The following is a 57,671-nucleotide window of genomic DNA, read 5'->3' as shown; positions in this document are numbered from 1 at the left end:
AATAGTGGCGTCAATGTCACGACATTGTTGTTTTTACGTTTTGCCTTGGCTGCTCTGTTCTTTTTTATGTATGTATGGTTCAAAAAGAAAAACGAGAAAGTATCGTGGTCCCAGTTATTTTATCTATTCTTACTTGGCGGCATTTTCTATATGCTACAATCTTCGCTTTATTTTCATGCCGTAAAGTACATTCCGTCATCGCTCGCTGCTTTATTGTTGTATTTAAACCCTATATTCGTCGCTGTTTTTTCATTTTTTATCAATAAAGAAAAGTTGACGAGACAAACCGTCATAGCGATCTTGATTTCTTTTTCGGGAATGTTGCTCGTTCTAGGAGCACCAGAAGGAAAAATCCATCCAGTTGGTATTGCGTTAGCTATTGGAGCAGCGGTAATTTACTCGATTTACATTATTGTCGGAAATAAAGTGATAGCACACGTTCCACCGATGACAGCAAGCGCCTACATCGCGCTCTTTGCCGCATTTTCTTTTTTTGTCTGGGGAATCAGTACGGAAACGCTACATTTCCAATTTGATGCGAAAGGATGGATTCCGGTGATCGGAACATCGTTCGTTTCGAGCGTTTTAGCAATGCTGGCGTTTTTTGCAGGAATGAATATCATTGGCCCGACAAAAGCAGCAATTTTAAGTATGATAGAACCGATCGTGACGTTCCTTCTATCAATGGTATTTTTACATGAAAGCGTATCGTCTATCCAAATGATTGGGGGACTGATTGTGTTGAGTGGAGCTATGCTTGTTGTCACAACAAAGGAACTTAAACCAAAGAAAAAATCGACCTCTATCAGTGCGTGATGGGGGCGATTTTGTAAAATAGCAGGAATATTACCTACCATTATCTAATTCTAATAAATATGTCTTTATAGTAGCGAGGAGGATTGTCGTGAATCAAAATGCAAACTCCCCGTCAGTGGCGCTAGTGACAGGGGCCTCCAGTGGGTTTGGACTACTCGTAAGCGTTGCACTTGCGCGTGAAGGATATCGGGTCGTTGCTTCGATGCGAAACAGGCAAAACAAAGAAATGCTTGCAACCGTGGCGTGTGAAGCCGGCGTGTACGATCAGATAGAAGTCGTATCTCTCGATGTCACCGATTTTGCCGCAGCGGAATCGGTCGTGAGCGATGTCATCAATCGCTACGGACGAATCGACGTATTAGTTAACAATGCAGGATTTGCTGTTGGTGGTTTTGTGGAAGAACTCGAACTTGAAGACTGGAAGCGTCAGTTTGCGACGAACGTTTTTGGATTAGTTGCCGTTACAAAATCGGTTTTGCCAGTTATGCGAACGCAACGTAGTGGTAAGATTATCAACATTAGTAGCATTAGCGGACGAATCGGTTTTCCGGCGATGGGTTCATATGTCGCTTCGAAATTTGCTGTCGAAGGATTTAGCGAATCGCTTCGTTTAGAGATGTTGCCGTATGGGGTATATGTCGTGTTAATTGAGCCCGGGTCATTCAAAACAAACATTTGGTCGAAAGGGCTTCAAGAGATGTCCGTCCGTTCAGGTTCGCCATATGAAAAAGAAATGAAAACCATTGTGCAATACGTGAATCGAGTAGCCAAAACAGCTCCACCTCCTGACGAAGTCATTAGGCAAATAATCAAAGTCGTCCAATCGCCGACTCCTCATTTGCGTTACCCCGTAGGGAGAGGAGTCGCATTGACGCTAATGCTGAAAAACTTGTTGCCATGGAAGTGGTGGGAATGGATTGTCATGAAATCTCTTAAACAAAAATAAGTACCACATATGCAGCTACAGAAAACATATATTTTGAAGTAGGAGTTTTGAAAATTTTATAAAATCATTGACAAAGTGTTTTAGACCAGAATGAAACAGGGGGGGAAGAGGTGGGGAATGTTTATTTTTTTACCGGATTTCCGGGATTTATTTCGTCGATGTTGCTTGAGGAGTTAATTGCGAAATGGGCTCCAGAAAAAGTATATACATTGGTGCTTCCTCCTATGAAAGAGAAAGCGATAGCAGAAAAAGAAAGAATTTGTTCTTCCGCTTATTTTCCACAAGCAAAATGGGAAATCATCGAAGGGGATATTACTAAGTCAAACCTTGCATTCTCAGAAAAACAGCTTCACATGCTGGCACAGTCAGTCACCCACGTATTCCATCTTGCAGCTATTTACGACTTGGCTGTCCCTGAACACATTGCCCGAATGGTCAACGTAGAGGGAACAAAACAAGTGAATGAATGGGTTTCCTTACTTCCGCATTTGCAGCGCTATGTATATTTTAGCACTGCATACGTATCAGGAACGCGACAAGGAATGATTTTCGAGCATGAACTTGATAAAGGACAGTCATTTAAGAACCATTACGAAGAAACGAAATTTCTTGCAGAAGTAGCTGTACGTGAAGTAGCACACAACGTGCCAACGACGATTATTCGTCCTGGTATTGTGGTTGGTCATTCAAAAACAGGAGAAACGATGAAATTTGATGGTTTGTATTTTATGCTCAACATGTTTGAGCGTCTAAAGTTCCTTCCTGTCATTCCGTATCTCGGCAAAGGGGAGGCGCAAGGAAATTTTGTTCCGGTTGACTACATTATCGAGGCGACGCTCTATTTGGCACATACGGACGAAGCGATTGGCAAAACGTATCATTTAACCGATCCCAACCCGTACAAAATGAGAGACATTTATCGGATGATGATGACCGAATATCTCGGGAAAGAACCGAAAGGAATACTGCCGCTTAGTCTTGTCAAATGGGCGATGTCATTTTCCTTCCTTCGTAAATGGTTGCGCGTAGAAAAAGAGGCGCTCGAATATTTCGAATGTGCGTCCATATATGATGCAACAAATACACGCAACACTTTAGCGAAGATAGGGATTACTTGCCTTGATTTCCGCGATGTCATTCCTGTGATGGCGCGTTATTATCGAGAACATCGACACAACTCAACCAAACAGCTGACGATTCACTAGACATTTAACAGAAAAAAGAAGCTTCGTCCAAAGAAAACATTACGGCATAATGGAGGGAATATGTTACAAATAAAACGACTATCAGAATGTACGTTAGAAGAAGCGGTACGTGCCTGGAATGCTGGATTTGAAGGGTATTATTTTCCGATTCAGCTGACGATAGAAAGCTTTTTGTATCGATTAGTAGGGGAAGGGCTTTCTCCTTCATTATCTATTATTGCTTTTTACCATGATGAGCCAATTGGGATCGTGCTAAACGGTGTTCGTGAATGGAAAGGAACTTCAATGGCTTGGAACGGTGGCACAGGAGTAGCGCCTGCGTTTCGAAAAACAGGGATTGGAAAGGCGTTAATGGAAGCGACACTTGACGTTTACCAAGAAGCAGGCATTGGGCTTGCAACATTGGAAGCGATTAGCGAAAACGAGCGGGCTATCGGACTATATAAAAAGTTCGGATATGAAATCGTGGACGAACTCGAATACTTGCAGTTTCAAAAAGCGATGCCACGTTTACTAGAGGACGAACCATTTCAAGTGGAAATCACTATTCCACAACAAATAAGCCATCTTTCGTTTTATAAAGGGCGACATCCGTGGCAAACACAATGGCAAAGCGCCAGAGATGGCGAAGCGATTGTTGTAAAAGACGAACGGGGATGCGACATCGGTTATGCATATTATCGCCGCATTTTTGACGCAACAGGCAAGCATGAAAAAACGATTTTATTTCAGTGTGAAGCTTCCCCCGAAAGAAACGACAAAGAACATATCCTTCGGCTTTTGCTTGCAAAAGTGTTTAGTAATTGTCCAGACGAGATCGTGAAAGTAGTAGCAAACATACCGATTACTTATTCGTTGCCCACCTACTCACTTTTAAAAGAAATCGGCTTTCAAACAACCGTCAAACAAGTGTGGATGCAGAAGCGGATGAGATAAAAAAGCTGTTGGGCTTGTTCCAACAGCTTTAGCTTTCGATCCCTTGAGCTTTACTCTTTTTTCTCCAACACCTGTTTTAACAAATCGCCTAAACTTGTGCCAAACGAATCATTCTCGGCACTATATTTTTTCAATAACGCCCGTTCCTTATGTCCAAGTTTTGTTTTTTTCTGCTCTTCAGCTTTTTCAATGACATTGCAAGGTCGGCATTGGAAGTAGACACCTGCTTTTCCTTCGTGAATTTCCATCCGCTTTTTACATTGTGAGCAGCGTCGGTTTGAAAGCTTTGGATCTTTTCGTTTTCGAAATCGGCATGCCATATTCGAGCATACGAGCATGCGTCCCTCTTTTGTCGCCCGTTCTTTTAAAAACGACCCGCATTCTGGACACATCGAGCCAGTTAAATTATGGGCGCGATACGTTCGTTCACTTTGTTTTATTTCCGCTACCAACCGCTCCGTTTGCTTGCGGATGTTTTGAAGGAAAGCTTTCGGGTCACCGTTTCCGCGGGCGATTGCTTCTAATTCTTTTTCCCACTTTGCAGTCAACTGTGGCGATTTTAATTCCTCGTTTACAAGTTCAATTAATTGTTTTCCTTTCGGTGTCGGGTAAAACCGCCCGTTTTTCCGCTCGACCGTTTCTGTTTCGATCAGGCGTTCAATAATGTCCGCGCGCGTCGCTGGTGTCCCTAGTCCGTATTTTTCCATTTGTGACAACAAATCCGCTTCGGAATAGCGAAGAGGAGGTTCTGTTAGTGCTTCTTTTTTCTCTAACATAACAGAAACCGTTTGTCCTTTCGTAAAAATAGGGAAGGTCATTTTCTCTTCTTGTTTTTCTAGAACGCGGCGAAACCCAGCGTTCACTACTCGCTCTAGAACGCGGCGAAACCCAGCGTTCACTACTCGCGTTTCACGCGCGATAAACGCTTCGCCAGCGATATCAAAAACAACATGAACCGTTTCGTATTCGCAAGCTGGATAAAAAAGAGCTAAAAAGCGTCGAGCAATTAAGTCATATAGTTTTCGTTCATCAGCAGAAAGCTTACCGATATCCAGTCGCTCTTCCGTCGGAATAATCGCATGATGATCGGTTACTTTTTCGTTATCAAATACCCGTCGAGCCATCACCTTCCCTTTATGTTTTAAAAGCGGAGCAATTTCGTCTACATACCCAGATTTCATTGCCTCTAGTCGATCAAACATCGTGTTTTCCATATCGGTCGTTAAGTAGCGCGAATCGGTGCGCGGATAGGTGACGAGTTTATGCTGTTCATATAGCCGTTGTAACACGCTTAACGTTTTTTTCGCAGAAAAGCCAAATCGCTTGTTTGCGTCCCGTTGTAATTCGGTTAAGTCGTAAGGGAGCGGTTGCGTTTCTTTTTTTGCTTTTCGTTCGACAGAAATAACGGTTGCTTGCTTGTTTTTTAGTTTTTCATATAGCTGTTCCGCCAACTCTTTCGAAAAAATCCGCTTTTCCCCGTTACGCTCTAAAGTGGCGGCCACAGATCCAATGTTCGCATGAATGGTCCAATACGATACGGGTTTAAACGACTGAATTTCTTTTTCCCGCTCCATTATCATCGCAAGCGTCGGTGTTTGGACACGACCTGCAGAAAGGGTGTCATTGTATTTGGTCGTTAGCGCTCTCGTCACATTTAATCCAATCAGCCAGTCTGCTTCTGCACGGCAAACAGCTGATTCATATAAACGATCAAATTGTTTTCCTGGTTTTAAATGTTGAAACCCGTCGCGAATGGCTTGATCGGTTTGGGACGAAATCCAAAGGCGAAGGAGCGGCTTTTTCCATTGGATCTTTTTTAAAATCCACCGTGCGACGAGTTCGCCTTCCCGTCCAGCATCGGTGGCGATAATGCAGTTTTTAATGTCTTGTCGTTTTGCTAGTGTTTCAATGGCGCGAAATTGGTGGCTCGTTTGTCGAATGATGTTGAGGCTCATTTTTTCTGGGATAATCGGCAAATCTTCTAGCCGCCACGTTTTATATGCTTGGTTATAATGCTCTGGCATTTTCAGCTCAATCAAATGACCAAGCGCCCATGTGACGATATATTTCGGTCCTTCAAAGTAATGTTTATGTTGCTCCCGACAGCCCAGCACGCGAGCAATTTCCCTTGCCACGCTCGGCTTTTCGGCAAGAACGAGTGATTTCATTTTATATTTTCCTCCTAAACACAAGACTACTTGTTCAGTATAGCGGAAAGGGGAGAGGTTTGAAAATAAGAAAAGAACATGCACCCATTCATTAATGGCTCATACGATAGAATGAGGAAAAATAGGAGGGCTTTCATCATGAATGAACAAAACAATATAAGGTTTATGAAGGATCTTGAAAAAGCCATTAATGGAGAGTATAGTGCGATTCAGTGTTATGCAATATTAGCTAATTTGGCAAAAGAAGAAAAGATCAGAAAACAAATTCTTGAAATTCGACAGGATGAAATTAAACATTTCCAACAGTTCGAGTATATTTATATGAGTTTGACCGGAAGACGTCCTCAACCGAAGATGATTGAAAGATGCCCAAATGATTATAAGAGCGGACTAGAATTGGCGTTGCAAGACGAACAACAAACCGTCGATTTTTATTTAGAAATAGCAGATTATACAACGAATCCGTATATAAAGAAAGTATTTCACCGAGCAGCAGCTGATGAACAAAATCACGCTGTTTGGTTTTTATACTATTTTTCTAAAGCTGAATAACAAGAGGGCAGAATAAAACCTGCCTTCTTTCATGTTTATTTTTTAAGTTTACATAACATAAATTATAGGAAGTTTAACGAGACAAATCTCATAAAATAAGTAAACTTTTATTTTTGAGACAGAAGAAAAAATATAAACCGCGGCTGTTTATCGATGTGTTAGCAATCCAGCTGCGGTGTATCATGATGAAACAAACACTAGATGATCCGTCCTTTCTTATGCCTCTTATGTCGCTTATGCAATATCTTCATTACAATAGCGAACACCTTTGTACTGAACGCGGATCGGGATTTGTTTTTCACGTTCATATTGTCGACATAATTTTTTTGCTTTTATACACGCATCCATCATTCCATCTGCAATAACAGCTTCTTCCCATACAACTGATTGTTGATGGTGTGTGCTAAAAGTGAAAATGTACTGTTTCATACACATCCTCCTTCCATTTTCTTATTTCTTACTTATATATCCATTTCGTTTATTATTATAATGCAAATCTGTATTACAAAAAAGCTCGAAACTGTTACAATATTGTAAACTTTTACAATGCAGTTTGTAAAAAAAACAAGCCTAAAAGATCTTTTAGGCTTGTTTTTTTACTTATTTACCAACAGCTTTTTTCACTTGTGCTTGTTGACGAGTCGGCCAGCATTCAACACCTTTTAATCCTTCGATATCGTCAGCGTAAAACACAGGTTCTTCTCCACGTTTCCGTTTCGCCATGTAATCATCAAGTGCTTTAAATGCAATACGACCAAGTAAACCAATCGCTACTAAGTTTGTTAACGCCATAAGCGCCATCGCCAAGTCAGCTAAATCCCAAACAATCTGTAAGCTAGCAAGCGCTCCGAAAATAACCATCCCAATAGCTAGTACACGGTAAACGAATAATGCTGTTTTTCCTTTGCTAATAAATTCAATGTTTGCTTCACCATAGTAATAACTTCCGATAATTGAACTGAAAGCGAACATGAAAATAGCTGCCGATAAGAAAATGCCTGCCCAAGAACCGAAGTGTTCAGAAAGCGCTGCTTGTGTTAATTCAATTCCCACAAGTTCACCTGTTTTATACGTATCTGATAATAAAATGATAAATGCTGTGGCACTACATACAAGCAATGTATCGAAAAATACCCCTAACGCTTGGATAAATCCTTGTTTCGCCGGATGTGATACAGTTGCAGTTGCTGCTGCGTTCGGCGCACTACCCATTCCGGCTTCATTGGAGAACAATCCGCGTTTTACCCCCATCATAATTGCAGCACCCATACCGCCACCGACAACTTGTTCTAAACCGAAAGCACTTTTGAAAATTAAAGCAATAACTGCTGGAATTTCAGCAATGTGTGTCACCATCACATACAATGCTAATCCGATGTAGAAAAACGCCATGATCGGAACGATAATTTCAGAGAAACGAGCAATGCGTGTAACTCCTCCGAAAATAATTACCGCTGTTAATGCTGCTAAAAGGAAAGCGGTTACATAAGGATTCAAGCTAAATGAGTTTTTAAATGCTGTGGCAATCGTATTACTTTGTACAGCGTTAAAAGTTAATCCAAAGCTAGCGATAATTGTGAAAGCAAAAATCGTACTCATCCAACGCGCGCCCAATTGTTTTTCCATATAATATCCTGGGCCACCTTTAAATCCAACATCGCTTTTCACTTTAAAAATTTGTGCTAACGTGCTTTCGACAAACGCGCTCGCCCCACCTAAAATCGCAACAAGCCACATCCAAAATACCGCTCCCGGGCCACCGATTGCTAGCGCCATGGCAACCCCGGCAACGTTACCTGTTCCGATACGCGTAGCTGCACCGATGAAAAACGCTTGAAGTGAAGAAATCTCAGTATTCCCTTTTCCTTCAGGAGATTTTTCTTTTAAAACTCGGAACATTTCTCCAATCAAACGGATTTGCGCAAATTTTGTCCCGATCGTGAAGTACAAACCGAGACCAAGCAACAAACCAATAATGACATAAGACCAGAGAATGTTGTTTAAAAATCCAACGACTTGATTAATGAACTCCATACACTTCCTCCTTAAAAATAAATAATTAAGATAATTAGTAAGATTACTAATCTTTTAATAGTATTATCTGAAAATTAAAATTATGCGTCAATAGTAAAAAATAGAAAAACTAATACAATTTACAGCGTTAAAGGAACAAAAATGAAATTAAATTATTTTAATATATTATTCATAAACATATATCATAATGATTTCTTTATTTTTTCACATAATATTCAAAGAAAATCTTTTTCACAAAAAAATTTTTTGTCAACAAAAATTTTTTTGTGATTAACATAAAAACACCCAACGAAATAGTGGGTGTTTTTTACAATTTGTATAACAATAACTTTCTTAGTAGCGGAGCTAAAAATGTTGGTAATTGCTCTACGTTTGGAACGAGTACACTGTAATGCCCATATATATTTTCAATTGTTTTTTGTTGGCTTTCCGTAATCATTCCGTTAGCTAAAAACACATTCACTACCTCAATCCCTAATTTTCTCGCTTCCATCACTGCTTCGTGTGTATCTACAATTCCGTTTTGATCATACCCAAAAGCAGCTGGTTCTCCATCAGAAAAAACAAGTAAAAATTTTTGTTTTTCATTTCTTTTCTGTAACTCTTGTGTCATTAATCGAATAGCCAAACCATCGCGGTTATCTTCTTGGGGCTCTAATTGCATAATTTTTGCTCCATGATCTTTTCTTAGAGAATCATCAAAATCAATAACGGTTTGAAAATAGTTAGGTTGATAAGACGCTGTAGCTTCGTTCGTATCCTCCCAAAAACCAACGACTTTATGTGGAACACGAAGCGCTTTAAGAGATTCGTGGAATAAAACAATTCCCCTTTTTGTTTCTTCCATTTTGTCATACATCGAGGCAGAACAATCGACAAGCAAAACAAAAACAGCATCTAACAACGGAGATGTTTCGTGTTTTTTATAAAATAAACGCGGATGTTCCTCCGTAAAAAAGCGTAGTAGCTTTTTATTTAAACGCCCTGCATGTAAATCTGTACGGGGGTGTATTTTTTTATGCTCAAGCACTTTTTCAATTGTCTGCGTCAATTTTTTTTGATACGGTCCAATAGATTCGCGGTCACATTCATACTGTTTCATTTGTTCGATTGTCGGTGGCAAAGCATACACAAATATCGGCTTAACATAACGATTTTCTTTTCCGTATTCGTGCTCTGAATGCCCAAAAAGTCCTTGGTGCTGCTCTTGTTGTTCTAGATGTGTATAATCATTACGTGTCGTTTTTTGTGACGAACCATGTACAATCCCAAGGGCTTGATCTCCCGCTTCTCCTTGCCGAACCCCTTCCCCAAGTAAATCAGTCTGTGAACCTTGTTCGAGATCAAACTGTAAAAAACTATTCGTCATATCGCTCGTTTCACGATGCCATGTATACATCGTCTCTTGAAAAATATTTTCATCTTCCGACTTTTTATCAAGTACATCATAATTTTTCAATGGATCTTTGCGCCGAATATCCTCCCGCTCTTCTTGTTGCTCCGCGTAAATATACTCCGGGAGATGAAAATACGTGTTTAGCATATCAGCATCTAACAATTCGTCTAGCACATCTAACATTGTGAGTACAATACGTGCGATTTGCGCGGTCGATTTTGCATCATATACATTTCGTATTTCACGCTCAACAAATGGGAGAGCTAAACGTAAACGTTCAGGGAGAAAAATATCGTGTACGGGTTGTTCCGCTGTTAATAGTAAATATAAATAATTAAACAACGCATCTGTATAAACGCTTTTTGTCATATTTACATTCCATTGTGTTTCGAAATAATGTCGATATACATGTTTCCGAATAGCAAACGCTTTTTTTGTACCAGGACGTACATACCGACATATATCTTCCAGTCGTATATCTTCAAGTAATACAAACAACTGTTTAGCAAAGCTCGGAATAGCATATGCTTTTATTTGATGAAGAAAAAGAAGAATATCTTTGTCATTTGTATTATAAAAATTTCCAATCGTTCGTAAAAATACATCACTTTTTAACCCATATACGTACAGCTCTTTTGGGCGATTATCCCAAAAATGACTAACAACGACTTTTTTATGCTGCCGATCAAGATACGACTGGTAGCCGAACTCGAGTTCCATTTGTTCATCTTTTGTTAATGTTTTCACTAAATCAGATAGCTCCATAAACAAAAAAGAATCGACTTTTTTATCATTAAACATAATAAAACGGTTCATGTAGCCACCCTCATTCATCAAACAACGTTTCAGCTAAGTTGCGCACCGCAGCTTTTTCCCTGTCGTCTTCTAATTTCTCGACGATCGCTCGTTCAATGGCACGCCGTGGTGGAATGTATACCGCCAAATCGCAAGCATCAATTAATGCTCGAATCGATGCTGCTTCCTCTGATACATATCCTTGCTTCACTTGAACAATTAAATCGGCAGACAATGTAACAAAACGATTTAATAACGTTTCGTTTGTTAACTTCGTTTGCTGTTGTAAAATACGTTTTAATGCCTCCCCTTGAACGTACGGTACATCAATGACAACAAAGCGGTTTTTCAACGCTTCATTTAGAGGAACCGTCCCGACATATCCTTCATTAATCGCTGCAATAACACCAAATGTTGGTTTTGCTTTGACAACTTCAGCCGTAAATGGATTTGTAATCATTTTTCGATAATCTAGTACTCCATTTAAGATCGGTAATGTCTCTGGCTTAGCCATATTAATTTCATCAATATACAACAGATGTCCTTTTGTCATCGCTTGAATGACAGGTCCTGGGATAAATTCAATCGTCGCTTGCCCATTTGTTTGTTGAATGGTCTTAAAACCAAGCATCGCCTCAGCATCTAAATCAATTGAACAATTAATGCTATGCATCGGCTGTCCAAAGAAGGCTGATAACGTTTCTGCTAATTTTGTTTTCCCTGACCCTGTCGGTCCCTTTAACAACACATTTTTTCCTAACGCTAAGGCGATAATTGCGTCATATATAATAGACTCATGAGCGGGTGTGTAAGCAGTATATTCAACCTGTTCATTTATTTCACTTTTAAACATCTCTCTTCTTTTTTTAACGATCGTTTCAATTGTTTCAGGAAGTGTGAACGATTGTGTATAAATCATGATGTCATTCCTTTCTATGTTTTCGTACGTACGTATTGTACAAAAAATAAACGAATTTGTACAAATAAAAGAACTGTTTAACATAATTATATTATGTTAACAAACAAATAAAAAAGGGAGCCACTCGGCTTTATCGACTTTTGACGAGTAGCTCTACTGCTTCTTGAATGAGTTTTTCGCTTTCTAATGATCCTGTTTCTACATCTTTGCGGATGCAACGCTCTAAATTAGCACTTACAACAACCGCGATGGCGCGATCAACAGCACTACGAATAGCTGACAACTGGGCAACCACTTCTTTACAATCCTTTTGCTCATCCATCATTTTAAGCACACCACGAACTTGTCCTTCAATCCGTTTTAAACGGTTCTTTACTTGATTGTCATATGTCATGTTCATCAAACTCCTTTTTATATACCCTTATCAGTATATTAAATGAAATATCATTCTTTTGTCAACTAAAATTATCTTTAATCGCTTTACGAATAAGCGCTTCACAACGATCTAGTTCTGTTTTTAATTGTCTTTTATATAGCTGAGCCTTTTTATATCCTTCCTCAGTAAAACGATAATAAACGACCTCTTGATATTTCATTCCTTCTTTTTTCTTTTTTACTTGTTCTAAAATTCCATCTTCGATTAAATCATGTAGCGCTTTGTATACCTCTGAATGATTTGGACGGTATCCAAATGGTTGAAACTCTTCACGAAGCACATCTAACAATTTTAATCCATACAATCGTTCTTGCTCAGTTAAAGTAATTAAATATAACTTTAAAAATGCACGTTGTTTTAATAAAAATCCACTCGGTTTCCTTTTTTCACTCATCCTTTCTCCTCCTTTCACATGACACATTCTTTACTAAAAAGAAAAATCCTTCTCGATTTCCATTATAATTGAACATTTTTATTTTTATTCAGTTTTTATTTAGAACATAGTTTTACTATATAAATTTTTACAAAAAAAGAAGAAGGGATTCCCTCTTCTTCATCTGAACACGATCGTTTTATTTTCATGAATAATTACTCGATCTTCTAAGTGCCACTTTAGTGCACGAACAAGAACAGTCTTTTCGATCATACGTCCGATTCGTTTTAAGTCTTCTACATGATGTTTATGATCGACTCGCTCGACATCTTGTTCGATAATTGGTCCTTCATCTAAATCATCTGTTACATAATGAGAAGTAGCACCGATCAGCTTCACCCCACGTCGGTAAGCTTGTTCATACGGCCGAGCGCCGATAAACGCCGGTAAAAACGAGTGATGAATATTGATGATTTGCGCTGGAAACGTCGCAACAAAATGAGGTGATAAAATTTGCATATAACGAGCAAGCACAATAACATCAATGTCGTATTCCTTTAACAGCTGTATTTGTTTTTCTTCGGCTTCCTGTTTTGTTTCTTTTGTCACAGGTATGTAATAGTACGGAATGCCAAATGACTCGACTATTTCTCTCATGTGTTCATGATTACTGATAACTAGTGCAAAATCTGCAAGTAACTCTCCTGCTTGCCACTCCCATAGTAACTCTAATAAGCAATGCTCTTCTTTGGAAACAAATATGGCCACTTTTTTCATATGCGTATGTAAACTCAACCGCCATTTCATTTCAAACTGTTGCGCTATCGTTGCGAATTTTTCTTCTATCGCTTCTTTTCGTTCCGATATATTCGGAGCGTCGAACTCGATTCGTAAAAAAAACGTACCGCCTTCAGGATCTGTCGAATATTGACTCGACTCGACAATATTGGCCCCTTGTTCATACAGGAAAGTGGTAACAGTTGCCACAATGCCTGGCTGATCTGGACATGAAATAAGTAACCGTGCCCGATCTTTATATTTGTCCATAAACTTTTGGACATGTTTTTGTTGAAAATACATTGTAACTCCCCCTAAACAAAAATAAAATAATAGCTTCTATTATAACAAATAAAAAAATAGTCGAGAACATCCCCCGACTATTTTTTACTTATTCAATATTTTTCTTACTCCAAACGCCCCTTTCCACGCAGGAGTAGACTGTTTATCAGATGAAAGATACGTGTATAACGCGCCCATAAATAATGAGCCTCCAACGATATTCCCAAGCGTTACAGGTACGATGTTATGGATGATTCCTGACACATGAATCGTATCTGGATGTTGAACAGCTAAAGCAAGTGAGAAAATAACAAAGTTTGCAATAGAGTGTTCATATCCAGAAGCAAAAAAGACAAAAACAATTAAAATCATGGCAAATATTTTGGCGATGTCTTCTTTCATTTGCATCGGAATAAAAATAGCTAAACAAACAAGCCAGTTACATAAAATCCCTTTTACAAACAGTTGTATCGTCGTTGCGTGCATTTTTTTCAGTGCAATCGCAAACAGTAAATGGTCCATTGAAATATCATGAAAAATACCTGATTGTGCGATTAAAAAGGCAAAGAAAATCGCACCAAGCAAATTACCACTATAACATATTATCCAGTTGAGAAGCGTGTCTCTGATCGTTGTTTCTTTTTGAAGCGTACTCACAGTAAAATACATTGTATTCCCGGTGAATAGTTCTGCTCCTCCGTACATAATAAGAACAAGAGCGATACCAAAAAAGATGCCGCTTACTAAATATGTTGCTGGTGAATGTGTCTCATAAAAATATTGACCAACACGGACACAAAGAATAAGAGCAAACCCGATATATACACCTGCTAAAGCAGCACGAATCACGTATTGAAGCGGTGATTTTTGCAAAATGGATCGCTTCTTTAATGCGAGCTCTTTACATGTCTGTAAAGCTTCCATTGTTCTCTCACTTCTCTTTCTCTTTTGTGATGTTTTTCACACTTATCCTACTCCTCTTTTTTCTGTTTTTCAATGCGTTTGTGTAAATGTTAAAAGAACTGTCAACACTTTATTTTTGTAAACGTTTGCGAATAAAATGGCTATTGCAATTTTTTCAACTATTGTTCTCATCCTTTGCAAACTCATGCACAAATGTATTAATATAAAAAAGGTGCAAAATACATCGTTAGAGGAGGAAGCTATGAACTACATAAAAGAGCAAAACGGACAGCTATGGTTAACAGAAGATGAGCGTGAAAATTTAAAAATTAGTTACCGTATTAAAGAGATCGTTTACTCAGAACGTTCACCATTTCAACATGTAATGATTTTGGACTCATACGACTTTGGAAGAATGCTTGTGCTTGATGGAGTTGTACAAACAACTTCTATTGATGGACATATTTACAATGAGATGATTACACATGTTCCTCTTTCTCTTCATCCGTCGCCAAAGAAAGTTTTAATTATTGGTGGGGGCGATTGTGGGGCAGCTCGTGAAGTGGCGAAATATGAAGAGGTAGAAGAAATACATCTCGTTGAAATCGATGAACTTGTTGTTCAAGCGTGTAAAGAACATTTACCTGAAGTATCGGGAAATCTTTCAGATCCACGTGTACAGTATGTATATAAAGATGGCGTGCAATTTGTAAAGGATCGCGTAAATACGTACGATGTCATTATTATTGATTCATCTGATCCGATCGGCCCTGCTCAAGTATTATTTGAATATGATTTTTACAAAAGTGTATATGAAGCACTCAAAGAAGATGGAATGATGGTTTGTCAAAGCCAATCACCAATTTTCCATATGAACGTATTAAAACAAACATATATAAACATTCGTCATTTATTCCCACACGTTCACGTATATACGGCTACTGTTCCGACATATCCTGGTGGGCTATGGAGCTTTACTCTCGGAGCAAAACAAGCTGTTTCATTTGAGCGCCTTACCACATTTGCAAAACAAACGAAATACGTAAATGCTGATGTATTAAACCAATGCTTCTGTCTTCCTCAATTTATGAAAGAGCATCTTCAATCGTAGTCGGAATCATTCCGGCTACGATTGTTGACAAAAGTGTTTTTTTATATTACGATACAAAACGTAATGATTACTATTTTCTTTAAAAGGAGCGTGCCCCTATGCGTGTGAAAGTCGTTTTACAATGTACAGAAACTGGCGATCGTAACTACATAACAACAAAAAATAAGCGCAACAACCCTGAAAGACTTGAATTAAAAAAATATTGCCCACGTTTGAAACGCCACACATTACATCGTGAAACAAAATAATGGGGCTGACTCAAAAGTCCCTTTTTAATGAAACTTCACTGAAGTATGTGAAAGAGACCACCTTTGAATCCCCTTGGTTTTACTGGGTTTTCGTGGTGGTCTCTTTTTTCATGTTTCCCCAGATAAGAGCATGACCGCTCTTTTGAGCCCGTACCATCATTTTTAATGTAAATGAATGCGCCGCGCAAAGTCAACGAATCGAAATTTATCAAGACGATGACGGGACTCTGTATATTGAAACAAACTCGCATCATCTAAATAAACATAATTTCGTACAACGACAACGTGTGTATATTGTTTTAAATGCAAATACATACGATCTTCTTCTGTGCATTCTTCCACAAAAAATTCTTTTTTCGCAAAGCTGATTTTTAATTGCAATTCCTTCTCCAAATATTCATAAATGGATCGCGCACATATATCTTTAGACAAAAATGGAACAAATTTTTTATTAAAAAAGTCTTTGTCTAAAATAATGCGTTCATCTTCAATTTCTCGCACGCGCACAACTTTCCAAATATCTTCTCGTGCCGTGACATGAAGATGTTTTTTTAACACTTCATCAGGCTTGATCATTTCAAGCTGCTCAACAATTGTCCGCGATGGCTTTCCAAGCTTCTGTGCCAATTCCTTAAAACTAATTAGCCCAGAAATCGGGAAATCAAATTTACGTACATCTAATACAATTGAACCTTTTCCTTTAATTTTTTGAATATATCCATGCTCTGAAAGTAAATTGAGCGCTTTTCGAATCGTTTCTCGCGATGTTTCATATTGTTCAACAAGTTGATTTTCAGAAGGAATTTTCATCCCTGGTTTAAAAATTCCTTTTTCAATTTTTGATAATAAGTCATTGTAAATCGACAAGTATTTATTTTCACTCATTGTTTATCACCGAAAAATATTTTACCATTATTTTTTCAAGTAATAAACAATGGATTCATACGGACGTAGCGTCATTTGTTTAAATTCATTTGGTGAATCATCGTAGTTCGATAATAAAACTTGACTTGTATATTCGCTTATATCCATATGTTTTGGCCATTCAAAAACCGTTTCTTGTCCGTAAAAATTATTAATTACAACAAGCTTTTCATCGTTTCCATTGCGAATATATGCAAAAATGGAAGGATGATCTTCTAAAATGAGCTCATAGTCTCCTGTTGTAATGATGTCATACTGTTTACGCAACTGAATGAGTTTGTGATAATGATAAAAAATAGATGTTGGATCTTGTAATGCTTGTTGAACATTAATTTCTTTATAGTTATTCGCGACAGAAATCCAAGGCGTTCCCGTTGTAAAGCCTGCATGTGGCTCATCGCTCCATTGCATCGGTGTTCGCGAATTATCACGTGATTTTCGCTGTAAAATATGCAATACTTCTTGTTCGCTTTTCCCTTGTCCTTTTAGTATACGATACATATTCAATGACTCTACATCGCGATAGTCATCGATTCGTTCAAATTTCGGGTCTGTCATCCCGATTTCTTCACCTTGATAAATATAAGGTGTTCCTTGCATCATATGAATCGTTGTTGCTAACATTTTTGCAGATTCTTTATGATACTGTCCATCATCACCATAACGAGAGACGATGCGCGGCTGGTCATGATTGCACCAAAATAAAGCGTTCCACCCACCGCCTCTATGCATATTCACTTGCCATTCTGATAAAATCTTTTTTAATTGCAAAAAGTCAAAATCGGCAACTGCCCACTTTTCTCCATTTGGGTAATCGACTTTTAAATGGTGAAAGTTAAACGTCATATTGAGTTCATGACGATTAGGATTTGTATATAAAATACAATGATCAATTGTCGTTGATGACATCTCCCCTACTGTCATCATATCGTACTTCGAAAACACTTCTCGATTCATTTCTTGCAAAAATTCATGAATGCGTGGACCATCTGTATAATATTTTCTACCGTCACTCGGTGGAGTAGAGCCGTCATCATCTAAAAAGCGTTGGTCTTTTGAAATTAAATTAATAACATCTAAACGGAAGCCGTCGACTCCTTTTTGTAACCAAAAATGCATCATATCGTACACGTGTTTGCGTACTTCTTCGTTTTCCCAATTTAAATCCGCTTGTGTAACATCGAACAAATGTAAATAATATTGTCCTGTTTTCTCGTCATACTCCCAAGCGGAACCTCCGAATTTCGATTGCCAATTGTTCGGCTCATCTCTCCAAATATAAAAATGGCGATACGGGTTATCTTTCGATGAACGTGCTTGTTTAAACCATTCATGATCTGTTGATGTATGGTTTACAACAATATCCATAACAATTTTTATATTGCGCTTATGTGCTTCTTCAATAAGTTTTTCGAAATCTTCCATTGTTCCATATGGTTCATAAATTCGATGGTAGTCGCTAATGTCATAACCGTTATCACGCTGAGGCGACTCATAAATCGGGGTGAGCCAGATGGCATCAACCCCGAGCATTTTTAAATAATCGAGTTTTTCAATGACTCCTTGCAAATCACCAATTCCGTCACCATTTGTATCTTTAAAACTTTTTGGATAAATTTGATACACGACCGCTGTTTTCCACCATGGATGCATATTACTTACCTCCTTTCGTTTTTGCCAAAATGTATGTCAACGTAAATGGAACGATCAAGACGATGGCCATACCGATGAAAAACGGTACCCACTTGTCAGGGAAGATCGATAAAAAGCCAGGAAGTCCACCAACACCAATAGAAGATGCCTGCACTTTATTGATCGTAATAAAAATCCCTGCCGTTGCCGAACCAATTAAGGCCGAAATAAATGGATAGCGGAATCGTAAGTTTACACCAAACATTGCTGGTTCTGTAATGCCCAAGTAAGCGGATACAGCTGATGTAAACGATAAACCTTTTAATTTTTCATCTTTTGTTGCAAACATCATCGCTAATGCTGCTGAGCCTTGTGCAATGTTTGATAACGCGAGCATCGGCCATAAAAATGTCCCGCCTGTACTACCGATCAGTTGTAAGTCTACGGCTAAAAACGTATGGTGCATTCCTGTGACAACGAGAACAGCGTACAATCCTCCGTATACGAGTCCTCCTAACGCAGCAAAACGATCAAATAGCGCGACAAGACCATCTGTTAAAGCATTCGCAATGCCAAATGTCAAAGGACCGATAGCGATGAAAGAAATAAATCCTGTTAAAAGTAAAGCGATTGGCGCAACAAGTAACAATTGAAATGCTTCCGGAATACGTTTTTTCAAAAATAGCTCTAGTTTCGCTAGCACATATGATGAAATTAAAATAGGTAATACTTGACCTTGATAACCAATTTTTTGAACGTCAAGCCCAAATAAATTCCAATATGGCACAGTTCCTTCTTGAACAGCGGAAGCGTATGCCCATGCATTTAATAACGCTGGGTGAACGAGCATCAATCCGAGTACAATTCCAAGTAACTCGCTTCCACCAAATTTTTTTACCGCTGACCACCCGATTAATCCTGGCAAAAAGACAAACGCTGTGTTGGCAATTAAGTTAATCATATCAGCAACATCGCGCCACTGTTTATGAACATCAACAATTGATTTTCCTTCATAAAAAATTCCTGGGCCTGTTAAAATGTTGTTAATCCCCATCAATAAACCGGCTGTGACAATAGCAGGTAAAATCGGAATAAAAATATCAGCTAACGTCTTAATTGCCCGTTGTAGCGGGTTTAATTTTTTTCTGCAGCGTCTTTAATATCTTGTTTCGTTGCCCGACCAATCCCAGTCATTTCAACCATTTCGTTATACACTTTATCAACTAGTCCTTGTCCGATCACGACTTGGAACTGACCGTTTACTGAAAATGAACCTTTAACAATATCAATGTTTTCTAACGCTTCTTTATCTACTTTTCCTTCATCTTTTAACGCAAAACGAAGACGCGTCACACAGTGTGTAGCCGCGATGATATTCTCTTTCCCACCGACGGCTTGAACAATTTGCCCTACAGATTGTCTCATGATTTACTCCTCCTTAGTTAAAGCGTTTGCAACGAATGTCACCAACTTGTATATACAAGTTTATTGGTCGTCTTTATTTTAACCTGTATATACAAGTTAGTCAACCGCTTTCAAACAACTTTTAAAGAAAAAAGATGCCCATGTGGACATCTTTTTTCCATTTAATTATTTTCTTTTTTTCGTGCATACATCGCTGCATGTCTTTTAATTTCACCAATCAATTGCATTTCTTCTTGCTTAGAAATCTCTAATGAAAGGCCGTATTGAAACTCATTTGCGTATGCTTTTTTCCAAATCACAATGCCTCGAACGGCTATTGGTTGATCAACAATCGTAAACTGTAACTCCACTTCGAGTTCACCTTTTGCGGAGTCGATCGGTAAATTTAAATTTGTCTCCAGTCGAATGCCCCGTGGACTGATATCGTGAATTTCAGCTGCTCCTTTATCTGTTTCGACTTCTCGCTCACCAATACGTGTGATACGAAACGTACATGGGAGCGGTTGACCGAATTGATATCGAAAAGGCTCTTGACGTTTAAATCTCATCATAAATCCCCCACACACAAACTATACCTTCTTCAATATAATTGAAATCATAAATGAATGCAAGGGAATTATGACCATCTCACCCACGTATCCGTAACGTTACCAACTTCATCATAATCAAGCACGTATGTCACATTGCCATATCGATCGCTTAATCGTAGTTCGTCAACGTTGACTTCTTCAATGATCCCTTTCTCTGTTTTTAAAACAACATGTCCATGTGAAAGGAAATGACAATTTACTACTCGATGTGGATTTGTTTTCACTTCTTTAATAAGAAGCTGGCCCCGTTTCGCGCGGGTCGATTCGTCGATTTCCGTTCTAGCTATTTTTTTCACCGCCCCGCGTTTTGTCACAAAAACAACATTTTCTTCTGTCGCCTGTTGACCAGAAACGACACAGTCTCCATCTTTTAAATGGATCCCTTTTACTCCTGCCGCTCGAACACCAACTTCTCCAATTTCTTCTTCTTGAAATAACAAACCATATCCGTATTGCGTCATGAGAAATATACGTCCAAACCCATCTGTTCGATACACATGAACAACTTCATCATCCTCTTTTAATCGCATAGCTACAAGTGGCTTAGAATACCGTTGCGCCTTATAATGAACGAGGTTTGTTTTTTTCACTAATCCTTGTTTCGTAATAAATAATAAATACCCATTTGAAAAATCTACAATCGGGATAGCGCTAATTAGTTGCTCATCTCGATCAAGCGGGATTATATTAGAGATGTGCTGACCGAGATCCTTCCAGCGAATGTCAGGAAGTTCATAAACAGGACAATATAAGTAATTTCCTTTGTTTGTAAATAACAATAACGTATGTGTTGTATTCATCTCAAACATCCCGAGTAACCTATCTCCCTCTTTCAGACCAATATCTTGTCCGTTAGAGGCGCTGTAAGAACGAAGACTTGTTCTTTTGATATACCCATCTTTTGTAACCGTGACGATTACATCTTCCTCTGGAATCACAACGTTCATTTCGATTTTAATTTCTTCTATTTCCTCTTCAATGGTCGTTCTTCGTTCATCAGCATACGTTTTTTTCATTTTTCTTAATTCCGATTTAATGACAGATAATAGTTTTTTTTCACTTTCTAAAATGGATGTTAATTGCTCGATTTTATCATGGAGTGCATTTGCTTCTTCACGCAAATCATCAATATCTGTGTTTGTCAAGCGATATAATTGCAATGTGACAATCGCTTCCGCTTGAGGTTCTGTAAACCCATATCGATCCATCAAATTCGTTTTGGCGTCTTTTTTATCTTGCGAAGCGCGAATCGTTGCGATGATTTCATCTAAAATGGATACAGCTTTCATTAATCCTTCTACAATATGAGCACGCTCTTTTGCTTTTCGTAATTCATAACGCGAACGATTGGCAACCACTTCTTTTTGATGTTCAATATACGCATCTAATAATTGTGGTAAACTTAATAACTTTGGGCGACGCTTATGAATAGCAACCATATTAAAATTGTACGTGATCTGCAAATCTGTGTTTTTATATAAATAGTTTAAAATGCCCTCTGCATTCCCGTCTTTTCTCACTTCAATGACAATACGTAACCCCGTACGGTCCGTTTCGTCACGTACATCAACAATTCCGTCTAACTTTTTTTCAAGTCGCAATTCATCAATTTTTTTAACTAAATTAGCTTTATTTACTTCGTAAGGAATTTCTGTAATAACAATCGATTGTTTGCCGCCTTTTCCTTGCTCCATTGTTGCTTTGCCACGAATAATCATTTTTCCTTTTCCTGTTTCGTAGGCGGCTTTAATCCCTTCTTTCCCTTGAATGATACCACCAGTTGGAAAATCTGGTCCTTGTAAGACAGTCATTAAATCATCAACCGTACAATTTGGATGATCAATACGCATAATGACTGCATCAATGACTTCTCCTAAGTGATGCGGTGGAATTTCTGTCGCGTAACCAGCTGAAATGCCTGTTGAACCATTGACAAGCAAATTCGGAAACATCGCTGGCAACACAACCGGCTCTTTGCTTGTATCATCGAAGTTCGGTACAAACTCTACTGTTTCCTTATCGATGTCGCGCAATAATTCAGATGCGATGGCAGATAATCTAGCTTCTGTATAACGCATCGCTGCTGGTGGATCTCCATCAATACTTCCGTTATTCCCATGCATTTCAATGAGCACGTTTCTTACTTTCCATTCTTGACTCATGCGAACCATCGCTTCATATACAGAAGAATCGCCATGCGGGTGGAAATTACCAATGACATTTCCGACGGTTTTGGCTGATTTGCGAAACGGTTTGTCGCACGTATTCCCGTCTACATACATCGCATATAAAATGCGACGTTGCACCGGTTTTAATCCATCACGCACATCAGGCAGAGCACGTTCTTGAATAATATATTTACTATATCGACCAAATCGGTCCCCTAACACATCTTCAAACGGTAAATCTAATACACGTTCCATATCCTTATTCCCCCTCAGCTGTCATCACATGATCGTTTTCTAAAATGTTCATGTCTTCCGCTAAACCGAATTGTACGTTGGACTCAATCCATTTTCTTCTCGGCTCTACTTTATCACCCATTAATGTCGTTACGCGACGTTCAGCACGTGCTGCATCATCAATACGAACACGAATGAGCGTCCGCGTTTCAGGGTTCATTGTCGTCTCCCATAATTGATCCGCATTCATTTCACCAAGTCCTTTATACCGCTGAATCGTATATCCTTTTCCGATCTTTTTCAAAATCGATTGTAGTTGTTCATCTGTCCACGCATATTCAATCACTTCTTTTTTTCCGATTTTTTTACTTACTTTATAAAGTGGTGGAAGAGCGATAAACACTTTACCAGCTTCAATGAGCGGACGCATATAGCGATAAAAAAAAGTTAACAACAACACTTGAATGTGTGCTCCGTCCGTATCTGCATCAGTCATAATGATCACTTTGTCATAATGAATATCATCAAGCGAAAAATCTGCTCCCACACCGCCACCGATCGCGTGAATGATTGTATTAATTTCTTCATTTTTAAAAATGTCGGTGAGTTTCGCTTTCTCCGTATTAATCACTTTTCCTCGAAGAGGTAATACAGCTTGAAAACGGCGATCGCGCCCTTGTTTCGCAGATCCACCAGCTGAATCCCCTTCAACTAAGTACAATTCATTTTTTTGTGGATTTCGTGTTTGGGCAGGGGTTAATTTTCCACTTAATACATGTTCTTTTCCTTTGCGCTTTTTTCCAGATCGTGCTTCTTCTCGTGCTTTTCGAGCTGCTTCACGCGCCTGAAACGCACGAACTGCCTTTTTAATTAACATCGTTGCAACATCTGGATTTTCATTTAAAAAGTATGTCAGTTTTTCACTAATGACTGCTTCGACTACGGAACGGGCTTCAGGCGTTCCTAGTTTTCCTTTCGTTTGTCCTTCAAATTGCAAGAGCGCTTCAGGAATACGAACTGATATAATGGCAGATAACCCTTCGCGAATGTCTGTTCCTTCTAAGTTTTTATCTCTTTCTTTCAATAAGCCTACTTTTCGTGCATATTCATTAAATACGCGGGTCATCGCCGTTTTGGCTCCAATTTCATGCGTCCCTCCATCTTTCGTTCGAACATGGTTAACAAACGAAAGCATGTTTTCCGCATATCCGTCATGAAATTGGAAGGCAAACTCCACTTCAATATCACTTTGCTCACCAGTAAAAAATACGACAGGATGCAAGACGTCTTTTTCCTCATTTAAATATTGTACGAATGCCTCGATGCCGCTTTCGTAATAAAACGTTTCGCGTAAACCTGTTCGTTCATCGTATAATTCAATTTTTAAGCCTTTTAATAAAAATGCAGATTCTCTCAATCGTTCGCTAATCGTTTCATAATGAAACGTCGTCGTACTAAAAATTGTTGGATCCGGTTTAAATCGAATCGTTGTTCCCGTATGTTTTGTTACTCCTATTTTTTCAAGTGTAGTCACAGGTTTTCCGCCATTTTCAAATCTTTGATAATATATATATCCATCGCGTTGAATAGTCACTTCTAACCACTCAGACAAAGCGTTAACGACGGAAGCACCTACACCATGCAAACCACCACTCGTTTTATATCCACCTTGACCAAATTTCCCCCCAGCATGTAATACTGTCAAAATAACCTCTGGAGTCGGTTTTCCTAACTTATGCATGCCTGTAGGCATCCCACGTCCTTCATCTTGTACGCTAATGCTTTGGTCATTATGTATCGTTACAATAATGCGCTTTCCATATCCAGCAAGCGCCTCGTCAACTGCATTATCTACAATTTCATATACAAGATGATGCAAACCACGACTATCTGTACTCCCAATATACATGCCTGGCCGTTTACGAACAGCCTCTAACCCTTCTAACACTTGAATGGCGTCTTCGTTATATGTAAGAAGTTGCTTATCTGTCACAATCATTCCCCTTTCACAAATAGAACATTTGTTTCTATTTTTTTGACTTTCTCTATTTTAACATACATTCGTAAAACGTCCAATGTCATGAAGAAAAAGAACGACCATTGCAAAAAGAATGGTCGTTTTTACCGTGTGAGCGCATGTTCTACTTTGATGCAGCGATCCATCACAACCGTATACCCTTTTTCTGTTAAGTCACGGTACACTTCTTCATCGTACACACCTAATTGCGCCCAAAACACATCTGCATCCATTTGGACAAACTGTTCAGCGATTTCACGTAAATGTTCAGAACGACGAAACACATTAACAATATCTACATGCCCCTCAATATCTGTTAATGTCGCAACGGCTCGGATACCTTCCCATTCTTTAATAAGCGGGTTGACCGGAATAATTTCATATCCTGCTTCTTTCATGGCTTTTGCGACCATATAAGATGTACGATTCGGATGATCTGACAACCCCACCACAGCAATGCGTTTTGCTTTGTTTAAAATTTGTTTAATTTGTTCACGACTCGGACTCATACCATCTACCTCCCATGATAAACTAGTATTTCTTCATATAAAAAAATAATCCTGCCTTCATTTTTTAAAAAAGCATGTTACAATAAAAGCATGACCTCCGTATGAGGAAATATTAATGAGGTAAAGGGTGCATAGGATGTCTATTTTGCTTATGATCATCGGTTATTTACTCGGTTCGATTCCGTTCGCGCTAATCGTTGGAAAAGTGGGATACGGAATTGACATACGTGAACATGGGAGCGGCAATTTAGGTGGAACAAATACGTTTCGCGTGCTCGGTGTAAAAGCTGGATTAATTGTTACGATTGCGGATATTTTAAAAGGGACGTTAGCCACCAGCTTACCTGTATTGTTTTCTGTAGATATTCACCCACTTATTACAGGCATGTTTGCTGTGGTTGGTCATACATATCCAGTATTTGCCCAATTTCGTGGTGGAAAAGCTGTTGCTACATCTGGTGGAGTGTTGTTATTTTATTCACCCCTTCTCTTTATGACGATGTTAGCTGTCTTTTTTCTCATTCTATATATATCAAAATACGTCTCGCTTTCATCCATGCTAACAGGCGTGTATGCGACCGCTTATGCATTTGTATGGACCGATGATGTTCCTTTGCGCATCGTCGTCATATTATTAACACTTTTTGTATTTTATCGTCACCGAGCGAATATGAAACGTATTTTAAACAAAACAGAACCGAAAGTGAAGTGGTTATAGTGACTACATGTCATTTACCAAAAGAATTTGTAACGAAAATGAATGCTTTGCTTCAAGATGAAGCGGAGCGTTTTTTTGCGACATACAATGAAGAAAAAGTCAATGGTTTGCGAGTCAATTCATTGAAAGTATCACCATCGACATTTTTAAACATAAGCCCATGGGAACTTGAGCCAATCCCTTTTTGTCCTACAGGATTTTATTATTACAACGCTCAGCCTGGGAAACATCCATACCATGCTGCTGGATTGTACTACATTCAAGAACCAAGTGCCATGTTCGTAGCTGAAGTGCTCTCACCATCTCCAGGAGAGCGAGTACTTGATTTATGTGCAGCACCAGGAGGAAAAACAACACAGTTAGCTGCCTTGATGAATAACGAAGGATTTTTATTGGCAAACGAAATTCATCCAAAACGTGTTAAAGCTTTATCTGAAAATATTGAGCGACTCGGAATTACAAATGCTGTGGTTACAAATGAAACCCCTGAGAAACTATCGGAAACGTTTGAGGGTTTTTTCGATAAGATTTTAGTTGACGCCCCATGTTCAGGAGAAGGCATGTTTCGAAAAGACGAGGAAGCAATTCAGTTTTGGAGTTTAGAACACGTTCAAAAATGTGCACAAACACAACGACACATTTTATCATGTGCTTATCAGATGTTAAATGAAGGAGGCACGCTCGTTTATTCGACATGCACATTTTCCCCAGAAGAAAATGAACAAATCATTGACTGGTTTTTAGCGACTTATGATGATATGGAATTAATTCCAATAGACAAACAACACGGCATTCAATCAGGTATAGCACATTGGACAAACACACATAACGAAAAAATCGCACATACAGCAAGGCTCTGGCCTCATCATCTACAAGGTGAAGGACATTTCGTTGCGAAAATGCGCAAACGAGGTAGCGGCAACCGTTGGAATGGAAAAATGGCCGCATGTAACGTCCCTAAAGCGATGTGGCGCGATTATGAAACGTTTATGAATCATATCATCCAAACAACAATAAAAGGAACAATGTATGCGTTTGGCACACATTTATTTGCCCTCCCACATTCATGCCCTCGCTTAGACGGCTTAAAAGTTGTTCGTCCTGGTCTTCATATCGGAGAATGGAAAAAAAATCGCTTTGAACCAAACCACGCATTAGCAATGGCATTAACAAAACAACAAGTACAGGCGTATCTGTCTCTGACGTTTGAAGAAAGCCTTCGATATATGAAAGGAGAAACATTACAAACGAATAACGATCGTGGATGGATATTAGTCACTATTGATGGGTATCCACTTGGTTGGGGCAAAGAAGTCAAAGGAGTTGTAAAAAACTTTTATCCTAAAGGATTACGAATCAAATAGGATGTCCCTCAATAATGAGAGACATCCTTTTATTTTGTTATCGTGACTGTAAAGGTGATATCATTTTTATTTAAATCGAACGTTTTCGCCTTTAACACGAATCCTTCTTTTATGCGAATGTTACTTACAACAATATAAATGCGCTCGTGTTTCGCATCGATTTTCACCCAATTTGGCAATGAAGCATGTTTATTAATATACGTTAACACATATGGCACAGGTAAACGAAGTTGCCCAAACGTCATCGTCGGATGAGCAAGTACAACGTGTCCGTTTTCATCCACAGTTGGATCAAATGCCATGGTCAAATCGACTGTCTTTCCGAATACCGGAATGGCGCTTGTTATATACAAACGATCAGCTAATTGAACACTGTAAGAAAAATTCCCCTTTTTTCCATGCTTCTGAATATAGTCGTTCACTAGCGTATTTAAATGTTGTTTTGATGTTTGAACAATAAATGTCGAACCTTTCACACTAACGTTCGGAATATGTGGAGAAGACGATGATTGAAACATATAAAAAAATAATAACGCCATTACCAAACTATTTATTCCTAATAATCCAAAAAACAATACTTTCCACTTCACTATTTATTCTCCTATCCATTCATGTTGTTGCAAGTATTCATATATACGTTGTGCAATTAGTTCATAGCCACGCGTGTTTGGATGAAATTGATCGTCATACAATATATCGTCACGCCCTTCAAACAAATCAACAATAGGGACAAACAGCGTATAATCATAACGGGAGAACACTTTTTTACTCCCTTCGTTCCACATGTGTATAATCCCATCCATTTCTGATATATTCGGAAAAGCCGCAGAAAACGGGTTGTATAACCCGACGAGTACAATATAAGCATCTGGATTGATATAGCGAAGCAGTTGCAATTGCTCATCAAGTCGAGAAGCAAACGCCTGTTGTTCTTTAACAAACAACTCATATGTTAAAGATAAAAAATGTGAACGAACAACTTTCATGACATCGTTTCCGCCAATTGTGATCAAAATAAGATCTGCTTTTTGAATGACCGGTTCATTTTTCGTGATAATATCTGTTAGTTGTTCACTACGTAACCCTCGCTTACCAAAGTTTTGCACGAACACTTCACTTACATCTTCACGTTTTTCTAAATATTGCTTGACTAATGTGACGTAGCCACCTTTACCATCCCCTACCCCCTCCGTTAACGAATCGCCTAACGCCACAACATGTAAATCACGTGGCTTTATTTGTTCCTGTTCGTTTTCTTGCATGGTCGTTGGGGCAGTAGTTGTAGAGGTAGAGGAACATCCCGCTAAACATACACAAAGAAATAGAAGAAGCAATCTGTTCATATAGGATCCCCTCTCTATAAAAGAAAAGACAAAAATGACAGGGTCATCATTTTTGTCTGTATCATGTTATTTTTGTAACATGTCAATATGTTTTAAAATCTCTTCAAAAGGCACATTGTTTAGACCGCTATAGTATTTTACAATTGTCCCGTTTTGATCAACAAGATAAAAATCTGTGCCGTGGATGACTTGATCCCCTTCTTGTGGCTTTTTTACAACTGCTTTAAAGTTTTTTTGAGCAAAACGCTCAATGTCTTGTTGAGCGTATCCTGTAAGTAAGTGCCAATTCCCTAAATCTCCTTGAAACTTTTCGACATACGCTTTTAACGCATCTGGTGTATCGTTTTCAGGATCTACACTAAATGAAACAAAATGAACATCTAATCCTTTTTCCTTGGCCATTTTTTGTAATTTCGCCATATTTGCTGTCATCGGTGGGCACACATCAGCGCATCGTGTGAAAATAAAATCAGCTACCCACACTTTTCCTTTTAAATCAGCTAGCCCAAACTTTTGACCATATTGATCGGTAAATGTAAAATCTTCAATTGGCCAATTTTTTGCATCTGGAATCGATTGCTGGCAGGCAACAAGCAAGAATAACAGCGCAACGAACAACCATAAACGTATACGTTTCACCTTTTATGTCCTCCTATTCCGTATAGTACATAAACCCTATTGCTCCTGAACCTGTATGTGTTGAAATAATTGGGGTTGTATATACGATGTCTGTTTTTGTCCATCCTGTTGCTTCTGCAATTGACTGTTTTAATCGTTCGCTTAAATCAAGAGCGTCTGCGTGAGCAATGCCTACTGCTCGGATCGTTTTTCCTTTCGTATGTTCAACAAATTGATTTGTTAAATATTTGACAATTTGAGAATGACTGCGAACTTTCGTTACAGGCGTATACACCCCATCTTCTAATGAAGCGATCGGTTTAATGTTTAATAGCGAACCAATCATCGCTTTTCCTCTTCCAATGCGTCCACCTTTAACAAGATTTTCAAGTGTATCAACAACGACAAATAAATGTGTATTTGCGCGGATCGCATCAAGACGTGAAACAATTTCTGCTACCGTTTTTCCTTCAGCAGCCATTTTTGCCGCTTCTAACACTTGAAAGCTAAGCGCAAGGGAAATGAAACGCGAATCGATGACTGTGACGTTCGCCTTTGTCATAGCCGCTGCACTTTCTGCTGAACGCACAGTACCGCTCATTCCACCAGTCATATGAATCGAGATGACATCATATCCTGCTTCACCCAATTCATCATACACTTGTAAAAACTGACCTGTAGACGGTTGTGAACTTTTTGGTAGCTCATCTGCTTGTTTCATTCTTTCAATAAACTGTTGTGGAGTTAAGTCAATACCATCTAAATATGTTTGGCCATCAATCGAGATAGATAATGGAACAACACGAATGTCCCACGCTTCAATTATTTCCTTTGACAAATCGACTGTAGAATCTGTTACAATTTTCACTTTACTCATTTTTTCACTTCCTGTATTTCATTCTAAAATTTCGTACGGTGAAATTATATAATAAAATCGTCCTGTATGTCGTCGTTTTCATAAAATTTTTTATAAAAAAAAGAGCTGATTTGCACATTAGCAAAACAGCTCCTTCGTCATTTATGCATTGTTTTTTAAAATTTCAGATTTAAATATTTGTTCATATACCGGCCACTTCAACACACGTTTTAAATAGTCTTTAAACGAATACACCTTCTTTGGATTTTTATTAGCATACACTTGTGCAATAAACGTTTGCAACCGCACTTTGACAATAAATTGATAAAGGTTATCGTCCTCCAATACCGGAATTTCGATAATTTTCACTTTTTGCCCATCTACGTTTTTAAACTCTAGGCTTTTGAATAACAAAATATCAATCCTCTTTTTTGACCGATTTATTTATATTATACACGATTTTTGTGTTGAAGTATGTCACATTTCGTCATCGATTTATAAAAAATTTTTGTCAAATGAGTAAATGGAATAAACTACTATCTTTATTCACTTCCATAAATGGAAAACCTTTTTTCTTCATCCGTTCAACAAGTGGACCATAATCTTCGCGACATTTCAATTCGATACCAACGAGTGCCGGACCACTATCTTTATTATTTTTTTTCGTATATTCAAACAATGTAATGTCGTCTGTCGGTCCTAGCACTTCATCAAGAAATTCACGTAAAGCTCCAGCACGTTGTGGAAAATTCACGATAAAATAATGTTGAAGACCTTCATAAATCATCGATCGCTCTTTAATTTCTTGCATGCGTCCGATGTCATTATTTCCTCCGCTAATAATACAAACAACGGTCTTGCCACGAATATGCTCTTTATATAAATCAAGCGCAGCAACAGGCAACGCTCCAGCAGGCTCCACTACAATAGCATTTTCATTATAAAGCTGCAAAATCGTTGTACATACTTTTCCTTCAGGAACGACAACAATATCGTCAACGATGTCTTTTGCTAATGCAAATGTTTTTTCACCCACACGCTTTACCGCTGCACCATCTACAAATGGATCAATTTCATTTAAAGTAATTACTTCCTTTGCTTCAAACGATTTTTTCATAGAAGGAGCCCCTTCAGGTTCGATACCAATCAATTTCGTCGTTGGTGAAATGCTTTTTATATACGTACCGACACCAGAAATAAGTCCCCCTCCACCAATACTTGCGAAAACATAGTCTATCGGCTCTTCGCAGTCATTTAAAATTTCAACCCCGACCGTTCCTTGTCCAGCGATGACAGCTTCATCATCAAACGGATGGATAAACGTTCGCTGCTCTTTTTTGGAACAAACCAGCGCTTGCTCATAAGAGTCATCAAATGTATCGCCAACTAAAATGATATCAACAAATTCCCGGCCAAAAAATTGTACTTGTGATACTTTTTGTCGTGGAGTGGTAGATGGCATATAAATTTTACCGTGCACACCGAGTGCGCGACACGAATAAGCGACACCTTGTGCATGATTGCCTGCACTTGCACAAACAATGCCATTTTTCTTTTCTTCTTCGCATAAACTTTTCATTCGATAATATGCCCCGCGAATTTTAAACGATCGAACGACTTGTAAATCTTCCCTTTTAAAGTATACATGGCAATCATAACGTTCTGAAAGCAATTCATTTTTTTGCAAGGGGGTATGATGCACAACATCTTTTAGCGTTTGATAAGCAATTAAAATATCTTCTACATATACGCCATGTTTTCGTTTTACTTGTTGTTCCATCTTCTCGTTTCCTTTCCATTTGTAATTGTTAAAATTATGTTATTCTAAAATATATCATATTTTCGGATAAAGAAAAGTAAATTTTCTAAAAATTAATCAAAAAGATGAAGCTCGCTGACTAGCGAGCTCGTTCATATATGCAAAATGTATGTGGATAGCGATTTTTTTCATCTTGTACCCCAGGTTGAGCGGTACGGAGTGTCCACTGTTTTTCATCGATTGGTGGGAAAAATGTATCACCTGTAAACGTCGCATCAATATGTGTGACATACAATCGATCTGCTAGCGACATGGCTTGTTCAAATACTTGTGCCCCTCCAATGATGAACACATGACCATATTGTTGTTCGATTTGTCGAATGTTATCCATCGAATGAATGACTTGAACATTCGAATTCACTAAAAACGTTTTGTCTCGTGTCAATATTATATTGATTCTCCCTGGGAGTGGACGACCAATCGATGCAAACGTTTTTCGTCCCATAACAATCGGATGTCCCATAGTTACATGTTTAAAATAAGCCAAATCTGCTGGTAAATGCCAAGGTAACGTATTGTTATAACCAATAACTCCATTTCGATCCATCGCCACAATAATTGAAATCAATTGACTCACTTCCTTATACAGATACGTCCGCTTTAATATGCGGATGCGGGTCATAATCAACGATTTCAAAATCTTCAAAACGATACTCAAAAATGGAAGAAGGCTTTCGCTTGATGATTAGCTTCGGAAGCGGGCGCGGCTCCCTCGTTAGTTGCAATTTCGCTTGTTCAATATGGTTCATATATAAATGGACATCGCCGCCAGTAAAAATAAGCTCTTTTGGCTCCAAATCGCATTGTTGGGCAACCATATGTGTAAGTAATGCGTAGCTTGCAATATTGAACGGAAGACCTAAAAACGTATCGACAGAGCGCTGTTGCCACATACATGATAACGTCCCGTTTTCTACATAAAACTGAAAAGCATAGTGACAAGGAGGCAATTTCATGTAATCCAACTCCCCTACATTCCATGCATTTACTAAAAGTCGGCGAGAATTCGGGTTTGTTTTTATTTGTTCGATTACTTCGCTAATTTGATCAATCGTCCGGCCGTCTGCTCCCCTCCATGAACGCCATTGTGCACCATATACTGGTCCTAAGTCTCCATTTTCATCCGCCCATTCGTCCCAAATCGTTACACCATTTTCTTTTAAATAGCGAATATTCGTATCCCCGCTCAAGAACCAAAGTAATTCATGAATAATGGAACGAATATGTAATTTTTTTGTTGTAAGTAAAGGAAAGCCTTCTCGTAAATCAAAACGTAACTGACGCCCAAATACAGAAAGCGTTCCCGTTCCCGTACGATCGTCTTTATACACACCGTTTTGTAAAATATCTTCAAGTAATTGTAAATATTGCTTCATGATACCCTCACCCTTTTTTATTTACTGTCATTTATTATGACATAAAGCAGAAAAGTAGGAAAGACAAAAAACCGTAGGATTTGCCCTACGGTCTAACAAATACGAGGTAACATGAGTCCAGTTAGTCGGTATAACCGTCTTGTTGTACCGAGTGGTGTCCGCAATAACAACTGCCCTTTGTTTGTTGCTCGAACTGTTCCGATCACAGTCGCGTCTTTTCCTTCTGGTTGGGAACGAAGTGCATCAAGAACTGCCTGTTCATCTTCTTTTGGTACGATCATGACTACTTTTCCTTCATTAGCTAAGTACAGCGGATCGAAACCGAGTAGTTCACATGCACCTTCTACTTCTTTTTTTATAGGGATACGTTCTTCTTCCAACTCAATCGTTACACCAAAATCTTCACAAATTTCTACAAGAGCTGTTGCTAAGCCACCGCGGGTTGGATCGCGCATCAGCCGAATGTGTTCACTTGCCTCCATCGCTTTTTCAATGAGCGAATATAACGAGGCACAGTCGCTTTCAACCTTTGATACAAGCCCTAATTCCCCACGAGCAACTAATATAGCTACTCCATGATCACCAACTGAACCGCTTATAATAATGGAGTCGCCCTCACAAATTTTTCGATCAAGCGGACGTGAAATGACACCAATCCCTGTTGTATTAATATATAATCCGTCTGCACTGCCTCGTTCAACAACTTTTGTATCTCCTGCCACAATCGTCATATTCGCTTTTTTCGCTTCTTCTGCCATTGATTGAACGATCGTTTTTAAATCATGAATTGAAAAACCTTCTTCAATAATAAAACCACATGTCAAAACTTTCGGAACCGCTCCAACAACCGCTAAGTCATTTATTGTTCCCGCCACCGCTAATTTCCCTATATTTCCACCCGGGAAGAAAAGAGGTTTAACGACAAAACTGTCTGTTGTCACAGCGAGCTCATGTGCTCCCAACGTCAATGTAGCAGAGTCAAATTTGGCATAATGATCGTTATGAAACATAGAAACAAACACATCTGTAATTAGTTTGTGGGCTAATTCCCCTCCATCTCCGTGAGCGAGCGTAATTCGCTCCATTCATTATTCCTCCCTCATATATTGATAGTACGCCGCACAACTACCTTCTGATGACACCATACATGGACCAATCGGTTTTAGCGGTGTACACGCTTTTCCGAACAATGCACACTGCGGTGGATCAATGAGCCCCCGAATGACTTCTCCACAACGACACTTTGTTCGACGTGGTTCACGCGTTGAAACAGAAAACTTTATCTTAGCGTTAAATTGATCATACTCTTTCTTAAAATCCATTCCACTTTGGGGAATAACACCAATTCCACGCCATGCCTCATCGCACAATGTGAAATAATGGTTCATCCAATATTTCGCTTGGTTGTTTCCTTGTTCAGTCACGACACTTTTGTAATCGTTTAATACAATAGCACGCTGTTTGAGTGCCAACATTAATAAATGGCGAATCGCACTTAACATATGTAACGATTCAAATCCACTAATTACTGCAGGCATACGGTATTCGATTGCTAAAAAATCAAAATGTTTTCTTCCCATCACCATAGATACATGTCCCGGAAGTAAAAAGCCGTCTAATAGCACTTCTTCATCGTGAAGTAATTGTCGCAAAATCGGTTCGACGAGCTTTGTCGACATCCACATCGAAAAATTGTGTACTTTTTTTTCTTCGGCTTCTTTTATTGCCGCTGCTAAAATGGGGATAGTTGTTTCAAACCCTATGCCTAAAAAAATAACTTCTTGATTCGGATGTTGTTCAGCGATACGAACTGCATCAACGGGGGAATAGACGACTCGCACATCTTTTCCTTCCGTTTTCGCTTGCATCAACGTTCCGTAAGATCCAGGAACTCGCATCATATCACCAAATGTACAAATGATTCGATCTGAGCCGTCTGTCAAAGAAATCATGGCATCAATTGTTACTTGATCAGTCACACAAACAGGACAGCCAGGACCCGAAATAAGACGAACATATCCTTCAAGCGCTTTTTTGATTCCCGTACGAGCAAGTGCCATCGTATGCGAACCACATACCTCCATAAACGAAGGCACTCGTCCGAACGTTTGTTGGAACTGACTAGCTAACATCCGTACTTCTTGTAGCAACGTTCGACTGAGCGCTAAGTGAGTTGGGCTATCCATCACATCTAGCATCGACTAGCTTCCTCCATTCTTCTAAACTTTCTTTTGCATATTGCTCATCAATAATGGACATTGCTTGTCCCGCATGTACAATGACATAATCACCAATTTTCACTTCAGGAACAAAAATAACCCCGACATTCATTTGCGATCCCATCACATCGACTAATGCAGAAAAACCGTCAATATGTAACACTTTTGCTGGTACTCCTACACACATACACGTTCCCTCCTATGTGCCGCAATCATTAACTGTCCGAGCGCTAATCCCCCATCATTGCAAGGTACTTTTTGATGCGTATAAACACATAACCCGAGTTTGTTCAGTTCTTGTCGAAGACGTTTTGTGATATAGCGGTTATGCATGCTCCCTCCAGATAACACGATGTTTCGTTCGTATGTTGGATATTGTTGTAAAGCTAAACGAATCATTTCAACAGACGCTTGAACGACCGTTTCATGGAAGCGACCAGCAATGGTATTCGTTTGCTCATGAGCTTCAACATCTTTAATTATGGACCGCCACATCTCCGTCAAATCAATCTCCCATTCATCGCACTTCTTTACACGAAATGGATAAGTCTCATATATTTTTGTATCATCGATTAATTCAGAAAGTCGAATCGCTGCCTCTCCATCGTATGTACTATGTGTACAAACGTGTAAAAAAGCGCTAACCGCATCAAACAGTCGACCACATGTACCTGCTAAAGGGGAATGTAACCCTTTTTTAATCATTTGTCTTAATACACGCACGTCGTTCGCTTGTTCTATAAATCGCTTCTCCGCCAACGAGTATCCTTCTTCACCGAAATAATAACCAAGCATGCCGACTGTCGTACGCCAAGGCTCTTTTATACAACGTTCTCCACCTGGAAGTGGAGTATATGTTAAATGTCCGAGTCTTTTATACTGTGTAGCATCTCCGTATAGTAACTCAAAGCCCCATATATGTCCGTCCTCTCCATATCCTGTTCCATCTAAAATGAGGCCAAAACAAGGGGAGTGGATATGATTTTCCTCCATGCATGAAACCATGTGCGCATGATGATGTTGGACAGCTACAACATCAACATTCCATTTTTTTACAATATTCCACGTTTCATAATTTGGATGTAAATCGACAGCGGCTACTTTCGGTGTCACTCCCATCCATGTGCGTAAATGTTCGTATTCCCGTTGGAAATGTTCCACCACCTCTACATGCTCTAAATCACCGATATGAGGACCTAAAAAAATTTGATGATGTCTTCCAAACGCGAATACATTTTTTTGTTGACCACCAAGTGCTACAATTTCATGAACATCATGCTCCGTCCACAATGGATCTGGAACGAAACCGCGCGCTCGCCGAATAAAATGAATCGTACCATTTTCCACTTGCACAACTGAATCATCAATTGGATGGACAATCGGACGGTTATGTATAAGAAAATAATCAGCAATGCCTTGTAAATCACGCAAAACTTGTTCATCTTCATATATAATCGGTACTCCCGAGCGATTCGCACTTGTCATCACAACGACAGGCAATTGTTCATCAAGTAATAAATGATGAAGCGGAGTGTACGGCAACATCACTCCAACCGTTTGCAACCCAGGAGCAACCGATGGAGCAATCATTGTGTTTCTTTTCTGCTTTATCACAACAATCGGAGCTTCCGGTGAAATTAATAATTGTTTTTCTTCTCTCGTTATTTCACATAATTGCTCTACTATGTCAAGTGAAGCAGCCATAACAGCTAACGGTCGATTTGGGCGTTGTTTTCGCAAACGTAATTGTTGAACTGCCTGTTCGTTAGTCGCGTCACAAGCTAAGTGATAACCACCTAACCCTTTCACCGCAACAATCGCCCCCGCACGTATATATTGCTTCGCTTGTTCAATCGCATCCCCTTGTACTTTTTGACCATATGCCTTCAATAATGTAACAGATGGACCACATATTGGACAAGCAATAGGTTGAGCATGATGACGGCGATTCATAGGATCTTCATACTCTTGTTCACATCGCTCACACATTTGAAATGAATGCATCGATGTAAACGGGCGATCATACGGTAATTTTTCAATAATCGTGTACCGAGGACCACATTGCGTACAATTGATAAATGGATAACGATAGCGATGATCATTTGGGTCATTCATTTCCCGTAAACAATCATCGCAAACAGCCGTATCGATCGGAATCACGAGCGAAGAACTTCCTTTTCGTTCGCTTGGAATAATAGAAAAATCTTTAAACGCACGCCATTGTGCTATAGTTACGACCATCTCATCAATACGAGATAATCGCGGTGCCTGTATAGGTAAAGCGTGAATAAACTGGTCGACTGCATCTGCATCGCCTTCAACATGAATAAAAACTCCGTCCATATTGTTTTGTACAGTTCCTTTTACTTGATATCGTTGGGCAAGCGCGAAGATAAAAGGACGGAAGCCAACTCCTTGCACTCGTCCTTTTACTGTGATGTTGACTGCTTTTTGCATTGAGCAACCCCTTCTCGAATCCAATGTAGCCATTCATCCATGCCTTCACCGCTTTTTGCAGATAACGGTAGTAACTTAGACTGCGGATTAATACATGATAAGTCTTCCTTTGCTTGTTCTACGTTAAAATCAAGATATGGCAATAAATCGATTTTATTCAGTAAAACAAGCTCTGTTCTCATAAACATCGTTGGGTATTTCGGAATTTTATCATTTCCTTCTGGTACACTTAATACTGCCACTTTATGTTGCTGTCCTAAATCATAACTAGATGGACAAACAAGATTACCTACGTTTTCAATAAACAAAATATCTAGATGTTGAAAATCAAATTGCGGTAGCACAGCCGCAATCATACGTGCATCTAAATGACATCCTCCGTGTGTATTAATTTGTACCGCTTGCGCACCAAGAGCACGAATGCGCTCTGCGTCTTTTTCCGTTGCTAAATCTCCTTCGATGACACCAATGCGAAATTCATTTGCTAATGCTTCGATCGTTTTTTCTAAAATGGTCGTCTTTCCTGCCCCGGGTGAGCTCATTATATTGATTACAAGCGTATTTGTTTCCTCAAACAATTGGCGATTAAACGTAGCTGCCCGATTATTGTTTGTTAACACATCAACTTCTAATGTAATTTTCATATTATTAACCCCCTTCATATGCCAAAATACGAAATGTTTCTCCAGCTACCATTTTTCCACTTGGAAGCAAACATGTTGGACATTGAGAAATTTTTGTAACTGGTTCATACTCTTTTCCACAAATGGTACAAATGGCTTTTGCTTGTTCCATATGAATGATTAATTCAGCATCGGTCGTTAAACAATTATCTTCTTGTATTTTATACACATCAAAAGCAAACCGTAATGCATCTGGAAGCGCATTGCTTAACGTACCAACAACCAACTCTACTTTTTTTACACATTTCACTTTTTTCTTTTGAGCATCTTGTTCAATTAGCTGAACAATTTCTCCCATTAACGCCATCTCATGCATACGAATCCCTTTCTATTTGCACATACCATACATTTCCCTCTTTTTTCGTTGGAAGAAGTGGCATATGCAATGTGCCATGTTGTGAGAATATGTGCCATTCACGATCACAGTATAAACAAATAAAACGATGATCTTGCTGAATGTAATGAGGCATCACGTGACAATGTGAACAAATGGCTTTTCTTACATGTAATGTCCCATCATGTTTATAAACAACGATCGGGATACGACCGACTGTTTTCATTTCGACATCACATACATCATCGCACGGGCCAATCGTATGCCACGTGCGATGATCGAAAAATAATTTCTTCACTTTTTCCACCTCTTCCTCTAATAATGGGGCGGAAGCTTCTTTCAGCGTTTCAATGAAACTATTACGCATCATCTGTAAAAATTGTGAGCGATTCATGTCGTATGACACCACTTCTCTACTTGATGAACGACTTGTTCAACAACATGCGGCAGTTGCGCTTGGACGATCGGTGATAGTTCTAATCCGAGAGATAAAGAAGCTGGTTGTATTCCGAACAAAACCATTTGCTTTGGGTATGTTTGACGTAATTTCGCCGCTGACAATACTTCCTGAAAACCAAGTTGATGAATAGACATTTTAATTCCAAAATACGCTGGAATTTCGTCGTCCACTAATGTAATGATCGTTCCTGCTTCTTTTCCTGCATTGACAGCATCGACTATTGCTAAATACTCTGTCTCTTCGATCGTTCCAAGTAACCTCATCCCATCCGTTGATCCTTCAATCACTTCTACATCATCGTATTTCGCCAATTTTTCTTCTAATAAAGGCAAAATATGAACACCTACTCCTTCATCGGAATAAAGTAAATTTCCAATTCCGAGAACGGTTATTTTTTTATTTTTCATCATGTTCACCTAATGCTTCTTTTTTTCGCTCTATTTTATAGCCGGTAAAAATCGACGACATCGTTCCATTTCGTTGTAAATAGTCTTCTCGAAACGCCATATACACATGTACGACAGTAAAAATCATAAACCCCCATGCAACAAGGTGATGCCATGAACGAACGGAGTAGCTATCACCACCAAATAAATGAGCCACCCACATAAACATTTTTCCATAAATCGACTCCGGCTGTGGCTCGAATAATAAGTAATAACCTGTAAGCATCATAATGATGGATCCAAGCCCGATAAAAATCCAATAACTCAATTGAGCAAGCGGATTATGTCCGATATAATGTTTTTTATTGTTTTTCATAAATAAGTAGTATTTGATCGTTTCGAATGCTTCTTTCCAAAAAGAAAAGCGAAACGGATTCGATGTCGCATGTTCATTTCCTTTGTATACCCAATACCAACGAACAGCTAAATTAATAGTAAAAAGAAAAGCAACAAAAAAGTGAATATAGCGCGCCCACCCCATTAAAAACGAGTAATACGCTTCTTCTTGAATAGATGCGGAAACAAACGGGCGGCCGATAAACACGCCCGTAATCATTAAAACTATAATGGAAAAAGCATTGATCCAATGAAAAATACGAACAGGTAATTCCCATACGTATACTTTCACCATTTCATCGTTTAGCTCAATGTTTTTCGCTTTTCGTGACCGTTTCCAAACTACTTGTGTTTGTTTTTGCTCAATTTTTGGATTTGTTGGGATTGACATACACTCCCCTCCTACCCAATACGAATATGAGTCGTCTGTTTTGATTCAAGGTCTGTTAAATGAACCGCACATGCTAAACATGGATCGAACGAATGGACAATGCGTAAAATTTCCAATGGTTTTTCTTTGTCAAGCAACGGTGTTCCTTTTAAAGATGCTTCATATGCACCAATTTGCCCTTTATGGTCACGCGGTGAGGCGTTCCATGTTGTCGGAACAACAGCTTGATAGTTTTTCGTTTTCCCATTTTCAATTTCAATCCAATGGCCTAACGCTCCGCGTGGCGCTTCCATCCATCCTACTCCTTTTGCGTGTTTTGGCCATGTGCTTGGTTCCCATTTTGTTCGATCAAATGTAATTTGGTTTCCATTGCGAATATTCGCAAGTAACGCATCCATATCGTCACGCATCCATTTCGCAACGAGGATAGACTCAAGTCCACGTGCTACTGTGCGCCCGAGTGCTGAACGCATTGCTTCAAGTGGCCAATTTAATTTTTTCAACGTATCATCTATTAGTCCGACAAACTCATCTTTCTTTAATGCATAACCAACAAGCATACGTGCAAGTGGCCCTGTTTCCATCGGATGCTCTTTCCATCTCGGAGATTTTAACCAACTGTATTTTTCCTCCGTATTTAATGTTTTAAATGGTGGTTTCGGTCCTGTATAACGAAGCGAAGTTTCGCCTTCCCATGGATGTTTACCAACTCCACCTTCTTTTCCATCATACGTATACCATGAGTGATCAATAAACTCTTTTACTTGTTCTGGATCTTTTGGATCAACATCAAGTACTTCATTTAAGTTTCCATTTAAAATGACACCACGTGGGAAACGATATAAATGGACATCGCGAATATCACCTGTTGAAAAATCACCATAACATAAATAGTTATTTAAGCCACCACCATACGTCCAATCTTTATAAAACGAGCCAATCGCTAGTAAGTCTGGAATGTAAACGTTATTTACAAATTCTACTGCTTGATCAATAATTTGCGAGACATGCATCAAACGTTCTGCATGAATGGCGTTATCGCTATTAATATCAATTGGGGTAGCCATCCCACCAACAACATAGTGAGGGTGTGGGTTTTTTCCTCCAAAAATTGTATGGATTTTCACAATTTCTTTTTGCCAATCAAGCGCTTCTAAATAGTGAGCAACAGCAAGTAAATTTACTTCAGGTGGTAATTTATATGCCTTATGTCCCCAATATCCGTTGGCAAAAATACCAAGCTGACCACTATCCACAACTTTTTGTACCTTCTCTTGGATGTCTTTAAAATAACCTGGAGACGATTTCGGCCAACTAGAAAGCGACTGAGCAATGCGGCTCGTTTCGTTTGGGTCTGCTTTCAAGGCGCTTAATACATCTACCCAGTCAAATGCATGTAAATGATAAAAATGAACAACATGGTCATGTAAAAAGACCGCTGCGTTCATAATGTCACGAATGAGATGTGCGTTTCTTGGAATTTTAATATCGAGCGCATCTTCAACGGAACGGATAGAAGCTAGAGCATGGGTTGTTGTACAAACGCCACAAATACGTTGCACATATGCCCAAACATCTCGTGGATCGCGATCACGCACAATTAACTCAATGCCACGAACTGCTGTACCGGAACTGAATGCCTCTTGAATGACGCCACTTTCATCAACGTCTACTTCTATACGTAAATGTCCTTCAATTCGTGTTACTGGATCGACAACAATACGTTCTGTCATCTTTATTCACCTCAATCATGATGTTCATCTTTTTTCTTCATTGCCGTGACCATAGCGTGAGCAGCAACACCTGCAGCCGTCACACCAACTGCAATCGCTCCGACGGTTTCTGGATTAATCGTCGTTTGGGATGCAGGAATTTTAGCACGACGAACAAAGAAAGGACCGTTATCCCAAAAACCTTTTTCAGAGCAACCAATACATGGGTTCCCAGATTGAATTGGGTAGCTAACTCCCCCGTTCCAGCGCATTTCTGCGCAAGAGTTATATGTTGTTGGTCCTTTACATCCTACTTTATATAAACAATATCCTTGTCGCGCTCCTTCATCATCAAACGATTCCGCAAATAGTCCTGCGTCAAAATATGCCCGACGATTACATTTATCGTGAATACGATGACGATAAAACGCTTTTGGTCTTCCAAGATGATCAAGTTCTGGAAGTTTTCCGAACGTAATGATATGTGCAATGACACCCGTCATAACTTCTGCAATTGGTGGACATCCTGGAACTAATATGACTGGTTTATCTTTTACAAAATGTGTAATTGGTTTTGCTTTTGTTGGATTCGGATATGCGGCAGGAATTCCGCCCCACGACGAACAGCTTCCATATGCGATAATTGCTTTTGCTCCTTTAGCAGCACGAAGAAACGTTTCCTTTGCAGATACACCACCAACCGTTAAAAATGCATCATCTGTTGGCAAACTTCCTTCCACCGCAAGTATGTATTCTCCAGGATAATGTTCCAAAACATGCTCAAGTGCGGCTTCGATTTGATGCCCCGAAGCAGCAGAAAGTACTTCTGAATACTCGAGAGAAATCATGTTTAAAAGCACACTTTCTACTTTTGGATGCGTAGAGCGAATAAATGATTCAGAACAACCTGTACAGTCTTGGAACTGTAGCCAAATCACTGGAACTCGTTGGTTCTTTTCCATCGCTGCAACCACTTGATCTGTTTGCGAAAAATCTAGCCCCATAGTTGCTGCAAGAGCTGTACACATTTTTAAAAAATCGCGTCTCGTAAAGCCGCGATCAAGCACTTCTTCTAAAATAGTTTTTCTTTTCACATAACTCCTCCCCTTTACTTGATAACGTTTACAATTGATTATATATCATTATTTCCCTTTATGTTATTTTTAAGGGATAATTGTCACAAAATGTTCTTAAATATATTAACAACATGAAAATAGTTTTTATTATAATAAGTAGAAAAACAGAAAAAGAAAAAGCGCCTTCTATTGTGAAGACGCCTCTTGTTTCGACTGTTTTTCTTTTCGTTTATACACAAATTTTGAGATCGATATACTTACTTCATATAACAACAGCAATGGAATAGTTACTAGAAAGTCAGAAATAAAATCCGGTGGCGTGATCGTTACCGCGATAATAACTAATATAAAATACGCGTATTTTCTTACTTTTTGTAGCGCATATGGATTAATTAAACCAATACTTGTCAAAAACATAACGATGATTGGTAATTCGAACAGTACAGCGAAAGGAATCGTCATGTTTAAAATAAATTGAAAATACTTTTCTGTCGTAAACATTGTTGCGAACAAATCTTCGCCGAGACTCATTAAAAAGTGAAACACCATAGGCAATACAACAAAGTAGCCAAAACATAAGCCGAGCACAAATAATAGAAACGTCGCTGGAATATACGATAATGTTATTTTTCGCTCCTTTGGTGTAAGAGCAGGCTTAACAAACATCCATACTTGCCAAACAAATACCGGAATCGTCATTGTAATCGCAAAGACGCCAGCTAGTACGACATACACCCATAAAATATCAGTGGGACCTAAAATCGTTAGCTTGACATCTAAATCGGAAATCAGCCAACGATATAAATCTTGAACAAAGATAAAACCTACAATAAAAAATAAAATTAGTGCTCCAACAACAATAAAAATGCGTTTACGTAACTCTTCTAAATGTTCAACCAACGTCATCTCTTCATCTTCGTATCTTTTCTTTTCTTCCACGAGCGTAAACACCAACCTTTTTCCATGTTAAAAACGGCAACACATCGTTGCCGCCTTATGATTGACTTGTTTCTTTATTTTTTATTTTCATCAAGCTCTTCTAATACTTCATCGCGCAATCCTTTTGTTGATTTTTTAAACTCACGTAATGTTTCACCAAAAGCTCGTCCGATTTCGGGTAATTTTTTCGGTCCAAAAATGACAAGAGCGATGACAAGAATTAAAATTAAGCCAGGTACTCCAATATTTGAAAGCATAACGTCATCTCCTTTTTTCATACATACGCTTCTTTTTTATTTTATTGCTAATATCTTCATTTTTCAATGACAAATTTTTGAGGGGTGTGAGAAATGTTTAACAATCAACATACAGTATACGCTATTTTCTTTACATTGCATAGCCATACAACTGTACAAGTAGGAAAATTAGGGACGATTGTATTTCCAAGCGGAAATTATATTTATGTAGGGAGCGCGAAAAGAAACATACAATCACGTATTCAACGCCATCTCCAAGTAGAAAAACGCAAGCATTGGCATATTGATTACATTCGTCCATACAGTGAAATTACACATGTCCAAACATATTCCTCTGAACTTAGTGAATGTGAACGTGTACAGCAACTTTTTGAACAATACAGAGGGCAATGGGTCGCAAAAAAATTTGGCTCATCCGACTGTCGTTGTTTTTCTCATCTTATTTACTATAAACAATAAACGAGGGGTATGTCCCCTCGTTTAGCTCGCCTTTTCATATTTTTCTTCTGATTTAGCTATAATTACTGCGCATGCAGCATCGCCTGTAATATTTACGACTGTTCTCGTCATATCAAGCAAACGGTCAACTCCTAAAATAAGAGCAATAGCTTCCACTGGTAGACCAACGGATGTCAACACCATAGAAAGCATAATTAAACCAACACCCGGAACGCCTGCTGTACCAATACTCGCGAGTGTTGCCGTTAAAATGACTGTCAAAAGATCACTAAATGTCAAATCAACACCATACACTTGCGCGATAAACATCGTTGCAACACCTTGCATAATGGCTGTTCCGTCCATATTGATGGTTGCCCCAAGTGGTTGCACAAAACCGCTAATGCTTTTTGGAACGTTTAAATTTTTTTGTGCTGTTTCCATAGATATTGGCAATGTAGCATTACTACTCGATGTACTAAATGCAACAGCCATCGCTGGGGAAAACCCTTTAATAAACGCGATAGGGTTCATTTTTCCAAGTGTCCATACAGCTACACCATACACAACGAAGAAATGAACAAATAATGCTAACAATACAGCAAACATATATTTCCCCATCGCTGCGATCGCGTCGAATCCTTGTCCTCCAATGGCGATAGCAATCAATGCAAAAGCACCGTATGGAGCGAACTTCATCACCCATTCGACTAAGTACATGAGAACATCATTGGCTTGCTCTACGAATACTCGTACTTGTTTTACCCGATCACCTAGACGAGCAATTGCCATCCCCACAAGCACTGCAAAGACAATTACTTGAAGCATATTCCCTTCTACCATTGCTTGAAATGGGTTGGTTGGAATAATGTTTAATAATGTATCTACAACTGGTGGAGCTTCCTTCTTTTCAAACGTTGCCCCTTCTAAATTAAAATTTCCTTCTCCCGGACGAATCACAGATCCTAACGTCAAAGCAATGATAAGTGCCAAAGAAGTAGTAATTAAGAAGAATGCAATAGTTTTCATACCGATACGACCAAGTTTTTTCGGATCACCGACACCAGCTGCCCCTAAAATAAGCGACACAAGTACAATTGGAACAACAAGCAGTTTGATTAAGTTAATAAATATTGTGCCAAGTGGATTGAGCACGTACGTTTTTGTGAGGTCAAACCATTCTGTTGGAAGGGCTAAGTTGAAAATAAGACCTACGATAATTCCTGCAAACATTCCGAGTAAAATTTTCTTTGTCATCGACATATCCACACCTCCATCAAGTTCTGCATCTTTTGCTGTAAAACGTATTCAACTTTGTACGGAAAAAGAGTTAAAGGAGAGGACCGTTTCAATTGTAAATGTTTTTTTTGAAATTGTAAAGAAAAAATGAATATAATTGTTAGAAAAGTAGTTGAATTTCTTTTTTTACAAAAAAAACTACCACTATCACGTGGTAGTTTACATCCGCTTTGTTTTTTTACGACTTGAATCCACTTCAATGCCACTTGGTTCCTTTTCCATCGTTCCTTGTCCTTTTATTTCCGGTGAACTCAACCCCGTTTTCGAAGCATCTTTTTTTCGTTTACCCACTTTATTCACCTCCCTGCTTTTTTATTTTGTGCCATTTACGAAAGTTCAATCGTCCCAAAATGAAATTTTGCTGTTTTTCTTCGATAAACCGAAAAACCGAATTGTTGAAATCTCGAACTTTGCCAATGGTCTTTTAATACGATTCGTTGACGTGCCACTCGCTTTGCTTGTTCAATCACTTCTACCGTTAGATCCGTATATAGCGCAGCTTGTTTTAATCCCTTGACCCCATCCGCTTCCTCAATTGTTACTTCAAACATCGGATCGAAATAAACGACGTCATACGACTGATCATCACATTGCGCTAAAAATGAACGAAAATCGGCATGATGCACATGAATGCGTCGCATCGCTTCATTAAGTTCAACTACATCGCTGTCCCAATGACGCAACCCTTGTTTTGTTAAGTAAGCAATATATGCACTTCCCTCAACTCCTACCACTTTCCCCTCCTCACCGACAACTAAGCTAGCAATAATGCTATCCGCTGCCAATCCAAGCGTACAATCTAAAAACGTCATCCCTTTTTGTAACTTCGTTGCTTGTAAAAACGGTTCACTTTCTCCTTTTAAAATGCGTTTCGCGCGAAAAGAAGCAGAATTAGGATGAAAAAATAATGGTTCGTGTCCGTGCGGAAAATGAACCTCTAACCTTTCTTTCCCAACAACAAGAATAGGCTGAGTCGTATGTTGTTGAATAGCTGTAATGGAACGTTTTCGACGCGGAATATATAAAGTGTGTAATTCTAACGCAATTTGTTTCGCTTTCTCAATCATTTGATCGTTGGTTCTACCTGCAGTAGTCACAATCATATGTTCACCTCAAAAGAAAAAGGATGTCTGTAGGACACCCTTAGCAATGTTTTTCAAAAGCTTGCATAATATTTTGCATAATATTTTCAAGCGAATTCGCTTCGATATCGTGGCGTGGAATAAAATGAACAACTTCTTTTCCTTTCAATAACGCCATCGATGGAGAAGAAGGTTCAATACCGACAAAATATTCACGCATTTTTACTGTCGCTTCCCGATCTTGTCCCGCAAAAACAGTAATGAGATGATCCGGTTTTTTTTCGCTCATTTGTACCGCCTGAATAGCTGCTGGACGTGCAAGCCCTGCTGCACAACCACAAACAGAATTAACGACAACAAAAGTCGTTCCCTCTACTTGTTCCATAAACTGTTCCACTTCTTCACTCGTACGCAATTCTTTAAATCCACCGTTTACTAATTCATCGCGCATTGGTTGTACTACTTGACGCATATATTCTTCATATGACATAAACATACGTACATCCCTCCAAATCATTATTGCTTTTACAAGAATACAACAATGTAAATAGAAAAATCAACAAAATAAAAAACATTGAACAATTTTCTAAAAATTTTTATAATGAATGTATTTACATGATGTAGGAGGTTGAGAACATTGCCAATTAATATTCCACGTGATCTCCCAGCAAAAGAAATACTAGAACAAGAAAATATTTTCGTCATGGATGAAGATCGCGCCTATTCTCAAGATATTCGACCATTAAACATTATCATTTTAAACTTAATGCCACAAAAAGAAAAAGCAGAAACACAGTTGTTGCGTTTACTTGGGAATTCACCGCTACAAGTGAATGTAACCTTCTTACGACCAGAAACACATGAGGCAAAAACAACATCAAAATATCATCTCGATCAATTTTACACGACATTCCAACACGTTCAACATCGAAAATACGACGGCATGATTATTACCGGGGCACCCGTTGAACATTTACCGTTTGAACAAGTCGATTACTGGAATGAGTTAACTCAAATTATGGAATGGACAAAGACAAATGTCACATCTACGTTACATATTTGTTGGGGTGCACAAGCAGGAATGTACTATCATTATGGGATTCCAAAATATGACTTGCCACAAAAATGTTTCGGTGTATTTGATCATATGTTAGAACAAAAGCACGTTAAACTCATCCGTGGATTTGATGATATTCACAAAATTCCACACTCGCGCCATACAGATGTAAAACGTGAGCATATCGAAGCTGTTTCAGAGCTGACGATTTTATCTTCATCCGAAGAAGCAGGTGTCTGCCTTGTTATTTCCAATGATGGAAAGCAAGTGTTTTTGACAGGGCATCCAGAGTATGATGCGACGACACTAAAAGAAGAATACGAACGTGATATAGCCAAAGGTTTAGACATTCAAATTCCAAAATATTATTTTCCACATGACGATCCGAATGAGCAACCACGTAACACATGGCGATCGCACGCCAACTTGTTGTTTGTAAATTGGCTCAATTACTATGTTTATCAAGAAACGCCATACGTATGGGAATAATTCCTCGCCGCACAGCGAGGATTTTTATTGCTATATTACTCAAATTTGAATATAATAACTTGTATATTCTTCATACAGAAAGGAGTAATAAAATGGAAAGTGAACAACGACATTTATCGTTTATTATTGCTGGGCTGCTATTGGCCATTTTAATGGCAGCGATGGATAATACGATTGTTGCAACTGCAATTGGGACAATCGTTGCTGATTTGGGCGGGGTAGATCAATTTGTTTGGGTTACATCCGCCTACATGGTTACTGTCATGGCCGGTATGCCTATTTTTGGAAAGTTATCCGATATGTATGGTCGAAAACGTTTCTTTTTATTCGGGTTAATCGTCTTTTTAATCGGTTCTGCGCTCTGTGGTTTAGCACAAAGCATTGTACAACTTAGCATTTTCCGTGCGATTCAAGGAATTGGTGGCGGGGCATTAATGCCCATTGCATTTACAATCGTATTTGACGTGTTTCCGCCAGAAAAACGAGGGAAAATGACTGGATTGCTCGGCGCGGTCTTTGGGATGTCAAGCGTGCTTGGTCCGTTGCTCGGTGCTTATATTACCGATTACTTAAGCTGGCATTGGGTATTTTACGTTAATGTCCCAATCGGTTTATTGTCTATTTTTTTCATTGTTCGTTATTACAAAGAAACAACGCCACATACAAAACAATCAATCGATTGGCTTGGTGCACTCACCCTCGTCGTCACAGTCGTTAGCCTAATGTTTGCTCTTGAATTAGGTGGAAAAAAATATGATTGGAACTCGATCACGATCGTATCATTATTTACAATTAGCGCTATTTTTTTACTAGCATTTTTGTATGTAGAAACGAAAGCAAAGGAGCCCATTATCTCATTTTCACTTTTTAAACGGCGAACGTTTGCTGTCGCACAGTTGCTTGCTTTTTTATACGGTGCTACATTTGTCATTTTAACAGTTTTTATCCCGGTGTTTGTACAAGCGGTTTATGGCGGTACAGCGAAAAATGCCGGACTCATCTTAATGCCAATGATGCTTGGGTCTGTCGCAGGCAGTTCATTTGCTGGTGTTTCACAAACAAAAACGTCGTATCGAAATATTATGTTTATTTCTGTAATCGCTTATTTTACAGGTATGCTCTTACTTAGTCTTATGACACCAGAAACATCGCGCATATGGTTAACTATATATATGGCGATTTCTGGGTTTGGTGTAGGGTTCTCTTTCTCTTTGTTACCGACAGCATCGATGCACAACTTAGAGCCACGTTTCCGCGGCACAGCAAATTCAACCAATTCGTTTTTTCGCTCGCTTGGTATGACACTCGGTATTACAATTTTTGGTACTATTCAAACAAATACATTAACTAACAACTTAAAAGAAGCTTTTCATTCGATGCCATCGACACATGCGTTTGACCCTCGCGCACTGTTTGAAGCGGGAACACGCGCACAAATTCCGACACCTATTTTACAAAAAATTGTCGATGCGCTAGCATCATCGATTACTTATGCGTTTTCGCTTGCATTAATACCGATTGCCCTTTCTTTTCTATTCATTTTCTTTATGGGGAATGAAAAACTCGAAATACAAAAACGTGTAGAAGCAGGGAAATAAAATGAGCGTGAAACTCGTCATTCTCGGTTTGTTGATGGAAGGAGAAAAACATCCGTATGAAATTCAGCAAATTGTCAATGAACGTCATATGAAACATTACATTAAACTGGCAGCCGGCTCTCTTTATTACGCTTTCGAGCAACTCGAAAAACAAGGATATGTAGAAGTAGTCGATGTTGTACGTGATTCGAATCGTCCAGATAAAACAATTTACCGCATTACTGAAAAAGGAAAACAACATTTCGAACAATTATTGCTAGAACAATTGCAAAAACACGAACATATTCATCGCTCTATTTATGCAGGACTGTCGTTTGCTGCATATGCTGATGAGGAAAAAGTAAGTGCAGTATTAAAGCAACGATTACACGAAACAAAACAACAACTTGAAAAGTTAAAATTGATCTTTGAACAAAAGCGTGAAAATGAATACGTGACAAAATTATACGTATTAAAAGGGGTCATTATGCATTTAGAAACAGAAGTAGAGTGGCTGCAACAATTGATTAACATTGCTAACAATAAAAAACTAAAAGAAAAAGGGGGAGGCTTATGGCAATAAGCTTCCCTCACTTTTTTTGCAACATAAACAACCACATAAACGAAACAGCTTGTTTTAATTCAGTTGAGAGCTGTTGAAGGAAAGAACCATCAACTCCGCGCTTATATACTCCTTCTTCAGCAATAAGAGTGAACCCATTTTCCTTCGCTAACTGTTCAAACTCCCAAGGCATCATCGTATTGCAAATGACTGCTTCACCATATAGACGGCGATAACTATTCACTCGCGGAGCGGCCGTTGGTCCAAGAATGCCAACACATACATATGCGTTTGTTTTTAACACACGGCGAACTTCTTCAAGCGCTGCAAGCGGCTGTTCTGTCCATTCTAAACAATTAATGATCATGGCACCTGCAAACGTCTCATCTGGGAAAGGCAAATTCATAACATCCGCTTGTTGAAAATGAAGATGTTCATGAGGCCTTTGTTTTTTCGCCAATTCAATCATTTCACTTGATAAATCTAATCCAATGACACGATATCCTTGTTCACACAGTTTATATGATCCGTATCCATCGCCACAACCAATATCCGCAATATACCCGTCCTTCCGCATATATGTTGTCACAAACGGAATAATCGTCTTTCTACTTCCTCTCTCCCACATCTCTTCGCTGCTTTGATGCCACCACTCTGCTCGTTCATCCCATTGTTTTTCTGCCTCTTTATGCCATGTGTGCATAACTCCACTCCTTTTCGAAAAACTAAACATGTTAAGTCTATTGTAGCAGAAAGGAGTAAAAAACATGACAAAAAAAGTGAATAAAGGAAGTAAAAATCAAAACGCACCGACACAGCACGGGGAACTACATGATGGTGTAGGAGACAACAGTAAAGGGCGCAAACAAAATAAAAACCAAAACGATAAAACAGATCATTAAAAAAGTCGGGCTGATCGCCCGACTCACTCTTCTTGCTTACTGACACGAATAGCAGGTGTATTGTTGCCAATATAAAAAGGGACAACTTCTTCACCTTGATGCTCGTAAAAATAACGATTGATTTCTTGCTCAGCAAACGCTACTCCATCTTCTATAATCGTTCGTCTTTTATCCATCGTCTATTCCCCCTTTAGACGATAGAATAACCAAAAAAATTGCTATTCATGTAATGGATTGTCTGAAACGATCACCCCATCTTCATCAACGTATACGTATGTACCTGGCTTCCACTCTATATCTCCGAAATGTACAATCGTATCTCGCGTCCCTTTTCCTTCCTTTTTACTTTTACGCGGACATGTTCCAAGTGCAAGTACGCCAATTGGCATCGCGCTTATTTCTTTCGAATCACGAATACATCCATGTACAATAATGCCTGCTAATTGACGGTCACACGCAATTTGCGCAAGACGATCGCCCACAAGCGCACATTGTTTTGAACCTTTTCCATCAACAACGACTACACTTCCTGCTGGTACCGTTTCTAGTGCTTCTCGGACGAGTACATTATCTTCCAAAACATCTACTGTTGTGATGGGTCCATAAAACGATGTTTTTTTCCCGTAGTTTCGAAATGCAAGCGAACAAACGCGCACACGTTCTCCATATTGATCACATAAATCCGCCGTTTTCATCCTCATCCCCCATTTTCGCTAATCTCACCATAATAATAGTCAATCTATTCTAAAAAATCAATCAATTAGAATAGAAATAATGAACCTTGTTCTTCTATCGCGCCGTTCGTTAAGAAATAGATGAATAAGGCGAGAAAACAGTAAAAAAGCACAGTTTCAAAAAAACTAGATGTACGATATGTAACGATAAACCGATATCTTTTTTTGGAAAATGGCCATAACAACGGAACACCTTGACTTGAACAGTAATCGGCTAAAACATGAAACGCATAACCAAGACATAATCCAAGTGTAAAAGATGAAAAATGTTGCAATAATAAAACAGCGGTAATCGCTCCCCAGGCTAGTAATGAGTGCGTAAATCCGCGATGACCGAACGCCTTTTTTACTTGTTTTGCCACACCGAGCGAGCGACGACCAATGTATGAGTTTGGCTCATCAATATCAGGAAGCAACCCCCCGATAGCTAATCCAGCGGCATAAGCAATAGTGAAAGATACAGGAGTATACGTTGCAATTCCAGCACCGATAGCTAATGATGAAACAATATGAGTATGATAACGCATTATTTTTTCGCCTTCCTTTTTGTAAACGTTTTACACAACATTTATTATTAACATTCATGAATTTGTGATGGTTTTTTCAACAAATGTTCATCCATTGAATCAACTTTGTGAAACTATTAGCATTATACTAATATATGAACAAACTGACAAATGAAGCTGGTGAGGAAAAATGATGAAAAAAACACCTGCAGAACTAACCGTTATGAAAAGTTTAGCATTTTTAGCTGTTGTGTTTCAAAGTGCGTTATTATACATTATGAATCATCACTCTCCGCATGCTGAGGAAGCGATTATGATGGGGATGTTATTTCATTTTGTCAAATTTTCCGCTCCTGTGTTCGTGTTTTTAGTTGGATTTCATATGGCGCAACAGAAAGAAGCGATTCATTATCGACGATACGTGTCTCATAAATGGACAGAACTCATGATTCCATATATCGTATGGTCATTTGTTTATTTTATATTATTTTCTAGCCATCTGCATGCATCTGAAGTAATGAAACAACTAGTGCTCGGCGAGGCAGCACCACATTTATGGTACGTCGTAATGATTATACAATTTCATTTACTGATTTTAATCATTGTTCCATTTTTCCGTTGGCTTGATCAAAAAAAGTATTGGAAATCATTTATTATTGTTAGCTCAATTATTTACATTGGCTTCATTACGTTCATTTCTCCGATCGTTCAAAGCGAATCATATATACATTATGTAGATCGCACGTTTTTGGCTTATTTCTTTTACTTTTGTTTAGGGGGTGTGGCAGCATACACGCTACCAAGTTGGCGGAAATTTGTTATTCAGGCGATTCCACTTAACACATTTTTATTTTTATCGCTTTTTATCGTTGTTGGTTATGAGCTATTTATATCTCAAAGTATCTTTTCTATCGATTTAACAGAGATTACGTATTTAAAACCTTCGATGGTGTTATACGTTACATCAGAAATTTTCTTGTTATACGGTTTATCGATCACGATTGTACAGACAAAATCTCGATTATATACCGCGTTGCGTTTTATCGGTCGATATACGTACGGTGCATATATTGGACATGTGTTCTTCCTACATATGTTCGCACCGATGATTCCGACGACAATGTATTCCATGTTACAAGCGGTAATCTTATTCTTAATTACAACCATCGCGTCAATCGGCATTTGTTATATGGTGCACGCAACACCCCTTAGCTTGCTTTTAATCGGTCAAACCCGGGAACATCGGACACTTTCTATTCCAACGATTTCAAAACTCAAAAAAGGGATCCCAAGTTAATAGCGGGATGCCTTTTTATTTTGTTTATCCAAACATCCTCTTGTTTCAAGCATATAATAAATTGGACAAATAGAGAAAGGAGTAAGAAAATGAGCATTAGTCGAAAAATATTTTTAGGATTTTTCATCGTTTTGTTGTTCGTGATATGTATAGGAGGATTTCAAATATTTAGAATGAATGAAACAAATGAAATGTATAAACGTTTAATCAATCATCGTTTCAATGTCATTACGAAAACAGACGAAATGGTTACTATTTTTTATGAAGAAAGGAAGGATATACTTACTTATTTACTACTAAAAGACAACGACTTTTTAACGAGTTACGAAGAAAAACGAAGACTGTTTTATACAAATTATGAGCAAATAAACTCGATGTTATCAACATCAGAAAGCAAAGCGATTGTCAATCAATTACAACAACTAGAATATGAATATTTTCAACTCGTCCAGCAATTTTTACGCACAACTAACAAACTAGAACAGTCAAACGTCATTCAAAAACTACAAAAAACAGGAAGCCTCTTTTTACAAACAGCTGAACAAATGTTGCAACGACAGAAAAAACTATTAGTAACGGATCAACAGCATATTGAACATTACATGAGACAAACGTACATTATATCACTTACGAGCATCACATCCCTTGTTTTACTAGGTGGCATCGCTTCCTTTTTAGTCAGTCGTCAAATTGCCAAACCTATTCTCCTCGTATCTGATGAACTACAACGTGTGGCAAAACAAGATTTATCTTCTCCCCCTTTATTAGTTAAAACAAAAGACGAGACAAGACATATGATTGAATCAATTAATCGTATGAAAATGCATTTAAAAGAAACGATACAAACAATGAAAGAAGTATCAATCCAAGTGGCATCACAAGCAGAACAGTTTACAGCAAGCGCCGAACAAAGTACACAGTCAGCTGAAAAAGCCACGGAAATGGCCGAACAAACATATGCTGAAGCGCAAAAACAACTACACATGTTGACAGCGTCTGATCATGCATTGCATGAACTATCGATCGGAATGAATCAAATTGCTGAAAACAGCGGGGATTTACTTACATCAGCGGAGCGAGCATATGAATCTGTAAGCAAAGGGAAACACGCTATCCAGGCCGTTTCGACGCAAGCAAATGAAGTACGCGTCGCCATGTTCACAACTAAAACACTTGTCGAGTCGTTAGAAAGTCATTCGGAAACGATCGGAAAAATTACAAACGTCATTACTACAATTGCTGAACAAACAAATTTACTTGCATTAAATGCTGCAATTGAAGCGGCCAGAGCAGGAGAGCATGGAAAAGGATTTACCGTTGTCGCCGACGAAGTGCGAAAACTATCTGAGCAATCAAAAGATGCGGCAAAAGAAATTGAAATGATGCTTGAGAAAATAAAAATAGAAACGAAAAAAGTTTCCAAAGCAATGGAACAAAATACACAAAAACTTACAGACGGTACAATATACTACGAACAAACGGAACAATCATTTTACGCCATCAATGAATCTGTTGAACAAGTATTTTCAAAAATACAAACAACATCTGCAGCCATTGAACAAATGACGGCAGTTTCGAACGAACTAACACAAACAATGAAACAGCTAAAACAGCTATCACAACAAGTCATGCAGAAAAGCAAAGAGAACGCAGTAACCGCGGAAGAACAACTAGCAATGAACGAACAAATCTCTTCCGCTGCTCAATTACTAGCGAAACTCGGCGATCAGCTACGCTCAACTGTCGAATCATTTCGTATGTAGACGTGCATGCATGAGTGCACGTCTACTTCTCAAAATACTTAGCTAGTTCAACAATCATAGCCCCCATTCGTTCGTGATCGGGTGCAATGACACGTACAATCCCTTCTTCATGTAACGCTTCTTTTGTCACCTTCCCAACCGCAACAGCCACAACATCCTCTGCAAATGCTTGTTTTACTTCTTGTAAATTCCCCCACTTGTTAACAAACGAAAAGAAAAAGCGTACTTGAATCGCTGATGTAAAACAAACCGCTTGCACAGAACGAGAAATAATTTCTTCAACAAGCTGTTTCATCACATCTGATGTAGGTGGGGTATGAAGATATGGCCATACTTCTTTATACAAAGCCCCTTGTTTAACTAGAAATTGTTGTAACGATGGGATAGAATCTCCATAAAGCTGAACAACTACGTTTTTGTTTTTCCATCCCACACCTTCCAAAGCGCATATAAGACCTTGTGTCGTTCCATCATCTGCCGTTATATTCGGACTGACCCCGTATGTACGTAGCACATTCATTGTTTTATAACCACGTACCGCCACATGTGCTTGACGAATCGCTTCAAGTAACGATTCCTTCATTCCCCATTCGTCCGCTGTTTTCATGAGCGTTTCGACACCGATTCCTGTCGTGAAAATAAACCAATCATTCTTTTCATTCACAATTTGGTGAAGTTGTTGCTTTAGCTCTTCATTGAAAAATATTGTTCCTTGGGCAGGGCGTGAGATCGGAATGCCTCCTTGCTTAGCGATAAGCGAACTCATTTCCTCAATTTTACGGGAGGCACATATCACAATTTTTTTATTCGCCAATGCTTTCTCAACCATTTCTCTCATCTCCTTTTTCCCCATCATATCATATAAAAATGCAAAATAGCGCAAATTTTGTTGAAACATGACAAAAAACATCGAACAGTTACACATTCACACCATCGTTAACTTAGCTTACAATGAAAGAGACGATTCGACGGAAATATTCAAATTATTCAAACATATGTCGAAAGGAGCGGCTTCATATGCCCTCGCTAATTAAAGAGATTTTGTTAAACTTATTTTTTATTATACTAGCACAGTAGCGTTGCATAAAAAATAAAAACATTTTATGCAGAATTTTCTGAATAAAATATTTTATGATAAACGAAAAACAAGGCAGTAACCAACTAA

The 57,671-nt window shown here is 38.7% G+C and carries 61 protein-coding genes and 1 pseudogene (1 of these 62 running past the window's edge); 16 read left to right on the top strand and 46 right to left on the bottom strand.

The features are described from left to right. From ASC42_RS09700 to ASC42_RS09685, 4 genes are all read left to right on the top strand, one after another. Window positions 1–816, top strand: partial view of a DMT family transporter gene (locus ASC42_RS09700; protein ID WP_055441570.1) — the 3' portion only. It extends 78 nt beyond the left edge of the window; the window shows 816 of its 894 coding nt (coding positions 79–894); the start codon falls outside the window, past its left edge; the stop codon is at window positions 814–816. An 88-nt stretch (window positions 817–904) separates the two neighbouring features. Next, window positions 905–1,762: an oxidoreductase gene (locus ASC42_RS09695; protein ID WP_055441569.1), complete on the top strand. Its 858-nt coding sequence runs from the start codon at window positions 905–907 to the stop codon at window positions 1,760–1,762. A gap of 110 nt (window positions 1,763–1,872) precedes the next feature. Beyond that, window positions 1,873–2,967: an SDR family oxidoreductase gene (locus ASC42_RS09690; protein ID WP_072242725.1), complete on the top strand. Its 1,095-nt coding sequence runs from the start codon at window positions 1,873–1,875 to the stop codon at window positions 2,965–2,967. A 60-nt stretch (window positions 2,968–3,027) separates the two neighbouring features. After that, a complete protein-coding gene (locus ASC42_RS09685; RefSeq protein WP_055441568.1) occupies window positions 3,028–3,903 on the top strand; it encodes a GNAT family N-acetyltransferase in 876 nt (291 codons plus the stop codon). 50 nt (window positions 3,904–3,953) lie between these two features. On the opposite strand, the gene ASC42_RS09680 is transcribed toward ASC42_RS09685, so the two are convergent. Continuing rightward, the gene (locus tag ASC42_RS09680) at window positions 3,954–6,071 is read right to left on the bottom strand and encodes a DNA topoisomerase III (protein WP_055441567.1); all 2,118 of its coding nucleotides are present in this window, start codon (window positions 6,069–6,071) and stop codon (window positions 3,954–3,956) included. A gap of 138 nt (window positions 6,072–6,209) precedes the next feature. Between ASC42_RS09680 and ASC42_RS09675 the strand changes: the two genes are divergently transcribed. Further along, window positions 6,210–6,623 carry a ferritin-like domain-containing protein gene (locus tag ASC42_RS09675; RefSeq protein ID WP_245191180.1) on the top strand — a complete coding sequence of 138 codons (414 nt, stop codon included), beginning with the start codon at window positions 6,210–6,212 and terminating at the stop codon, window positions 6,621–6,623. 234 nt (window positions 6,624–6,857) lie between these two features. Here the strand turns inward: ASC42_RS09675 and ASC42_RS09670 are convergent, their stop codons facing one another. The 8 genes from ASC42_RS09670 to ASC42_RS09635 all read right to left on the bottom strand — a co-directional run bounded on the left by ASC42_RS09670 (window position 6,858) and on the right by ASC42_RS09635 (window position 14,559). Further along, complete coding sequence (locus tag ASC42_RS09670) at window positions 6,858–7,052, bottom strand: hypothetical protein (protein ID WP_055441565.1); 195 nt, start codon at window positions 7,050–7,052, stop codon at window positions 6,858–6,860. A 171-nt stretch (window positions 7,053–7,223) separates the two neighbouring features. Then, window positions 7,224–8,657 carry an alanine/glycine:cation symporter family protein gene (locus tag ASC42_RS09665; protein ID WP_055441564.1) on the bottom strand — a complete coding sequence of 478 codons (1,434 nt, stop codon included), beginning with the start codon at window positions 8,655–8,657 and terminating at the stop codon, window positions 7,224–7,226. Window positions 8,658–8,964: 307 nt separating this feature from the next. Further along, window positions 8,965–10,869 (bottom strand): vWA domain-containing protein, encoded by a 1,905-nt coding sequence (locus ASC42_RS09660; RefSeq protein WP_055441563.1) that lies wholly within the window; start codon window positions 10,867–10,869, stop codon window positions 8,965–8,967. 10 nt (window positions 10,870–10,879) lie between these two features. Further along, window positions 10,880–11,701 carry an AAA family ATPase gene (locus ASC42_RS09655; protein WP_245191181.1) on the bottom strand — a complete coding sequence of 274 codons (822 nt, stop codon included), beginning with the start codon at window positions 11,699–11,701 and terminating at the stop codon, window positions 10,880–10,882. Between the two features lie 196 nt (window positions 11,702–11,897). Further along, entirely contained in the window at window positions 11,898–12,161 is a 264-nt protein-coding gene (locus ASC42_RS09650; RefSeq protein WP_043966402.1) for a metal-sensitive transcriptional regulator, read from the bottom strand. A 61-nt stretch (window positions 12,162–12,222) separates the two neighbouring features. Beyond that, window positions 12,223–12,597, bottom strand: coding sequence for a replication termination protein (locus ASC42_RS09645; protein ID WP_003397201.1), 375 nt, complete (start codon window positions 12,595–12,597; stop codon window positions 12,223–12,225). Window positions 12,598–12,756: 159 nt separating this feature from the next. Further along, window positions 12,757–13,656: a formyltetrahydrofolate deformylase gene (gene purU / locus ASC42_RS09640; RefSeq protein WP_055441561.1), complete on the bottom strand. Its 900-nt coding sequence runs from the start codon at window positions 13,654–13,656 to the stop codon at window positions 12,757–12,759. 84 nt (window positions 13,657–13,740) lie between these two features. Further along, window positions 13,741–14,559 carry a formate/nitrite transporter family protein gene (locus tag ASC42_RS09635; protein WP_055441560.1) on the bottom strand — a complete coding sequence of 273 codons (819 nt, stop codon included), beginning with the start codon at window positions 14,557–14,559 and terminating at the stop codon, window positions 13,741–13,743. 241 nt (window positions 14,560–14,800) lie between these two features. Between ASC42_RS09635 and speE the strand changes: the two genes are divergently transcribed. Together speE and rpmG are read left to right on the top strand one after the other, a co-directional pair. After that, window positions 14,801–15,649 (top strand): polyamine aminopropyltransferase, encoded by an 849-nt coding sequence (gene speE, locus ASC42_RS09630; protein ID WP_032101739.1) that lies wholly within the window; start codon window positions 14,801–14,803, stop codon window positions 15,647–15,649. A gap of 98 nt (window positions 15,650–15,747) precedes the next feature. Continuing rightward, window positions 15,748–15,897, top strand: coding sequence for a 50S ribosomal protein L33 (rpmG, locus tag ASC42_RS09625; RefSeq protein ID WP_003397205.1), 150 nt, complete (start codon window positions 15,748–15,750; stop codon window positions 15,895–15,897). Window positions 15,898–16,059: 162 nt separating this feature from the next. Here the strand turns inward: rpmG and treR are convergent, their stop codons facing one another. The 7 genes and pseudogenes from treR to ASC42_RS09590 all read right to left on the bottom strand — a co-directional run bounded on the left by treR (window position 16,060) and on the right by ASC42_RS09590 (window position 25,396). Continuing rightward, complete coding sequence (gene treR, locus ASC42_RS09620) at window positions 16,060–16,782, bottom strand: trehalose operon repressor (RefSeq protein ID WP_032101737.1); 723 nt, start codon at window positions 16,780–16,782, stop codon at window positions 16,060–16,062. A gap of 27 nt (window positions 16,783–16,809) precedes the next feature. Continuing rightward, on the bottom strand, window positions 16,810–18,474 hold the full coding sequence (treC, locus tag ASC42_RS09615; protein WP_055441559.1) for an alpha,alpha-phosphotrehalase: 1,665 nt from the start codon (window positions 18,472–18,474) through the stop codon (window positions 16,810–16,812). Window position 18,475: 1 nt separating this feature from the next. Beyond that, window positions 18,476–19,878: pseudogene (treP, locus tag ASC42_RS09610) on the bottom strand (PTS system trehalose-specific EIIBC component). A gap of 161 nt (window positions 19,879–20,039) precedes the next feature. Next, entirely contained in the window at window positions 20,040–20,426 is a 387-nt protein-coding gene (locus ASC42_RS09605; protein ID WP_072242724.1) for a PilZ domain-containing protein, read from the bottom strand. A gap of 68 nt (window positions 20,427–20,494) precedes the next feature. Then, window positions 20,495–22,891, bottom strand: a complete 2,397-nt coding sequence (gene parC / locus ASC42_RS09600) for a DNA topoisomerase IV subunit A (protein WP_055441557.1) — start codon at window positions 22,889–22,891, stop codon at window positions 20,495–20,497. 4 nt (window positions 22,892–22,895) lie between these two features. Next, window positions 22,896–24,869, bottom strand: coding sequence for a DNA topoisomerase IV subunit B (parE, locus tag ASC42_RS09595; protein ID WP_055441556.1), 1,974 nt, complete (start codon window positions 24,867–24,869; stop codon window positions 22,896–22,898). 122 nt (window positions 24,870–24,991) lie between these two features. After that, window positions 24,992–25,396 carry a CoA-binding protein gene (locus tag ASC42_RS09590; protein WP_055441555.1) on the bottom strand — a complete coding sequence of 135 codons (405 nt, stop codon included), beginning with the start codon at window positions 25,394–25,396 and terminating at the stop codon, window positions 24,992–24,994. Between the two features lie 136 nt (window positions 25,397–25,532). On the opposite strand from ASC42_RS09590, the gene plsY reads away from it, so the two are divergent. Together plsY and ASC42_RS09580 are read left to right on the top strand one after the other, a co-directional pair. Then, window positions 25,533–26,114, top strand: coding sequence for a glycerol-3-phosphate 1-O-acyltransferase PlsY (gene plsY, locus ASC42_RS09585; protein ID WP_055441554.1), 582 nt, complete (start codon window positions 25,533–25,535; stop codon window positions 26,112–26,114). Continuing rightward, window positions 26,114–27,478 (top strand): RsmF rRNA methyltransferase first C-terminal domain-containing protein, encoded by a 1,365-nt coding sequence (locus ASC42_RS09580; RefSeq protein WP_072242722.1) that lies wholly within the window; start codon window positions 26,114–26,116, stop codon window positions 27,476–27,478. The genes plsY and ASC42_RS09580 overlap by 1 nt, the downstream gene beginning before the upstream one ends. Window positions 27,479–27,507: 29 nt before the next feature. On the opposite strand, the gene ASC42_RS09575 is transcribed toward ASC42_RS09580, so the two are convergent. The 21 genes from ASC42_RS09575 to ASC42_RS09475 form a co-directional block, all read right to left on the bottom strand. Further along, entirely contained in the window at window positions 27,508–28,068 is a 561-nt protein-coding gene (locus ASC42_RS09575) for a YpmS family protein (protein WP_055441553.1), read from the bottom strand. Between the two features lie 3 nt (window positions 28,069–28,071). After that, the gene (locus ASC42_RS09570; RefSeq protein WP_055441552.1) at window positions 28,072–28,821 is read right to left on the bottom strand and encodes an SGNH/GDSL hydrolase family protein; all 750 of its coding nucleotides are present in this window, start codon (window positions 28,819–28,821) and stop codon (window positions 28,072–28,074) included. A 66-nt stretch (window positions 28,822–28,887) separates the two neighbouring features. Continuing rightward, the gene (locus ASC42_RS09565; protein ID WP_080730350.1) at window positions 28,888–29,460 is read right to left on the bottom strand and encodes an SCO family protein; all 573 of its coding nucleotides are present in this window, start codon (window positions 29,458–29,460) and stop codon (window positions 28,888–28,890) included. A 13-nt stretch (window positions 29,461–29,473) separates the two neighbouring features. Then, window positions 29,474–30,316, bottom strand: coding sequence for a DegV family protein (locus tag ASC42_RS09560; RefSeq protein ID WP_055441551.1), 843 nt, complete (start codon window positions 30,314–30,316; stop codon window positions 29,474–29,476). A gap of 141 nt (window positions 30,317–30,457) precedes the next feature. Next, window positions 30,458–30,709: a YpmP family protein gene (locus ASC42_RS09555; protein WP_055441550.1), complete on the bottom strand. Its 252-nt coding sequence runs from the start codon at window positions 30,707–30,709 to the stop codon at window positions 30,458–30,460. A gap of 97 nt (window positions 30,710–30,806) precedes the next feature. Continuing rightward, entirely contained in the window at window positions 30,807–32,075 is a 1,269-nt protein-coding gene (gene ilvA, locus ASC42_RS09550; protein ID WP_055441549.1) for a threonine ammonia-lyase IlvA, read from the bottom strand. A gap of 118 nt (window positions 32,076–32,193) precedes the next feature. Continuing rightward, window positions 32,194–32,736, bottom strand: coding sequence for a dihydrofolate reductase (locus ASC42_RS09545; protein WP_072242727.1), 543 nt, complete (start codon window positions 32,734–32,736; stop codon window positions 32,194–32,196). Continuing rightward, window positions 32,696–33,490, bottom strand: coding sequence for a thymidylate synthase (thyA, locus tag ASC42_RS09540; RefSeq protein WP_055441547.1), 795 nt, complete (start codon window positions 33,488–33,490; stop codon window positions 32,696–32,698). Before thyA ends, ASC42_RS09545 begins: the two co-directional genes overlap by 41 nt. A 92-nt stretch (window positions 33,491–33,582) precedes the next feature. Next, complete coding sequence (hypE, locus tag ASC42_RS09535; protein ID WP_055441546.1) at window positions 33,583–34,575, bottom strand: hydrogenase expression/formation protein HypE; 993 nt, start codon at window positions 34,573–34,575, stop codon at window positions 33,583–33,585. Window positions 34,576–34,578: 3 nt separating this feature from the next. Next, window positions 34,579–35,688: a hydrogenase formation protein HypD gene (gene hypD / locus ASC42_RS09530; protein WP_055441545.1), complete on the bottom strand. Its 1,110-nt coding sequence runs from the start codon at window positions 35,686–35,688 to the stop codon at window positions 34,579–34,581. Further along, window positions 35,669–35,896 (bottom strand): HypC/HybG/HupF family hydrogenase formation chaperone, encoded by a 228-nt coding sequence (locus ASC42_RS09525; protein ID WP_032099495.1) that lies wholly within the window; start codon window positions 35,894–35,896, stop codon window positions 35,669–35,671. Before ASC42_RS09525 ends, hypD begins: the two co-directional genes overlap by 20 nt. Next, complete coding sequence (gene hypF, locus ASC42_RS09520; RefSeq protein WP_055441544.1) at window positions 35,887–38,166, bottom strand: carbamoyltransferase HypF; 2,280 nt, start codon at window positions 38,164–38,166, stop codon at window positions 35,887–35,889. Before hypF ends, ASC42_RS09525 begins: the two co-directional genes overlap by 10 nt. Next, window positions 38,139–38,810, bottom strand: a complete 672-nt coding sequence (hypB, locus tag ASC42_RS09515) for a hydrogenase nickel incorporation protein HypB (RefSeq protein WP_055441543.1) — start codon at window positions 38,808–38,810, stop codon at window positions 38,139–38,141. Before hypB ends, hypF begins: the two co-directional genes overlap by 28 nt. A gap of 4 nt (window positions 38,811–38,814) precedes the next feature. Beyond that, window positions 38,815–39,165: a hydrogenase maturation nickel metallochaperone HypA/HybF gene (locus ASC42_RS09510; RefSeq protein WP_055441542.1), complete on the bottom strand. Its 351-nt coding sequence runs from the start codon at window positions 39,163–39,165 to the stop codon at window positions 38,815–38,817. After that, complete coding sequence (locus ASC42_RS09505) at window positions 39,158–39,577, bottom strand: Rieske (2Fe-2S) protein (RefSeq protein WP_055441541.1); 420 nt, start codon at window positions 39,575–39,577, stop codon at window positions 39,158–39,160. The genes ASC42_RS09510 and ASC42_RS09505 overlap by 8 nt, the downstream gene beginning before the upstream one ends. Next, window positions 39,574–40,050, bottom strand: a complete 477-nt coding sequence (locus ASC42_RS09500; RefSeq protein ID WP_209424237.1) for a HyaD/HybD family hydrogenase maturation endopeptidase — start codon at window positions 40,048–40,050, stop codon at window positions 39,574–39,576. The genes ASC42_RS09505 and ASC42_RS09500 overlap by 4 nt, the downstream gene beginning before the upstream one ends. After that, entirely contained in the window at window positions 40,040–40,816 is a 777-nt protein-coding gene (cybH, locus tag ASC42_RS09495) for a Ni/Fe-hydrogenase, b-type cytochrome subunit (protein WP_055441540.1), read from the bottom strand. Before cybH ends, ASC42_RS09500 begins: the two co-directional genes overlap by 11 nt. Window positions 40,817–40,827: 11 nt before the next feature. Continuing rightward, window positions 40,828–42,549 (bottom strand): nickel-dependent hydrogenase large subunit, encoded by a 1,722-nt coding sequence (locus ASC42_RS09490; protein WP_055441539.1) that lies wholly within the window; start codon window positions 42,547–42,549, stop codon window positions 40,828–40,830. Window positions 42,550–42,560: 11 nt separating this feature from the next. Then, window positions 42,561–43,622 carry a hydrogenase small subunit gene (locus tag ASC42_RS09485; RefSeq protein ID WP_055441538.1) on the bottom strand — a complete coding sequence of 354 codons (1,062 nt, stop codon included), beginning with the start codon at window positions 43,620–43,622 and terminating at the stop codon, window positions 42,561–42,563. Between the two features lie 168 nt (window positions 43,623–43,790). After that, a complete protein-coding gene (gene tatC / locus ASC42_RS09480) occupies window positions 43,791–44,510 on the bottom strand; it encodes a twin-arginine translocase subunit TatC (protein ID WP_209424238.1) in 720 nt (239 codons plus the stop codon). A gap of 107 nt (window positions 44,511–44,617) precedes the next feature. Next, entirely contained in the window at window positions 44,618–44,800 is a 183-nt protein-coding gene (locus ASC42_RS09475; protein ID WP_012575061.1) for a twin-arginine translocase TatA/TatE family subunit, read from the bottom strand. Window positions 44,801–44,893: 93 nt separating this feature from the next. On the opposite strand from ASC42_RS09475, the gene ASC42_RS09470 reads away from it, so the two are divergent. Then, window positions 44,894–45,259, top strand: coding sequence for a GIY-YIG nuclease family protein (locus ASC42_RS09470; RefSeq protein WP_055441536.1), 366 nt, complete (start codon window positions 44,894–44,896; stop codon window positions 45,257–45,259). A 21-nt stretch (window positions 45,260–45,280) separates the two neighbouring features. On the opposite strand, the gene ASC42_RS09465 is transcribed toward ASC42_RS09470, so the two are convergent. The 4 genes from ASC42_RS09465 to ASC42_RS09455 form a co-directional block, all read right to left on the bottom strand. Next, window positions 45,281–46,501: a dicarboxylate/amino acid:cation symporter gene (locus ASC42_RS09465; RefSeq protein WP_055441535.1), complete on the bottom strand. Its 1,221-nt coding sequence runs from the start codon at window positions 46,499–46,501 to the stop codon at window positions 45,281–45,283. A 195-nt stretch (window positions 46,502–46,696) separates the two neighbouring features. Further along, entirely contained in the window at window positions 46,697–46,828 is a 132-nt protein-coding gene (locus ASC42_RS13750) for a YuzL family protein (RefSeq protein WP_072242719.1), read from the bottom strand. Window positions 46,829–46,863: 35 nt separating this feature from the next. Beyond that, complete coding sequence (locus ASC42_RS09460; protein WP_055441534.1) at window positions 46,864–47,640, bottom strand: class I SAM-dependent methyltransferase; 777 nt, start codon at window positions 47,638–47,640, stop codon at window positions 46,864–46,866. Between the two features lie 40 nt (window positions 47,641–47,680). Then, window positions 47,681–48,115 (bottom strand): BrxA/BrxB family bacilliredoxin, encoded by a 435-nt coding sequence (locus tag ASC42_RS09455; protein ID WP_055441533.1) that lies wholly within the window; start codon window positions 48,113–48,115, stop codon window positions 47,681–47,683. A gap of 141 nt (window positions 48,116–48,256) precedes the next feature. Here ASC42_RS09455 and metA point away from each other — a divergent pair, with 141 nt between their 5' ends. The 3 genes from metA to ASC42_RS09440 all read left to right on the top strand — a co-directional run bounded on the left by metA (window position 48,257) and on the right by ASC42_RS09440 (window position 51,325). After that, complete coding sequence (gene metA / locus ASC42_RS09450) at window positions 48,257–49,165, top strand: homoserine O-acetyltransferase MetA (protein ID WP_055441532.1); 909 nt, start codon at window positions 48,257–48,259, stop codon at window positions 49,163–49,165. Between the two features lie 92 nt (window positions 49,166–49,257). After that, complete coding sequence (locus ASC42_RS09445) at window positions 49,258–50,763, top strand: MDR family MFS transporter (protein ID WP_055441531.1); 1,506 nt, start codon at window positions 49,258–49,260, stop codon at window positions 50,761–50,763. A 1-nt stretch (window position 50,764) separates the two neighbouring features. Continuing rightward, window positions 50,765–51,325, top strand: a complete 561-nt coding sequence (locus tag ASC42_RS09440) for a PadR family transcriptional regulator (RefSeq protein WP_055441530.1) — start codon at window positions 50,765–50,767, stop codon at window positions 51,323–51,325. 7 nt (window positions 51,326–51,332) lie between these two features. On the opposite strand, the gene ASC42_RS09435 is transcribed toward ASC42_RS09440, so the two are convergent. Next, window positions 51,333–52,007 (bottom strand): class I SAM-dependent methyltransferase, encoded by a 675-nt coding sequence (locus ASC42_RS09435; protein WP_055441529.1) that lies wholly within the window; start codon window positions 52,005–52,007, stop codon window positions 51,333–51,335. Window positions 52,008–52,071: 64 nt separating this feature from the next. Here ASC42_RS09435 and ASC42_RS14360 point away from each other — a divergent pair, with 64 nt between their 5' ends. Continuing rightward, entirely contained in the window at window positions 52,072–52,206 is a 135-nt protein-coding gene (locus tag ASC42_RS14360; RefSeq protein ID WP_280790530.1) for a hypothetical protein, read from the top strand. 23 nt (window positions 52,207–52,229) lie between these two features. Here ASC42_RS14360 and ASC42_RS14085 read toward each other — a convergent pair whose 3' ends face one another. The 3 genes from ASC42_RS14085 to ASC42_RS09425 form a co-directional block, all read right to left on the bottom strand. After that, entirely contained in the window at window positions 52,230–52,382 is a 153-nt protein-coding gene (locus ASC42_RS14085; protein WP_167338109.1) for a hypothetical protein, read from the bottom strand. Between the two features lie 42 nt (window positions 52,383–52,424). Beyond that, a complete protein-coding gene (gene rraA, locus ASC42_RS09430) occupies window positions 52,425–52,901 on the bottom strand; it encodes a ribonuclease E activity regulator RraA (protein ID WP_055441528.1) in 477 nt (158 codons plus the stop codon). 65 nt (window positions 52,902–52,966) lie between these two features. Then, on the bottom strand, window positions 52,967–53,467 hold the full coding sequence (locus tag ASC42_RS09425; protein ID WP_055441527.1) for a metal-dependent hydrolase: 501 nt from the start codon (window positions 53,465–53,467) through the stop codon (window positions 52,967–52,969). Window positions 53,468–53,636: 169 nt separating this feature from the next. On the opposite strand from ASC42_RS09425, the gene ASC42_RS09420 reads away from it, so the two are divergent. Both ASC42_RS09420 and ASC42_RS09415 read left to right on the top strand, forming a co-directional pair. After that, window positions 53,637–54,743 carry an acyltransferase family protein gene (locus tag ASC42_RS09420; RefSeq protein WP_055441526.1) on the top strand — a complete coding sequence of 369 codons (1,107 nt, stop codon included), beginning with the start codon at window positions 53,637–53,639 and terminating at the stop codon, window positions 54,741–54,743. Between the two features lie 89 nt (window positions 54,744–54,832). Next, window positions 54,833–56,506: a methyl-accepting chemotaxis protein gene (locus ASC42_RS09415; protein WP_055441525.1), complete on the top strand. Its 1,674-nt coding sequence runs from the start codon at window positions 54,833–54,835 to the stop codon at window positions 56,504–56,506. Window positions 56,507–56,528: 22 nt separating this feature from the next. Here the strand turns inward: ASC42_RS09415 and ASC42_RS09410 are convergent, their stop codons facing one another. Then, window positions 56,529–57,335: a uroporphyrinogen-III synthase gene (locus ASC42_RS09410; protein WP_245191178.1), complete on the bottom strand. Its 807-nt coding sequence runs from the start codon at window positions 57,333–57,335 to the stop codon at window positions 56,529–56,531. Window positions 57,336–57,671: the final 336 nt, after the last annotated feature.

The sequence above is a fragment of the Anoxybacillus suryakundensis genome, from assembly GCF_001418025.1.
Lineage (GTDB): Bacteria > Bacillota > Bacilli > Bacillales > Anoxybacillaceae > Anoxybacillus > Anoxybacillus tengchongensis.
The sequence above is the reverse complement of the archived record's forward strand: the minus strand, read 5'-3'. Positions and strand labels throughout refer to the sequence as shown.

What these genes read in the sequence shown, in the direction of transcription:
- ASC42_RS09685 (WP_055441568.1), top strand. Translation starts at nt 3,028, where the DNA reads ATGTTACAAATAAAACGACTATCAGAATGTACGTTAGAAGAAGCGGTA.
- ASC42_RS09680 (WP_055441567.1), bottom strand. Translation starts at nt 6,071, where the DNA reads ATGAAATCACTCGTTCTTGCCGAAAAGCCGAGCGTGGCAAGGGAAATT.
- ASC42_RS09675 (WP_245191180.1), top strand. Translation starts at nt 6,210, where the DNA reads ATGAATGAACAAAACAATATAAGGTTTATGAAGGATCTTGAAAAAGCC.
- ASC42_RS09670 (WP_055441565.1), bottom strand. Translation starts at nt 7,052, where the DNA reads ATGAAACAGTACATTTTCACTTTTAGCACACACCATCAACAATCAGTT.
- ASC42_RS09665 (WP_055441564.1), bottom strand. Translation starts at nt 8,657, where the DNA reads ATGGAGTTCATTAATCAAGTCGTTGGATTTTTAAACAACATTCTCTGG.
- ASC42_RS09660 (WP_055441563.1), bottom strand. Translation starts at nt 10,869, where the DNA reads ATGAACCGTTTTATTATGTTTAATGATAAAAAAGTCGATTCTTTTTTG.
- ASC42_RS09655 (WP_245191181.1), bottom strand. Translation starts at nt 11,701, where the DNA reads ATGTTTAAAAGTGAAATAAATGAACAGGTTGAATATACTGCTTACACA.
- ASC42_RS09650 (WP_043966402.1), bottom strand. Translation starts at nt 12,161, where the DNA reads ATGACATATGACAATCAAGTAAAGAACCGTTTAAAACGGATTGAAGGA.
- ASC42_RS09645 (WP_003397201.1), bottom strand. Translation starts at nt 12,597, where the DNA reads ATGAGTGAAAAAAGGAAACCGAGTGGATTTTTATTAAAACAACGTGCA.
- purU (WP_055441561.1), bottom strand. Translation starts at nt 13,656, where the DNA reads ATGTATTTTCAACAAAAACATGTCCAAAAGTTTATGGACAAATATAAA.
- ASC42_RS09635 (WP_055441560.1), bottom strand. Translation starts at nt 14,559, where the DNA reads ATGGAAGCTTTACAGACATGTAAAGAGCTCGCATTAAAGAAGCGATCC.
- speE (WP_032101739.1), top strand. Translation starts at nt 14,801, where the DNA reads ATGAACTACATAAAAGAGCAAAACGGACAGCTATGGTTAACAGAAGAT.
- rpmG (WP_003397205.1), top strand. Translation starts at nt 15,748, where the DNA reads ATGCGTGTGAAAGTCGTTTTACAATGTACAGAAACTGGCGATCGTAAC.
- treR (WP_032101737.1), bottom strand. Translation starts at nt 16,782, where the DNA reads ATGAGTGAAAATAAATACTTGTCGATTTACAATGACTTATTATCAAAA.
- treC (WP_055441559.1), bottom strand. Translation starts at nt 18,474, where the DNA reads ATGCATCCATGGTGGAAAACAGCGGTCGTGTATCAAATTTATCCAAAA.
- ASC42_RS09605 (WP_072242724.1), bottom strand. Translation starts at nt 20,426, where the DNA reads ATGAGATTTAAACGTCAAGAGCCTTTTCGATATCAATTCGGTCAACCG.
- parC (WP_055441557.1), bottom strand. Translation starts at nt 22,891, where the DNA reads ATGGAACGTGTATTAGATTTACCGTTTGAAGATGTGTTAGGGGACCGA.
- parE (WP_055441556.1), bottom strand. Translation starts at nt 24,869, where the DNA reads ATGATTGTGACAGATAAGCAACTTCTTACATATAACGAAGACGCCATT.
- ASC42_RS09590 (WP_055441555.1), bottom strand. Translation starts at nt 25,396, where the DNA reads ATGAGTCCGAGTCGTGAACAAATTAAACAAATTTTAAACAAAGCAAAA.
- plsY (WP_055441554.1), top strand. Translation starts at nt 25,533, where the DNA reads ATGTCTATTTTGCTTATGATCATCGGTTATTTACTCGGTTCGATTCCG.
- ASC42_RS09570 (WP_055441552.1), bottom strand. Translation starts at nt 28,821, where the DNA reads ATGAACAGATTGCTTCTTCTATTTCTTTGTGTATGTTTAGCGGGATGT.
- ASC42_RS09560 (WP_055441551.1), bottom strand. Translation starts at nt 30,316, where the DNA reads ATGAGTAAAGTGAAAATTGTAACAGATTCTACAGTCGATTTGTCAAAG.
- ilvA (WP_055441549.1), bottom strand. Translation starts at nt 32,075, where the DNA reads ATGGAACAACAAGTAAAACGAAAACATGGCGTATATGTAGAAGATATT.
- ASC42_RS09545 (WP_072242727.1), bottom strand. Translation starts at nt 32,736, where the DNA reads ATGACCCGCATCCGCATATTAAAGCGGACGTATCTGTATAAGGAAGTG.
- thyA (WP_055441547.1), bottom strand. Translation starts at nt 33,490, where the DNA reads ATGAAGCAATATTTACAATTACTTGAAGATATTTTACAAAACGGTGTG.
- hypE (WP_055441546.1), bottom strand. Translation starts at nt 34,575, where the DNA reads ATGGAGCGAATTACGCTCGCTCACGGAGATGGAGGGGAATTAGCCCAC.
- hypD (WP_055441545.1), bottom strand. Translation starts at nt 35,688, where the DNA reads ATGCTAGATGTGATGGATAGCCCAACTCACTTAGCGCTCAGTCGAACG.
- ASC42_RS09525 (WP_032099495.1), bottom strand. Translation starts at nt 35,896, where the DNA reads ATGTGTGTAGGAGTACCAGCAAAAGTGTTACATATTGACGGTTTTTCT.
- hypF (WP_055441544.1), bottom strand. Translation starts at nt 38,166, where the DNA reads ATGCAAAAAGCAGTCAACATCACAGTAAAAGGACGAGTGCAAGGAGTT.
- hypB (WP_055441543.1), bottom strand. Translation starts at nt 38,810, where the DNA reads ATGAAAATTACATTAGAAGTTGATGTGTTAACAAACAATAATCGGGCA.
- ASC42_RS09510 (WP_055441542.1), bottom strand. Translation starts at nt 39,165, where the DNA reads ATGCATGAGATGGCGTTAATGGGAGAAATTGTTCAGCTAATTGAACAA.
- ASC42_RS09505 (WP_055441541.1), bottom strand. Translation starts at nt 39,577, where the DNA reads ATGAATCGCTCACAATTTTTACAGATGATGCGTAATAGTTTCATTGAA.
- ASC42_RS09500 (WP_209424237.1), bottom strand. Translation starts at nt 40,050, where the DNA reads ATGAAAAATAAAAAAATAACCGTTCTCGGAATTGGAAATTTACTTTAT.
- cybH (WP_055441540.1), bottom strand. Translation starts at nt 40,816, where the DNA reads ATGTCAATCCCAACAAATCCAAAAATTGAGCAAAAACAAACACAAGTA.
- ASC42_RS09490 (WP_055441539.1), bottom strand. Translation starts at nt 42,549, where the DNA reads ATGACAGAACGTATTGTTGTCGATCCAGTAACACGAATTGAAGGACAT.
- tatC (WP_209424238.1), bottom strand. Translation starts at nt 44,510, where the DNA reads ATGACGTTGGTTGAACATTTAGAAGAGTTACGTAAACGCATTTTTATT.
- ASC42_RS09475 (WP_012575061.1), bottom strand. Translation starts at nt 44,800, where the DNA reads ATGCTTTCAAATATTGGAGTACCTGGCTTAATTTTAATTCTTGTCATC.
- ASC42_RS09470 (WP_055441536.1), top strand. Translation starts at nt 44,894, where the DNA reads ATGTTTAACAATCAACATACAGTATACGCTATTTTCTTTACATTGCAT.
- ASC42_RS09465 (WP_055441535.1), bottom strand. Translation starts at nt 46,501, where the DNA reads ATGTCGATGACAAAGAAAATTTTACTCGGAATGTTTGCAGGAATTATC.
- ASC42_RS09460 (WP_055441534.1), bottom strand. Translation starts at nt 47,640, where the DNA reads ATGATTGTGACTACTGCAGGTAGAACCAACGATCAAATGATTGAGAAA.
- ASC42_RS09455 (WP_055441533.1), bottom strand. Translation starts at nt 48,115, where the DNA reads ATGTTTATGTCATATGAAGAATATATGCGTCAAGTAGTACAACCAATG.
- ASC42_RS09445 (WP_055441531.1), top strand. Translation starts at nt 49,258, where the DNA reads ATGGAAAGTGAACAACGACATTTATCGTTTATTATTGCTGGGCTGCTA.
- ASC42_RS09440 (WP_055441530.1), top strand. Translation starts at nt 50,765, where the DNA reads ATGAGCGTGAAACTCGTCATTCTCGGTTTGTTGATGGAAGGAGAAAAA.
- ASC42_RS09435 (WP_055441529.1), bottom strand. Translation starts at nt 52,007, where the DNA reads ATGCACACATGGCATAAAGAGGCAGAAAAACAATGGGATGAACGAGCA.
- ASC42_RS14360 (WP_280790530.1), top strand. Translation starts at nt 52,072, where the DNA reads ATGACAAAAAAAGTGAATAAAGGAAGTAAAAATCAAAACGCACCGACA.
- ASC42_RS14085 (WP_167338109.1), bottom strand. Translation starts at nt 52,382, where the DNA reads ATGGATAAAAGACGAACGATTATAGAAGATGGAGTAGCGTTTGCTGAG.
- rraA (WP_055441528.1), bottom strand. Translation starts at nt 52,901, where the DNA reads ATGAAAACGGCGGATTTATGTGATCAATATGGAGAACGTGTGCGCGTT.
- ASC42_RS09425 (WP_055441527.1), bottom strand. Translation starts at nt 53,467, where the DNA reads ATGCGTTATCATACTCATATTGTTTCATCATTAGCTATCGGTGCTGGA.
- ASC42_RS09420 (WP_055441526.1), top strand. Translation starts at nt 53,637, where the DNA reads ATGATGAAAAAAACACCTGCAGAACTAACCGTTATGAAAAGTTTAGCA.
- ASC42_RS09415 (WP_055441525.1), top strand. Translation starts at nt 54,833, where the DNA reads ATGAGCATTAGTCGAAAAATATTTTTAGGATTTTTCATCGTTTTGTTG.
- ASC42_RS09410 (WP_245191178.1), bottom strand. Translation starts at nt 57,335, where the DNA reads ATGGTTGAGAAAGCATTGGCGAATAAAAAAATTGTGATATGTGCCTCC.